This is a genomic window from Streptomyces longwoodensis (assembly GCF_001514125.1).
Lineage (GTDB): Bacteria > Actinomycetota > Actinomycetes > Streptomycetales > Streptomycetaceae > Streptomyces > Streptomyces longwoodensis.
Genome location: NZ_KQ948554.1, coordinates 167018 through 223942, shown reverse-complemented (window position 1 = coordinate 223942; position 56925 = coordinate 167018). Strand labels below are relative to the sequence as shown.

Genomic DNA, 56925 nt, shown 5'->3' with positions numbered 1-56925 from the left:
GTCTTCGACACGGCCAGCATCGTCAAGGTCGACATCCTGGCGGCGCTGCTGCTGCGGGCCCAGGACGCGGGGCGGCAGCTGACCGCGCGGGAGGAGGCGTACGCCACGGCGATGATCGAGCGCAGCGACAACGCCTCCGCGTCGGCGCTGTGGGACGCCATCGGGCGGGCGGAGGGGCTGGACGCGGCGAACGCGCGGTTCGGGCTGACGGCGACCACCGGCGGCGAGGGCGCGCTGTGGGGGCTGACGCAGACGACGGCCGCGGACCAACTGGCTCTGCTGCGACAGGTGTTCGGAGACACCGGGGACGAGGCCCCCGAACTGACCGGCGCCTCCCGGGCGTACCTCCAGGGGCTGATGGAGCGGATCACTGTGGGGCAGCGGTGGGGGGTCTCGGCGGCGGCCGACGGGTCGGCGTGGGCGTTGAAGAACGGCTGGCTGCCGCGGAGCACGACCGGGCTGTGGGACGTCAACAGCATCGGGCGGATCACGGCCGGGGGCCGCACCTGCCTGGTCGCCGTGCTGTCGAGCGGTACGGCCGCCCAGGAGGACGGGATCGCCCTGGTCGAGGCCGCGGCGCGGGCGGCGGTGACGGCGCTCGCGGGGGCCGCGGAGGGGTAGCCGACGGTGGGGCGGGGGCTCTTGGCGCGGAGCCGGTTGGGGCGGCGGCCGTTCGCGTGGCTAGTGGTCGTATCCCGGCGGGGTCCGGTCGGCGTCCCGGCGGCGGCCGCGCCACAGGACCACGCCCGCGACCAGCAGGACGGCACCCGTGCCGCCCGCCAGGGGGCCCGCCCAGTCCGCGGTGCCGTCGGAACGGTCGGCCGCGTCCGGGCCCGGGCCGAAGTACTTCCTGCCGTAGGACTGGGTCGTCAGGCCCTCGGGCTTCAGCCGCGCGGCGGCCTCCAGGGCGGCGGCCGGGTCGATGAAGCCGTAGCCGCGGGAGTCGTCGCGGCCGCCGCTCGGGGGGTTGCGGGCGGTGGTCTCCAGCAGCTTCTTGATCTGGGCCGGGGTCAGGTCCGGGTGGGCGGCCCGCAGCAGGGCGACCGCGCCGGAGACGAACGCGGAGGCGGCCGAGGTGCCCCAGCCCTCGTAGTACTTGTGGTCCGGGTCGGCGATCACCACGTTGACGCCGGGGGCGGCGACCGTGGCGTACCAGCGGCGGGTGGAGAAGGAGGCGCGGGTGCCGAAGCGGTCCACGGCCGTGGCGGCGATGACGCCCGGGTAGGCGGCCGGGTAGGAGATGTGGTCGCCCTTCTCGCCGCCGTTGCCCGCGGAGGCGACCACGACGGAGCCCTTCCGCAGGGCGTACTGGACGGCCTCGTCCTCGGCCGGTTCGGGGTGGGCGGAGGCGGAGTCGTCGCCGAGGGAGAGGTTGATGACGTCGGCGCCCTGGTCGGCGGCCCAGCGGATGCCCTCGGCGAGGGCGTTCCCCCGGGTGGTGCGGGCGCGGGCGCGGGCCGGGTCGCCGTCCTCCAGGATCACCCGCACCGGCAGGATCTTCGCCTCGGGGGCGATGCCCAGGACACCGTCGCCGTCGCCGGGGCCGTGTCCGTGGCCGGCGATGATCCCGGCCATCGCGGTGCCGTGGCGGGCCCAGGCGCGGTCGCCCTCGGTCGCGCCGAAGCCGACCAGGTCCTCGCCGGGCAGGACGTTGCCGGCCAGGTCGGGGTGGTCGGCCTCGACGCCGGTGTCCAGGACGGCGACGGTGACGCCTTTGCCGCGGGTGGTCCGCCACGCATCCTGGGTGTGCAGGGCGTCCAGCGCCCACTGCTGGCCGCGGATGCCGTCCGCGTGGGCGGCGGTGGGCGGCACGAGGGCGACGGCGGCGGCCAGCAGACAGCCGAGGACGCCGGCCCTGCGGGTCGTGCGGCCGGCGGTCATGAGGGCCGCGCCGAGGGGGAGGCGGCGGTGGTGCGCAGGCCGCGCTCGACACGGTCGGCCAGGCCCTTGGCCTCGTTGCCGAGCCCGGCCTGGGCGGGGGCCGTGGTGGCACCGGTCGCCGCGGCCTCGGCGGCGGGCTGCGGTACGGCGACGGTGCGGCCGTCGGCCCAGCCGGAGACGGCGTAGACGACGACCGGGGCGTCGGTGAGGACGGAGACCGTCCAGGAGGCGCGCTGCCGGTCGCCGAACCCGGCGGCGGCCGTTCCCGGGGCGGCGTACGGGCGGGGCAGCAGGTCGGTTCGGCGGGCCAGGCCCTCCTTGTCGAACCGGGTGTCCAGGGCGCGCATCGCCGCGGGGTCGGCCGTCGTGAACAGCAGGCCGACGGTGGTGACGTAGCTCTGCGTGGCGTCGGTGTAGGTGGCGCGCAGCAGGCGGGAGCAGCCGACGGGCGCGAGGACCTGGCGCAGCAGCGGGTCGAACGCGTCGGCGCAGCCGCCGTCGGGCGCGACGGCGATCCGGGTCCAGGTGCGGTCGGCACCGCCGGGGCCGGCGCCCCGCCCGGTCACGGTGGGCGGGAAGAGCTGGTCGACGGGCACGCTGTGCCACAGTCCTGCGGCGGCCGTGTAGGCGCTGCGCTCGCCCGCTCCGGCGGCGTCCCCGGCGAGCCAGCTGCCGGTGGCGGCGCCCACGACGAGTCCGAGTCCCAGCACCATGCTGACCGCCGCGGCGACGACCCGGCCCCGGCCGCCGTCCCCGCGTCCCGCCTCCCCGACGCCCTCGGGCCGCGCGAACGTGACGTGCGGCCGCGGGGAGCCGCCGGGTGCCGGCGGCGCGCTCCAGGAGAGGGCGGGGTCCGGGCCCGGGGGGTGCGGGTCGGCGGCGGTGCGCGCACCGGACGGCGCGAAGTCGGGGTGCCGCACGGGCGCGGCGGGCGTCCAGGCGGGCGGGGCACCGGTGACGGCCGCGACGCGGCCGGGGACCGCGTCGTCGTGGCGCGGCACGGCCTCGGGCATCCGGGCCCGGGAGAACGGGGACCACGCGCTGCCGGTCGTGCCGGGCCGGGAGGGGGTGGCAGCCGGGGCGGCGTCGGCAGCGGCTGGGGAGGCACCGCCCGGGGCGGTCGGGCGGCGCTCGGCCGGGGCGTCACCGCCCGGGAACCCGGCGACGGGCCGTCCGGCGGTCGGAGGGGCGTCCGGGAAGCGGGCGGAGGCGGCTGGGGTGGCGCCGTCGGAGGTGGCCGGGCGGCGCTCGGCCGGAGCGTCGCCCCGCCGGAACCCCGCGACGGGCCGCCCGGCAGTCGGAGGGGCGTCCGGGAAGCGGGCGGAGGCGGCGGGCGGGGCGCCGTCGGAGGCGGCCGGACGGGGCTCCGCAGGGCTGTCGCCCCGCCGGAACCCCGCGACGGGCCGCCCGGCAGTCGGAGGGGCGTCCGGGAAGCGGGCGGAGGCGGCGGGCGGGGGCGCGTCGAGGTCCGCGGCGCCGGCGGGTGTGGTGGCCGTGCGTATGCCGGTCGGGGCGTCGGGGCGTATGGCGCCCGGGGCCGACGGACGGGACGGGCCCTCGGTGCGCGGTGTCGCGGGCGTCCCGGGCGCGGGAGTCGTGGGCGTCTCGGCAGTCACCGGTGCCTTCACCGGACCGGCGGGCGCGGTGGAAGGCCGGGGCGGGGCCGTCGGAGCACCCGGGGCCGGGAGGGGACCGCTCGCAGGCGTCGCCGGACCGGCCGCCGCCGCGGGGGGCCGGGGCGACGATGAAGTGCAGGGCGCCGGCGTCGGGCGGGGCACGGCCGGGGAGTCCTCGGCGTGTGGGGGCGCGGGCTGCGTGGCGACCGTGGTGTCAGGGGCCGGGGGGTGCGCGGGGCGGGGCGGGGTGTCGGGGCGTGGGGGGATGGTGGCGCGGCGTGCTTCCGTGCTCATGCACCCCCCGTTTCCTCGTGCCCGGGCCGTGGCCGTCCTGCGCGGGCCCCGTGTGACGCGTGCCCTGCGTCCCGCGCGGGCGCGACCGTCCGCCCCTGGGCACGCATACCTACCCGCACGGGCGGACCGGCATCCCGGCGCGGGCGTCCGGCCGGGGCCGTTCCGCCGTGCGTGCGCGTCACTCTACGGCTTGTCGCTGGTCGAGCGGGAACCAGTCGGCGACCCCGGGGCATCTGCCCGGATCGTCCCCCTACCCCGCGGTAATCCCGTCTGGCAGGCTGCGTCCATGACTGCGCGCGCCTCCGACCGGGCCCGTTACGACCGGGCCACCGCCCACCTCGACGCCCCTCTCGCGATCGTGGACCTGGACGCCTTCGACGCCAACGCGGACGACCTGCTCCGCCGTGCCGGGGGCAAGCCGGTCCGGGTCGCGAGCAAGTCCGTGCGGTGCCGCGCGCTGCTCGAACGCGTCCTGGCGAAGGAGGGGTTCGCGGGCATCATGTCGTTCACCCTGGCCGAGTCGCTGTGGCTGGCGCGGTCCGGGTTCGACGACGTGCTGCTCGCCTACCCGTCCGCCGACCGCGCCGGGTTCGCCGAGCTCACCGCGGACCCCAAGCTGGCCTCGGCCGTCTCGGTCATGGTCGACGACGTCGCCCAGCTCGACCTGATCGACGCGGCGCGCGGTGACGGCCGTGAAGTGGTGCGGGTCTGCCTGGAGTTGGACACCGCCCTGAGGCTGCTCGGCGGTCGGGTGCGGGTCGGCGCCCGGCGCTCGCCGCTGCACTCCCCCGCCGAGGTCGCCGACCTGGCCCGCGCGGTGTCCCGGCGGCCCGGCTTCAAGGTCGTCGGGATCATGGCGTACGAGGGGCACATCGCGGGGGTCGGGGACTCGCTCGCCGGGCGGCCGCTGCGCTCCCGGGCGATCCGGCTGATGCAGGCGGCCGCGCGCCGTGAGCTGGTGGAGCGGCGGGCCGCGGTGGTGCGGGCGGTGCGGGCGGTCGTACCCGACCTGGAGTACGTCAACGGCGGCGGCACGGGCAGCGTGCAGAGCACCGCGGCCGAGGACGCGGTGACCGAGATCGCCGCCGGGTCCGGGCTGTACGTGCCGCGGCTGTTCGACAACTACACGTCGTTCAGCGGGCATCCGGCCGCGCTGTTCGCCCAGCCCGTCGTCCGGCGGCCCGGGGTGGGCGTGGTGACGGTGCTGGGCGGCGGCTACCCCGCCTCCGGCGCGGCGGGGCCGGACCGGCTGCCGGTGCCGTACCTGCCGGAGGGGCTGCGCTACGACCCGCAGGAGGGGCCCGGCGAGGTGCAGACCCCGCTGCTCGGCTCCCCCGCGGACGACCTGCTGATCGGCGACAAGGTGTGGTTCCGGCACGCGAAGGCCGGTGAGCTGTGCGAGCGGTTCGACAGCCTGCACCTGGTCGAGGGCGACCGGGTCACGGCGACCGTGCCGACGTACCGGGGCGAGGGGCACACCTTCCTGTAGGCCCCGGCCGCCCCGGCCCCCGGCGTCCTACAGCGGGGTGACGTACGCCCCGGAGATGCCGCCGTCCACCAGGAAGTCGGTGGCGTTGACGAACGAGGAGTCGTCGCTGGCCAGGAAGGCGACGGCGGCGGCGATCTCCTCGGCCTCGGCGAACCGGCCGACCGGGATGTGCACCAGCCGGCGCGCGGCCCGCTCGGGGTCCTTGGCGAACAGCTCCCGCAGCAGGGGGGTGTTGACCGGGCCCGGGCACAGGGCGTTGACGCGGATGCCCTCCCGGGCGAACTGCACGCCCAGTTCCCGGGACATGGCGAGCACGCCGCCCTTGGACGCGGTGTAGGAGATCTGGCTGGTGGCCGCGCCCATCCGGGCCACGAACGACGCGGTGTTGATGATCGAGCCCCGGCCCTGGCGCCGCATGTACGGCAGGGCCGCCTTGCAGCACAGGTACACGGAGGTGAGGTTGACCTCCTGGACGCGCTTCCACGCCTCCAGGCCGGTCTCCAGGATGGAGTCGTCGTCGGGCGGGGAGATGCCGGCGTTGTTGAAGGCGACGTCGACGCTGCCGTAGGTCTCGTACGCCGTCCGGAACAGCGCCTCCACCTGCTCGGGGTCGGTGACGTCGACCTTGACGAAGGTGCCGCCGACCTCCTCGGCGGCGGCCTTGCCGCTGGTCTCGTCGATGTCGCCGCAGACCACGTGGGCGCCCTCGGCGGCGAGCCGGCGGGCGGCGGCGAGGCCGATGCCGCTGCCGGCCCCGGTGACGACGGCGGTGCGGCCGACCAGGCGGCGGCAGATCTGTGCTTCGGTCATGCGGCTCAGGCCTCCGTGCTGAGGAAGACGTTCTTGGTCTCGGTGAACGCGGCGAGGGCGTCCGGGCCCAGCTCCCGGCCGAGGCCGGACTGCTTGAAGCCGCCGAACGGCGTCGAGTAGCGCACGCTGGAGTGGGAGTTGACGGAGAGGTTGCCGGCCCGCACGGCGCGCGAGACGCGCAGGGCGCGCCCGACGTCACGGGTCCAGACGGAGCCCGACAGGCCGTACGGGGTGTCGTTGGCGAGGCGGACGGCGTCCTGCTCGTCGGTGAAGGGGAGCAGCACGGCGACGGGGCCGAAGATCTCCTCGCGGGCGGCGGCGGAGTCGGGCCGTTCGCCGGTCAGGACGGTCGGCGGGAACCAGAAGCCCGGGCCGTCGGGGGCGCTGCCGCGCAGGGCGGGGGCGTCGTCGGGGACGTACCCGCGGACCCGGTCGAGCTGGCGGCGTGAGATGAGCGGGCCCATCTGGGTCTTCTCGTCGGCCGGGTCGCCGACCACCACGGCGGCCAGCGCGTCGGCGAGGAGGGCCGCGACCTCGTCGTACACGGACTCCTGGACCAGGATGCGGGTGCGGGCGCAGCAGTCCTGGCCGGCGTTGTCGAGGAAGGAGAAGGGGTCGACGGCGGCGCGCAGGTCGGCGTCGGCGAAGACGATGTTGGGGCTCTTGCCGCCGAGTTCGAGGGTGACCCGCTTGAGCAGGGCGGAGCCCTTCGCCAGCACCTGGCGGCCCACGGCCGTCGACCCGGTGAACACGATCTTGGCGACGCCCGGGTGCTCGACCAGGGCGTCCCCCGCCACCGGCCCGTGGCCGGGGAGGACCTGGAAGAGTCCCTCGGGCAGGCCTGCCTCCAGGGCGAGTTCGGCGAGGCGCAGGGCCGTCAGCGGGGTCGTCTCGGCCGGCTTGAGGAGGACGGCGTTGCCCGCGGCGAGCGCTGGGGCGGTGCCCCAGGCGGCGATGGGCAGGGGGAAGTTCCAGGGGGCGATGACGCCCACCACGCCCAGCGGCTCCAGGAAGGTGACGTCGAGGCCGCCCGCCACCGGGATCTGACGGCCGGTCAGCCGCTCCACTCCCCCGGCCGCGTAGTCGAGCAGGTCGCGGACGTTGCCCGCTTCCCAGCGGGCGTTGCCGAGGGTGTGCCCGGCCTCGCGGACCTCCAACCGGGCCAGCTCCTCGACGTGTTCGTCGACGACGGCGGCGAACCGGCGCAGCAGGCGGGCGCGGTCGGCAGGCGCCAGGGCGGCCCACGCGGTCTGCGCGCGGGCCGCGCGGGAGACGGCCGCGTCCACGTCGGCCGCGGTGGCGGCCGGGACGGTGGCGAGGACCTCCTCGGTCGCGGGGTTCAGGACGTCCAGGGTGAGTGCGGGGGCGGCGGGCACGGGGGGCCTCACAGGCGTTCGAAGGAGCGGCGCAGCTCCCAGTCGGTGACCGCGGCGTCGAAGGCGTCCAGCTCGACGCGGGCCATGTTGCGGTAGTGGGCGACCACCTCGTCGCCGAACGCGGCCCGGGCGACGGGGCTGTTCTCCCACAGCTCGGCGGCCTCGCGCAGGGTGGTGGGCACGTGCGTGAAGTCGGCGGCGTAGGCGTTGCCGACGCACGGCTCGGGCAGCGGCAGCTCGTGCTCGACGCCGTACAGCCCGGCGGCGACCAGGCCGGCGACGGCGAGGTAGGGGTTGACGTCCCCGCCGGGCAGCCGGTTCTCGAAGCGCAGCGAGCGGCCGTGGCCGACCACGCGCAGCGCACAGGTGCGGTTGTCGGGGCCCCAGGCGACGGCGGTCGGCGCGAACGAGCCGGGCTGGAACCGCTTGTAGGAGTTGATGTGCGGCGCGTACAGCAGGGAGAAGTCCCGCAGGGCGGTGAGCTGGCCGGCCAGGAAGTGCCGCATCAGCGCGGACATGCCGCCCTCGCCGTCCCCGGCCATGGCGTTGCGGCCCTCGGCGTCGGTGAGCGACAGGTGGATGTGGCAGGAGTTGCCCTCGCGCTCGTTGAACTTGGCCATGAAGGTGAGCGAGACACCCTCCTGGGCGGCGATCTCCTTGGCGCCCGTCTTGTAGAGCGCGTGCTGGTCGCAGGTGACCAGGGCCTCGTCGTAGCGGAAGGCGATCTCGTGCTGGCCGGGGTTGCACTCGCCCTTGGCGGACTCCACGGTGAGGCCGGCGCCGGCCATCTCGTTGCGGATGCGGCGCAGCAGGGGCTCGATGCGGCCGGTGCCGAGGACGGAGTAGTCGACGTTGTACTGGTTGACCGGGGTCAGGCCCCGGTAGCCGGCGTCCCAGGCCTGCTCGTAGGTCTCCTTGAAGACGATGAACTCCAGCTCGGTGCCCACCTGCGCGGTGAGGCCCAGCTCGGCCAGGCGCTCCAGCTGGCGGCGCAGGATCTGCCGGGGCGCGGCGACGACGGGTGAGCCGTCGTCCCAGGCGAGGTCGGCGACGAGCAGGGCGGTGCCCGGGTGCCAGGGGATGCGGCGCAGCGTGGACAGGTCCGGGTGCAGGGCGAAGTCGCCGTAGCCGCGGTCCCAGGAGGACATGGCGTAGCCGTCGACGGTGTTCATCTCGACGTCGACGGCGAGGAGGTAGTTGCAGCCCTCGGTGCCGTGGTGGAGGACCTCGTCGAGGAAGAAGCGGGCGGCGAACCGCTTGCCCTGGAGGCGCCCCTGCATGTCGGGGAAGGCCAGGACGACGGTGTCGATCTCACCGCTCGCGACGAGGACGTGCAGTTCCTCGACGGAGAGCGGGGGCGTGCGGTCTGCCACGGGAGGGCCTCCTTCGGGGCTTCGGCTGCTTCCGCCGACCGGAAGCCATAAGGTATGGCGGGGAACCATTGCTTGGGAAGGGGGCACGGCCGGATGCCTGGGGACGCGGGTGACACGGCACCGGACCGGTTGACCCCGGTGCTGCGGCCGGTGCGGGCGGGCAACGGCTTCGAGGAGGCACTGGAGCAGATCCTGCAGGTGGTCCGGCTGGGCCTGGTGCCGGACGGCGGACGGCTGCCCGCCGAACGGGTCCTCGCGGAGCGGCTGGGGATCAGCCGGGTGACGCTCCGGGAGGTGCTGAAGGTGCTCCAGGACCAGGGGCTGGTGGAGTCCCGGCGGGGCCGCTACGGCGGGACGTTCGTGCTGCCGCGCCCCCGGGGCGGTGCGGCGGGCGGCGAGGACGAGCTGCGCCGGCGGGTGGCCGGGGTCGACGTGGAGGACGTGCTGCGGTTCCGCGAGGTGCTGGAGGTCGGCGCGGCCGGCCTGTGCGCGGCGCACGGGACCGGCGGCGAGCGGGCCGGGCGGCTGCGGGCGGCGCTCGCCGCGACCCGGGACGCCCCGCTGGCCGACTACCGGCGGCGCGACACCCTGCTCCACCTGACGCTGGCCGAGCTGTCCGGCTCGCCGACGCTGGCCGCGCAGTACGCGGCGGTCCGCGCCACGGTGAACGACCTGCTGGACTGCATCCCGCTGCTGGTGCGCAACCTGGAGCACTCGCAGCGCCAGCACGACGCCCTGGTGGAGGCGGTGCTGGACGGCGACGCGGACGCCGCGCGGGAGATCATGCGCGAGCACTGCGCGGGGACGGCGGCGCTGCTCAGGGGGTTCCTGACGTGACGGGCGCACGACGGTACGGTCCGCCGGGACGCACGGGGCACGGGACCCAAAGGTCCGTAGACAGTCCATTGAGGCACCCCCGGGAGGGCGCATGGCCGGGCGACCGCTGATCGGTGTGAGCACGTACCTGGAGGCCGGGACCCGGTGGGGCGTGTGGCAGCTGGAGGCCGCGCTGCTGCCCGCCGGCTACCCGCGGCTGGTGCAGCGGGCCGGGGGCCTCGCGGCGATGCTCCCGCCCGACGCGCCCGAGCACGCGGCGGCGGCCGTGGCCCGCCTGGACGGGCTGGTGATCGCGGGCGGACCGGACGTGGAGCCGGTGCGCTACGGCGCCGAGGCCGACCCCCGCACCGGGCCGCCCGCGCGGGAGCGGGACGCCTGGGAGCTCGCGCTGATCGGGGCGGCGCTGGCCGCGCGGGTGCCGCTGCTCGGCATCTGCCGGGGCATGCAACTGCTGAACGTCGCTCTCGGCGGGACGCTGGTGCAGCACGTCGACGGCCACGCGGAGGTGCCGGGCGTGTTCGGACGGCACCCGGTCAAGCCGGTGCCGGGCACGGTGTACGCGGAGGTGGTCCCGGAGCAGACGGCGGTGCCGACCTACCACCACCAGGCGGTGGACCGGCTCGGGCGGGGCCTGGTCGCGTCGGCGCACGCGGAGGACGGCACGGTCGAGGCCGTGGAGTGGGGCACCGGCGGGACGGGCCCGGCCGGGGAGGACTGGGTCCTGGGGGTGCAGTGGCACCCGGAGGCGGGGGACGACGTACGGGTGATGCGGGCACTCGTGGACCGGGCGGGCCGTCGGGGCACGTGCGCGTGAGGTCGGCAGGGACAGATACGGCTGAGCCCCAGGCGGGCGGCCCGGCGAGGCACGTGCGCGTAAGGGCCGGCGGGGGCACGCGCGCGTGAAGCTCAGCGGCGTCCCGTGAGCGTGAAGGCCAGTGGGGGCACGCGCGGGTGAAGCCGAGCAGCGACCCTCACGCGTACGCGAAGCCCAGCAGCGTCCCCCACGCACGCGTGGACCCCCGCAGCGTCCCCCCGCACGCGTGCATCCCAGCGGCGCGTCACGTGCGCGTGAGCGTCAGCAGGTCGCGGGCCGGGCCCGTCGGGCGGTGGCCGGTCGGCCAGACCGCCCGCAGGTCCCGGGTCAGGGACACGTCGGCCACCGGGACCGCCACCAGCCGCCGGACGGCGAGTTCCTCCCGCACCACCAGCTCGCTGAGCACGGAGGGCCCTGCCCCGCCGACCGCCGCCGCCTTCACCGCCGTGGTCGAGGACAGCTCGATCAGCGGGCGGGCCAGCCCGCCGAGGGCCGCGTCGAGCACCTGGCGGGTGCCCGAGCCCTTCTCGCGGAGGATCAGGGGCGTCGTCGACAGCTCGGCGGCGGACAGCGGGGCGCGGCGGCGGGCCCACGGGTGCCCCGGGGCGGTCACCACGATCAGCCGGTCGTGGGCGACCACCGCCGAGTCCAGGCCCGCCGGGACCGTCAGCCCCTCCACGAAGCCCAGGTCCGCCTCGCCCGTCAGCAGCCGCTCCGCCACCGCCGTGGAGTTCCCGGCCAGCAGGGACACGGCCGTGTCGGGCCGCTGGGCGCGCAGCGCGAGCAGCCAGCCCGGCAGCAGGTACTCGGCGATGGTCATGCTCGCCGCGACCCGCAGCCGCGAGTCGCGGCGGTCGCGCAGCGCCTGGGCGCCCGCGTCGAACGCCTCCGCCGCCTCGACCACCCGCCGCGCCCAGTCCGTGACGAGCGCCCCGGCGTCGGTGAGCCGCGAGCCGCGCGGTGAGCGGTCCACCAGCGCCACGCCGAGCTGCCGCTCCATCGACCGGACGCGGCTGCTGGCGGCGGGCTGGGTGATCCCCACCTCGCGCGCCGCCGCGCCGAGGCTGCCCAGCCGTGCCACGGCCAGCAGCAGCTCCAGCGCGCCGAGGTCGGGCACGCGGTGCGCCAGCGAGCCGGCCGGCGGGCGCCCGGTCCCCGGCGTACCGCCCGCCGCGGACGCGTGCCCGGCCCCAGCCGCTCCAGCCCCTCCGGCCGCTCCCGTCTCTCCCTCAGTCATAAGACCAGCTTATGTCCTCATAGAGACGTCCTCCCTGGTCGCGGAGCGCTCCCGGCGGCAGCGTGGAGGCATGGTCACCGCAGCCCAGCCCCTGTCCGTCTCCCCTGGCGTCCGCCCCGCCCCGCGCCTGCCCGCCCTGCGGCACCTCGGCCCGAACTGGTACGCGTGCGTGATGGGCACCGCGATCGTGGCCACGGCCGGGGCCGCGCTCCCCCTGCGGCTGCCGGGGCTGCGCGCGGCCTGCGGGGCCGTCTGGGCGCTCTCCCTGGTCCTGCTGGCCGTTCTGCTCGTGGCGCGGGCCCTGCACTGGGCCCACCACCGCGACCAGGCCCGCGCCCACCTGCGCGACCCGGCGGTCGTGCCCTTCTACGGCTGCCTGGCCATGGCCCTGCTCGCGGTGGGCGGTGGCGCGCTGGGCGTGGGCCGGGACTGGATCGGGACCGGGCCGGCCGTCGCCCTGGACGCCGTGCTGTTCACCGCCGGTACGGCCGTGGGGCTCGCGACCGCGGTCGCGGTGCCGTACCTCATGGCCGTACGGCAGCGGCCCGGGGGTGACGAGCCGGGGCAGGCGACGCCGGTGTGGCTGCTGCCGCTGGTGGCGCCGATGGTGTCGGCGGCGCTCGGGCCGGCGCTGGTGCCGTACCTCCCGGCCGGTCAGGCCCGGGCGACGCTGCTGCTGGGTTGCGTCGCGCTGTTCGGGGTGAGCCTGCTGGCGACCTTCCTGATGCTGCCGCTGGTGTTCGCGCGGCTCGTCACCCGCGGCCCGCTGCCGCTCGCCCTCACGCCGACGCTGTTCCTGGTGCTCGGGCCCCTGGGCCAGTCCACCACCGCCGTGGGGCGCTTCGCGGACGTGGCGCCGGGCGTGGTGCCCGCCCCGTACGCCGACGGCTTCCGGGTGCTGGCCGTGCTGTACGGCGTGCCGGTGACGGGCTTCGCCCTGCTGTGGCTGTGCCTCGCCACGGCGCACGTGGTGCGGGCGCGGCGGCAGGGCCTGGGCTTCTCGATGACGTGGTGGGCGTTCACCTTCCCGGTCGGCACCTGCGTCACCGGCGCGGCAGCGCTGGCCCGGCACACCGGGCTGGTCGTCTACGACGTGCTCGCGGTCGCGCTGTACGTCCTGCTGGTCGGCGCCTGGGGCGTCGCCGCCGTGCGCACCGCGGGCGGGCTGCTCAGCGGCGCGCTGCTCGCAGGGCCGCGCCCAGCTCCCGGGGGGCCTCGGTGAGCGAGGGGCCGTACCAGGTCAGGTGCCGCCCGCCGACGAGCGCGCAGGGCAGGCCGGGGAACGCCTCGGGTCCGTCGTCCGGGGTGAAGCGGTACGGCTCGTCGGGGAGGACCACCAGGTCGGGGCGCGCGGCGCGCAGCTCGGCCGGCGGGACCCTCGGGTAGCGCTCCGCGTGGTCGGCGTAGAGGTGGTCCACGCCCAGCCGGGCCAGCACGTCGCCGGCGAAGGTGTCGCGGCCCAGCACCATCCACGGCCGGCGCCAGACCGGCACGACGGCGGTCGTGCGGCGCGGGGGCGGGGCGAGGTCCGTCCAGGCCGCCTCCGCCTCGTCCAGCCAGCGCGGGCGGCCGCCGGCGCCGCACGCCCGCAGCACCCGCTCCAGCTCGCGGAAGGCCGCCGGGACGTCGCGCACCTCGGTCACCAGGACGGGCACGCCCGCCGCGCGCAGGGCGGCGAGGTCCTCCGGGCGGTTCTCCTCCTCGTTGGCCACCACCAGGTCGGGGGCGAGGGCGGCGATGCGGTCGGTCTTCGGGTTCTTGGTGCCGCCGACGCGGGTGACGTCGAGGCCGGCCGGGTGGCTGCACCAGTCGGTGGCGCCGACCAGGGCGTCCGGCAGCGTCACGGCGATCGCCTCGGTCAGGGAGGGGACGAGGGAGACGACCCTCACCGGCGCTTGCGGTCCCGGACCGCCTCGATGTGCTCGGCGACGGCGACGACCACGATCCGGGTGTCCGGCACCGTGGCCCGCCAGCGGTGGCGGACCCCGCCGGTCAGGTACAGGGTGTCGCCGCGGCCCAGGCGGTAGGCGCGGCCCTCGGCCTCGATCTCCACGGCGCCGTCCGCGACGTACATCAACTGGTCGTTGCGGAACTGGAACTCGCGGCCCGCGTCGTGGTCGCCGGTGAACTCGGTCGCGTGCATCTGGTGGTGGCCGCGCACCAGGGACCGGGACTGCGGGTCGGGGCCCGGCTCGCCGATCTCGGCGCGCACCACGTCGACGCTGCACGCCGGGTCGGCGGCGGCGAGGAGCTCGACGGCCGTGGTGCGCAGCGCGTCGGCCACCTTCTCCAGGGAGCCGCGGCTGGGGCGCGCCCGGTCGTTCTCGATCTGGCTCAGGAAGGGCACCGACAGACCGCTGCGCTCGGCCACGACGGCGAGGGTCAGGTCGAGGGCCCGGCGGCGGCGGCGCACGGCCGCGCCGACCCGCAGGGGCTGTTCCTTGTGGTCGCCCATCGCTCCGGCTCCCTCCTTGGCCCGTCGCTCCCCGGTCCGAGTGCCCCGCCGCGCGGGGACCGCCTCTGCTCGGTTGTCTGCACCCTACGCATGTTCGGCAAACCGTTTCATGTGCCCGTCACATCGACGACACGACGGGTGACGTCCCAGCGGCCGGTTCGCGCCAGTGGATCATCCCCGAGCGGTCGCCCGGGCGGGAACCCGGGGTGCGGTTCCCTGACGTCTTCAGCGTACGGACGGCTCTCCGTGTTCCGCTCCCGGGGCGCGAATCGCCGTCCGCGCGCCCTGCGGGCCCGAGTTCGGGTGTCGACGTGGCTCTGCGTGGTTGGCCGGATCCTTGCCGTGGTGTCCCCGGACGCACGAGGCGGGCCGCACCGTACGTCGTCGTACGGTGCGGCCCGCCTCCCGGGCGGTGGCCGGGTGGGTCAGGTCACCCGGCCGCCCCGCTGTCGGCCGCGGCCGCCGCCTTGGTGCCGGCCGCGCCGCCGTCGGCCGGGGCCCACTTGTCGAGCAGGCCGGGGTGGTCGGCGAGCCAGGCGCGCGCGGCGTCCTGCTCCTTGCCCTTGCCGGCCTGCTGGATCCGCGCCTCGAGGTCGGTGAGCTGCCGCTCGGTCATGGAGAAGTCCTTCAGCCAGCGCGCGGCCTCCGGGTTGTCCTCGGCGAAGCCCTGGCGGGCGACCGTGTGCACGCCGTCGCCCTTGCCCCAGGCGCCCCGCGGGTCCTTGAGCTTCTTCAGGCCGTACTGGGCGTAGGCCCAGTGCGGGGACCACAGGGTGACGAGGACCGGCTGCTTCTTGGCGTAGGCCCGCTTCAGCTCGGCGAGCATCGCCGGGGTCGAGCCGTCGACGACCTCGTAGGAGCCCTGCAGGCCGTACTCCTTGAGCACCTTGTCCTTGAGCAGGCCCATCATGCCGGCGCTGGGCTCGATGCCGACGATCCTGCCGTGGAACTCGGCGGACTTGTCCTTCAGGTCGGCCAGCGAGTTCACGTCCTTCACGTACGAGGGGACGGTGAGCTCCAGGGACGTGGGGCCGTACCACTGGCCGAGGTCGTCGAGCCGCTTGCCGTACTTCTGCCAGTACTCGGCGTGGGTGGTGGGCAGCCAGGCGTCGGTCTGGACGTCGAGCTGGCCGGTGGCGAGGCCGGTGTACAGCGGGCCGGCCGCGTACTGGGTGGTCGTGACCTTGAAGCCGCGCTGTTCGAGGATCTCCTTCCACAGGTAGGTGGAGGCGATGCCCTCGTCCCACGGGATGTAGCCGAGCTTGACCTCCTTGCCCCGGCCGACGTTCTCGCCGGTGGCCTCGGCGGTGCCGGAGGGGCCGCCGAAGACGCCCAGTCCGCCCGCCACGAGGGCGAGGGCGGCGACGCAGGCCACGGCGACGGCCGGGCGCGGGCGGTAGGACCACGCGGTCGTGCGGGCCTTGGCGGCGGCGCGCCGGCCGAGCGGGGACAGCCGGGTGCCGAGGGCGCCGGTGAGCCGGTCCAGGTAGATGGCGAGGACGACGATGCCCAGGCCGGCCTCGAAGCCGAGGCCGATGTCGAGCTGGCCGATGGCCTCGTTGACCGCGCCGCCCAGGCCGCCGGTGCCGACCATACCGGCGATGACGACCATCGACAGGCCCAGCATGATGACCTGGTTGACGCCCGCCATGATCGTCGGCAGCGCCAGCGGCAGCTGCACGCGCAGCAGCGTGTCGCGCGGGGTCGTGCCGAACGCCTCGGCCGCCTCGACGAGTTCGGCGTCGACCTGGCGGATGCCGAGTTCGGTCATGCGCACGCCGGGGGCCAGGGCGAAGATCAGGGTGGCGACGACGCCGGCGGGCACACCCATCCCGAAGAACAGGATCGCCGGGATCAGCAGCACCATCGACGGCATCGTCTGGAGCAGGTCCAGGACGGGCTTGACGGTCGCGCTGACCGCCCGGGAGCGGGCCGCCCAGATGCCCAGCGGGAGGGACACGGCGAGCGCGATCAGCGTGGCGACGAGCACCAGGGACAGCGTGGACATCGCCTGGTCCCACAGGTCCAGCGAGTCGATCAGGGCGAAGCCGGCGAAGGACAGCACGCCCGCGACGAGGCCGCGCAGCCACCAGGCGAGCACGGCGAGGATGCCCGCGAGCAGCAGGGGCTGCGGGGCGGTCAGGACGGCGTCGATGCCGTCGTACAGGCCTTCGACGACGGCCTTGACCGCGTCGAACAGCCAGGACAGGTGGGCGACGAGCCAGTCGACACCGGAGTCGACCCAGTCGCCGAGGTGGAGCCTAGGCATGGGCGGCCACCTTCCCGTCGGGGGCGTCGCAGGGCACGGGGTCGGCCGTCTCGTCGCCGAGGAAGCCGAGCAGCCGCTGCCGCGGCACCACCCCGACGAGGCGGCCCGCCCCGTCCACGACCGAGACGCGGTGCGGCACCCGGGCGCTGATGGCGCACAGCTCGGCGAACGGCGTCGTCGGGCTCGCGGTCTCGCAGCGGCACAGCGGGGCGTCCGCCGTGACGGAGGTGTCCATGACGGCGCCGGCGGTGAGCACCCGGGAGCGGTCGACGTCCTGGATGAAGGAGGCCACGTAGTCGTCGGCCGGGCGCAGCAGGATGTCCTCGGCCGTGCCGTTCTGCACGATACGGCCGTCGCGCATCACGGCGATGCGGTCGCCGAGGCGCATGGCCTCGTTGAGGTCGTGGGTGATGAACACGATCGTCTTCTTCAGCGTCTTCTGGAGCGTGAGCAGCTGGTCCTGCATGTCGCGGCGGATCAGCGGGTCCAGGGCGCTGAAGGACTCGTCCATCAGCAGCAGGTCGGCGTCGGTGGCGAGCGCGCGGGCGAGACCCACGCGCTGCTGCATGCCGCCGGACAGCTCGTCCGGCCACGACGTCTCCCAGCCGGCCAGGCCGCACAGCTCCAGGGCGCGCGCGGCGCGTTTCTCGCGCTCGGCGCGGGGCACCCCCTGCACGGCGAGGCCGTAGGCGGCGTTGTCGAGGACGCTGCGGTGCGGGAAGAGGGCGAAGTGCTGGAAGACCATGCTGATCTTGCGGGCGCGGACCTCGCGCAGCTCGCGGTCGCCGAGCGCGGTGAGGTCGCGGCCGTCGAAGCGGACGTGCCCGGCGGTGGGCTCCAGCAGTCCGTTGAGCATGCGCAGCAGCGTGGACTTGCCGGAGCCGGACAGGCCCATGACGACGAAGATCTGCCCCGGGTCCACGGTGAAGGAGGCGTCGATCACGGCGGCGGTGGTGCCGTCGGCGCGCAGCTCCTCCCGGTCGGCTCCGGCTCGCAGTCGTTCGACTGCCTGGTCCTGTCGTCTGCCGAACACCTTGTACAGGTGGTCGGCCTCCAGCCTGGCGGACACGTGCACCTCTCCGTTGGGGGACAAGAAGGGGAACGGCCGACGGCTGCCCACGGGTGAACGTGTAACCGGCACCGATCCGACGCCGCGCCTGCCCGAGCGGTCGAGGGGCAAACACGCAAGTGAGCGGGGTCACGACCGGGGGTGCGCGCGCCTGTGGGTGAGGGGGGCCGTCGGTGACGGGTGGCTGTCGGTGCCGTGCGGCATGATGCGAGCGTGACCGGACGACTGATGCTCCTCGACACCGCCTCGCTCTACTTCCGCGCGTACTTCGGCGTGCCCGAGTCCGTGAAGGCACCGGACGGCACGCCGGTCAACGCGGTGCGCGGGCTGCTGGAATTCATCGACCGGCTGGTGCGCGACCACCGGCCCGACCTGCTGGTCGCGTGCATGGACGCGGACTGGCGGCCGCAGTGGCGCGTCGACCTCATCCCGTCCTACAAGGCGCACCGCGTCGCCGAGGAGCACGCGTCCGGGCCGGACGAGGAGGAGGTGCCGGACACGCTGTCGCCGCAGGTCCCGGTCATCGAGGCGGTGCTGGACGCGGTCGGCATCGCGCGCGTGGGCGTCGCGGGCTACGAGGCGGACGACGTGATCGGCACGTTCACCGCGCGGGCCACCGGTCCGGTCGACATCGTCACCGGCGACCGGGACCTGTACCAGCTGGTGGACGACGCGCGCGGGGTGCGGGTGCTGTACCCGCTGAAGGGCGTGGGCACCCTGCAGATCACCGACGAGGCGGTGCTGCGCGAGAAGTACGGCGTGGACGGGCCGGGCTACGCGGACCTGGCGCTGCTGCGCGGCGACCCCAGCGACGGCCTGCCGGGCGTGCCGGGCGTCGGCGAGAAGACGGCGGCCAAGCTGCTGGCGGAGTTCGGCGACCTCGCCGGGATCATGGCGGCCGTCGTCGACCCCCGCTCGAAGCTCACCCCGGCCCAGCGCACCCGGCTCGACCAGGCGCGGCCCTACCTGGAGGTCGCGCCGAAGGTCGTCCGGGTCGCCGGCGACGTACCGCTGCCGCCGGTGGAGACGGCCCTGCCGCGCACCCCGCGCGACCCGGAGGCGGTGGCGGAACTGGGCGCACGCTGGGGCCTCGGCGGATCACTGCACCGCCTGCTCGGCACCCTGGGCGCGTAGGCCGGTCTTTCCGATCACTTGAACGTCGGGGGACCCGGCCGAGTGTTAACTTAGGTGAACCTAACCACGCCCTCTGGGAGGCCGCCATGGCAGAGCGTCCGGCACGGAAGCCACGCACGCCCCACTCCGCGCAGGTCGTCCGCACCGAGCGGCTGACCCCGCACATGCAGCGTGTGGTGCTCGGCGGCGACGGCCTCGCGGAGTTCACCGCGGGCAGCTGCACCGACCACTACGTCAAGCTGCTGTTCGGCGCGGAGGGCGTGACCTACCCCGAGCCCTTCGACCTGGAGCGGATCCGGGCCGAGTTCCCCCGGGAGCAGTGGCCGGTCACCCGGACGTACACCGTGCGCGCGTGGGACCCCGAACACCGTGAACTGACCCTGGACTTCGTCGTCCACGGCGACGAGGGCCTGGCCGGTCCCTGGGCGGCGCGCGTCCAGCCGGGCGAGACCGTCCGCTTCATGGGCCCCGGCGGCGCCTACGCCCCGGACCCGGAGGCCGACTGGCACCTGCTGGCCGGTGACGAGAGCGCGCTGCCGGCCATCGCGGCCGCGCTGGAGTCGCTGCCCCGCGGCGCCTCGGTCCGCGCCTTCATCGAGGTGTCCGGGCCGGAGGAGGAGCAGAAGATCGACTCCGACGTGGACGTCGTCTGGCTGCACCGGGGCGACCGCCCGATCGGCGAGCGGCTGGTCGAGGCGGTGCGGGCGCTGGACTTCCCCGAGGGACGGGTGCACGCCTTCGTCCACGGCGAGGCCGGCTGCGTGAAGGAACTGCGCCGGCTGCTGCGCGTCGAACGGCAGATCCCGCGCGAGGACCTGTCGATCTCCGGCTACTGGCGCCTCGGCCACAACGAGGACGGCTGGCAGGCGTCGAAGCGGGAGTGGAACGCCCGCGTGGAGGCGGAGCAGGAGCCGACCGGCACGACGGCTCCCTGACGGGACGGCGCCCGTGCCCTCGCCGGGCCCGACGCCGTTGCCGGACCCGGCTGTTACAGTCCGGGCCGGACGGCCGGCCGGTGTGGAAGGGCGAGCTCCGCCGGTCCTTCGACGCGGAGGAACTGCGCGACGGCGGCCACTACTTCGGCGGCGTGCCGCAGATGGCGTTCCTCGACCCGGCGCTGCGCGAGGCGGGGTGCCTCCCGGACGTGCGGGACGTCGACGGGCGGCCGGTCCTCCGGGGTGACGGCTGGATCCCCGACTGGCGGACCCGGTTCCTGGAGGGCCTCGGGACCGCCTTCGGCATCTCCGTGTCCCAGGAGGTCTTCGACCGGGGCGGGTACCCCCTGACCGCCGTCCACTGGGCCTGAGCCGCGCGCCGAGGGGTCTCAGGCCGCCGTGTCCTCGTGCACGCGGGCGTGGAGGTGCATGTCGTGCCAGCCGTCCTGGTGGAGGGCGGCGCTGCGCTTGGTGCCCTCCAGGGTGTAGCCGGTCTTCGTGGCGACGCGGCAGGAGGGCTCGTTGGCGGTGGCGTGCATCAGCTCCAGCCGGTGGAAGCCGATCTCCTCGAACGCCCAGCGGGTGAGCGCGGTCAGGGCGCGTGCCGCGACACCCCGGCCGCGCGCGTCCGGCGCGGTCCAGTACGCCACCTCGGCCGACCCCTCACCCAGCTCGATGGTGCGCAGGGCCACCCGCCCCACCACCCGGTCGGTGTCCTCGTCGGCGACGGCCCACTGGGCGGTGCGCTCGGCGGCCCAGCTCTGCCGCCACTCCTCGATCCAGCCGGCGACCTCCTCCACCGAGTCGGCCGACCGGATGTGCCACTGGTGCATCAGCGGGTCCTGGAAGACCGCGTGGACGGCCGGGGCGTCCTCGGCCCGCCAGGGACGCAGGAGGAGGCCGTCGCCGGTGGCGAGGACGGGCTGCGCGGAGCGGGAGAGCGTGCCCGCGGGCAGGAGGGGAGCGGCGGTGAAGGGCATGATCCATATCCTGCCCACCCCGCCCGGGGCCCCCAAGCGGTTTTCGGCCGCCCCACCGGGCCGACCGGTTCCCGGAGCTGTCCGCACGGTCCCGCCCGGCGCCGCGCGAGCCTCCCCGGCCACCCCCGTAGGCTGGGACGGTGAGACGCCGTACCCCTCCCCCGCCCTCCCCGCTGCCGCAGCGTGACGGGGTGGACCCGGTGCGGGTGCGGCTGCCCGGCACCGGCGACTGGGCGACCGTCCGGGAGCACCTGGTGCAGCGGCTCAGCGGGGCCGGTGTCGGCGTGGTGGAGGCGCTGCTGGACGCCGGGCTGGTCGTCGGGGCCGACGGGACCCCCGTGGCGCCGGACGCGCCGTACCGGCCGGGAGCGTACGTGTGGTTCCACCGCGAGCTGCCCGCCGAGGTGCCGGTGCCGTTCCCGGTGCCCGTGGTGTACCGCGACGAGCACATCGTGGTCGCCGACAAGCCGCACTTCCTGGCCACCACCCCGCGCGGCAGCCACGTGGCCGAGACCGCCCTGGCCCGGCTGCGCCGCGAGCTGGGCATCCCCACCCTGACGGCGGCGCACCGGCTGGACCGGCTCACCGCGGGGCTGGTGCTGTTCACGGTGCGGCCCGAGGAACGCGGGGCGTACCAGACGCTGTTCCGCGACCGCCGGGTGCGCAAGGTGTACGAGGCGGTCGCGCCGTACGACCCCGCGCTCGCCCTGCCGGTCACCGTGCGCAGCCGGATCGTCAAGGAACGCGGCTCGCTGACCGCGAGGGAGGTCCCGGGCGAGCCCAACGCGGTGACCCGCGTCGAGCTGGCCGAGCACCGCGCGGACGGGCTGGCCCGCTACCGGCTGACCCCCGAGACCGGGCAGACCCATCAACTCCGCGTCCACATGACCGCGTTGGGCGTCCCCTTGCTCGGCGATCCGCTGTACCCGGTGGTGGCCGACCCGGTGCCGCCCGGCGACTTCCGGCGCCCGCTGCAACTCCTCGCCAGGGAGCTGGAGTTCACCGACCCCGTCACGGGTCGCACCCACCGGCTGCGCAGCGCGCGGACGCCGGGCGCCTGGACGGCGTACGCGCGGTGGGCCGGTGACGGGACCGGGCCGACCGGTCCCGGCTGACCCCGGCCCGCGCCTCGCCCCCGGCCGGTCACCGGCTCAGTGGCCGCGCCACCAGGTCAGGAACCGCTGCCAGGCGTTCGGGCGCGCGGCCGGTTCCGGTGCGGTGAAGGGGGCGGACCCGGCCTCCTGCGGCACCCCGGCGCCCGCCGGGTCGGCGACCGGCTCGGCGAGCGGCGGCCCGGACGGCAGCACGGGTGTCGTGGGCCCCGCGGAGCGCTGGCCGGGCAGCGCCCCGAGGGTCGGGCCGAACACGACCTCCTGCTGCGGCTTGGGCGCGAAGTGCACGGGCAGGGCCACCAGGTGCCGGGAGGCGATGGAGGTCGTCCAGCGCAGGTCGCTCTCCGCGACGGCGAGTTGGACGTCGGGGAGCCGGGTCAGCAGCGCGTCGACGCCGACGTCGGCGATGGCGCGGCCGATGTCCTGGCCGGGACACTCGTGCGGCCCGCCGCCGAAGGCGAGGTGGGAGCGGTTGCCCCGCATGCTCGCGGACCGGTCGGGCCGGATGCGCGGGTCGACGTTGCCCGGCGCGGGCGCGAACAGCAGGCCGTCGCCCCTGCGGATGCGCTGGCCGCCCAACTCGGTTTCCTGCTTGGCGAAGTAGCCGAGGATCGTGCTGAACGGCGGCTCGTCCCACAGGGACTGCTCCACCGCCTCCGGCACGGTCATCTGACCGCCGTTGAGCCGAGCGTAGAAGCGGGGGTCGACGATGACCCGGCGCAGCACGTTGGAGAGCAGGTTGACCGTGGCCTCGTAGGCGGCGAACAGCACCAGCCGCAGGTGCTCGCGGACCTCGTCGTCGGTCAGCCCGGCGGGGTCGGTGACGAGGTGGCTGGTGAAGTCGTCGGCGGGCCGGGCGCGGCGGCGGGCGGTGAGCCGGCTGAGCGCGTCCATGACGTGGGCGTGGCTGGCGAGGGCGGTCTCGGTGCCCTTGAGCGCGTCGCGGGCGGCGTGCACCAAGCGGTCGTCGTACTCCTCGGGCATGCCGAGGACCTGGCACATCACGGCCATGGGCAGGTGTTCGGAGAACTGGCCGACGAGATCGGCGTGGCCGTCCTCGCAGAAGTCGTTCACCAGCCGCTGGGTGGCCCGGTAGATGTACCGGCGCAGGCTGCGGTGGTCGATCGTCGACATGGCCGCCTTCACGGCGCCGCGCAGCCGCTTGTGCTCCTCGCCCTCGGCGTGGGAGCAGATGGGCTGCCAGGCGATGTGCGGCATGAGGGGGTGGTCGGGTCTGACCATGCCCTCGGCGAGCGGCGTCCAGACGCGGCTGTCGCGGGTGAACTGGGAGGGGCTGCGCACCAGGTGCAGGTTCTCGGCGTGGCCGAGGACCACCCACATGGGGACATCGTCGTGGAGCAGGACGGGAGCGACCGGGCCGTGTTCCTCGCGCAGCTGCTCGTAGAGCCGGTCGAGGTCCTCGGCGCCGGGGCCGTAGAGGCGCTGGAGCCCGCCGGGTCCGCGGCCGTGGGCGGGACAGCCGGGCGGTGGGCCGGCGGTGAGGTCGTGCGTACCTGTCGTCGACTGGGGTTCAGGCGTCACGGTGGGTCGCTTTCGAACGGGGTGGGTCGGGGGTCCGGGGGGTGTCGCAGTCAGGTGAGGCTGCCGGTGAGCGTCAGCGAGTGCAGGAACCGCATCAGCGTCATCAGCACGTCCCGGCTGGAGGCGCGGCGGCGCACGTCGCACTCCACGATCGGGATCTCCGGGGGCAGGTCCAGGGCCGCGCGCAGGTCCTCAAGGGGGTAACGCGGGCCGTCGGGAAAGGTGTTGACGCCGACCACGAACGGCACCCCGCGCTCCTCGAGCCGGCCCATCACCTCGAAGCTGACCTCCAGGCGGCGGGTGTCGACCAGGACGACCGCGCCGAGGGCGCCCTCGAACAGGCCGTTCCACAGGAACCAGAAGCGCTCCTGGCCGGGGGTGCCGAACAGGTACAGCACGACCTGGTCCGTGATGCGGATGCGGCCGAAGTCCATGGCCACGGTGGTGGCGGTCTTGGACGCGGAGCCGAAGTCGTCGTCGACCCCGACGCCGGCCTGGGTCATGGTCTCCTCGGTGGTGAGCGGTCTGATCTCGCTCACCGAGCCGACCATGGTGGTCTTGCCGACGCCGAACCCGCCCACGATGACGATCTTCGCCGCGGCCTCGGTGGTGTGCGGCAGCCGGTCCTCGGTCCGTGGGCCGGGGATCGTGTCAGAGGCGTTGGAGTCCATGCATCACCGCTTCGAGGAGGGAACGGTCGGGGATCTGCTGCCGCACGATCGGGGCGCGCGCCTGGACCAGTTGCGCCGCCAGCAGGTCGGTGACCAGCACCGTCACCACGCTGAACGGCAGCCGCAGGTACGCCGAGACCTCGGCCACGGACAGCGGGGCGCCGCACATCCGCAGCACCGCGGTCTGCTCCGGAGTGGCGGAGGCGGGGGGCTCGGCGCGCGCCACGATCAGGGTGACCAGGTCCAGGGGCACGCGCTCGCCGTCGCCCGAGATGACGAACAGCCGCTCGGGCTGCCGGCCCTCGCCCTCCCGCTCCGCCCGCCCGGCCGGGTCGTCGCCGGCCGGTGCGCGGGACGGCGGCGGGGACGGCGGGACCGGTGGCGGGGGGCCGGGGTGGCGCCGTCGGCGGTGCGGAGGCGTCATACGGTCTGCCCGGAGTGCCGGGGCGGGCTGGTCAGGTGCGAGCCGATCCGCACGACGAGGTCGCGCATGTTCGCGCTCATGTGGCCGGGTTCGCAGCGCACGTCGGCGAGGACGGCGAGGTAGGCGTTGGCGCCGGCCGCCATCAGGTAGAAGTAGCCGCCGTTCATCTCGATCACCACGAGGTTCATCTCGCCGTCGCTGGTGGGGATCTCCTGCGCGACGGCGCTCGCCAGGCTCTGCAGTCCGGCGCAGGCGGCGGCCACGCGGTCGGCGGCGTCGGGGTCACCGGCGTAGCGGGCGATGCGCAGGCCGTCCGCCGAGAGCACCACGATCATCTCGATGCCCGGGACGCCGTCGTAGAGCTCCTTGAGCATCCAGTCGAAGTTGGCGCGCTGCTGGATCACGTGGGGTCCCCCTCGTCGTCGGCCTCGGGTCGGGCCTTGTCGTCGATCAGGTGCAGGTACTTGGTGGGGTTGCGGGTGAAGTCGGTCGGGTGCACGCCCGGGTTGTCCTTCTTCAGCCCCTCCCAGAACGACTCGACCCACAGGCCGGGCGCGGGCCGCTCCTCCTGGGCCTGCCGCTCTCCCGCCGCCTGCCGTTCCTCGGCGCGGGCCCAGATGTCCTCCTCGCCGCGCTCGGCGGCGCGTTCGGCGGCGGCCTGGGCGGCGTAGGCCTCGGTGATGCGCTGGACGAGGGGCACGGTGGCCTTGCTGCGGCGCTGGGGCAGGCCCTGCGGGGTCCACTCGGTGACGACGGGGACGTCGTCCTCCAGGGACACGTCGGCCGGGACCATCGGGTTGGTGGGCCGGCGCTTCTTCGGCTTGCGCTGCGGTGCCTCCACGTCGCCGAGGTCCTGCGTGGGCAGCGCGGCGGCGCCGATGCCGTGGGCGTAGAGGGAGGTGGGCCCGCCGGTGAGCATCTCGCTGGGGACGATCAGCACGGCGCGGACCCCGCCGTAGGCCGAGGGGCGCAGCGCGACCTGCATGTCGAACGCGGTGCACAGCCGACCGACGACGGCGAGCCCGAGCCGCGGGGTGTCGTTGATGTCCTGGAGGTCGACGCCGGCCATGGCGGCCTCGAGCATGCCCTCGGCCTTGGTACGGGTCTCCTCGCTGAGGCTGACGCCTGCGTCCTCGATCTCGATGGCGACGCCGGTCTGCACCTCGACGGCGTTGATGTGGACCTTGCTGGTCGGCGGCGAGTAGCGGGTGGCGTTGTCCATGAGCTCGGCGCAGGCGTGGATGACCGGCTCGACCGAGATGCCGCGGATGTTGACCTTGGCGATGGAGTCGAGCTGGACGCGGCGGTAGTCGAGGATGCGGCTCATGGCGCCGCGCAGCACGCTGTACAGCGGGACGGGCTGGGGCCACTGGCGGCTGGGCCGGCCGCCGCCGAGGACGCCGATGGAGTCGGCGAGGCGGCCGATCAGCGCGGTGCCGTGGTCGATGCGCAGGAGGTCGTCGAAGACCTCGGGGTTGCGGCCGTGGTCCTCCTCCATCTCCCGCAGTTCCTTGTTCTGCTGGTGGACGATGGCCTGGATGCGGCGGGCGACGCTGACGAAGGAGCGCTGGGAGGAGTCGCGCAGGTCCTGCTCGTGGTCGACGATCTCCAGGATCCGGTCGAACACGGCCTTCTGGGACGCGTCGAGCTCCCGGAAGTACGGGTCCGTCCGTTCGTAGTGGGCCTTCACCTCCAGGGGTGTACTTCCCTTGCGGAGGTGCAGCACGGAGGCGGGGATGTAGTCCCTGGCGAGCCGGAGGTTCTGCTCCACGTGCCCGGCGACGCGCTGTTCCAGGCGGGCCAGGTGCCGGGTGCGCTCCGCGCGCAGGTCGCGCAGCTCACGGCCGCGGCGCACCGCCTCGGCCGCCGTCGCGACCACCAGGACGGTGGCGACGGCCCCGCAGACGGCGACGGCGAGCCGTGCCGCCTCCGGCACCGCGACGACGGCGGCCGCACTCACCGCGGCCATCAGTATCGCGGGGGGCAACAGCACGCGTGCGTAGGGCAGTTCGCGGCGGCCGGGTGGGGACTGAACACTCACCATGGAAACCCTCTGTAGGGAATTGTCCGCATCTTCGGGATGATTGGGAACAAGCGCACGAATAGCCATCAACTCGTGCGCTGCGGGGCGAGCTTAGTCCGACCGGATCATCGCTGTGTCATGTTCGGCAACCGCCTGAAACGGGCGCCGGTGCTGGAGTAACCTCTTCCCCATTTGCACGCTCAGCCCCCACTCGCACACCCAGGGTGACGGCGTACGGGCATGCGAACGCCCCCGCCTCGGCGAGGCGGGGGCGTTCCCGGGGCTCAGCCCACGGACGAGTAGGCGACGACGCCCCGCAGCAGCTGGTCGACGGCCTTGCGGGCGGCCTTGGTGACCGTGGTGCCCTCACCGGGTGCGGCGGCCGAGATCTGCCCCAGCACGTCGATCACCTGCTTGCACCAGCGCACGAAGTCGCCCGCGGGCATCTCCGCCTCGCGCAGCACCTCGTCCAGGCCCTTGCCGGAGGCCCACATGTAGGCGGCCCAGGCGAAGCCGAGGTCGGGCTCGCGCTGGCCCACGCCCTCGGTCTGGCTGATCCGGAACTCCTCCTCCAGGGCGTCCAGCCGGCCCCAGATCCGCACCATCTCGCCGAGCGCGGCCTTCGCCTGGCCCGACGGCAGCTTCGGCGCCATCGCGTCGTCGCCGACCCGGGACTCGTAGACCAGCGCCGAGACGCACGCGGCCAGTTCGGCCGGGCCGAGGCCCTCCCAGACACCGGCCCGCAGGCATTCGCTGGCCAGCAGGTCCAGCTCGCCGTACAGCCGGGCGAGCCGCCTGCCGTGCTCGGTGACCTCGTTGCCCCGCAGGTAGTCCAGCTCGGTCAGCAGGGCCACGATCCGGTCGAAGGTCCGCGCGATGGTGTTGGTGCGGCCCTCGATGCGGCGCTCCAGCTGCGAGGTGTCGCGCAGCAGCCGGTGGTAGCGCTCGGCCCAGCGGGCGTGGTCCTCGCGGTCGTTGCACCCGTGGCACGGGTGGGCCCGCAGCGCCGTGCGCAGCCGGGCGATCTCACGGTCGTCGGCGGCCTGCGAGCGCTGCTTGCGGTGCCGCTCCGGCGCGATATGCCCGGCCTTGGTGCGCAGCGCCGAGGCGAGGTCCCGGCGCGACTGCGGGGAGCGCGCGTTGAACGACTTGGGGATCCGCATCCGGTCCAGCGGCTCCACGGGCACCGGGAAGTCCATCGACGCCAGCCGCTTGACCTGCCGTTCCGCGGTCAGCACCAGCGGCCGGGGCCCGTCCTGGTGGTCGAAGCCCCGGTGGCCGTTGGCCCGCCCAGCGGGCAGACCGGGGTCCAGCACCAGGGCCAGGCCGGCGTACTTGCCGGTGGGCACGTGGATGATGTCGCCGGGCTTGAGCCGCTCCAGGGCGACGGCGGCCTCGGCGCGGCGCTGGGACGCGCCCTGCCGGGCCAGCTCCGTCTCGCGGTCCTTCAGCTCGCGGCGCAGCCGCGCGTACTCCTCGAAGTCGCCGAGGTGGCAGGTCATCGACTCCTGGTAGCCGGCCAGCCCCTCCTCGTTGCGCTGCACCTGCCGGGAGATCCCGACGACCGAGCGGTCCGCCTGGAACTGCGCGAAGGACGTCTCCAGCAGCTCGCGCGAGCGGTGCCGGCCGAACTGCTCGACCAGGTTGACCGCCATGTTGTACGACGGCTTGAAGCTGGAGCGCAGCGGATAGGTACGGGTGCCCGCGAGACCGGCCAGGTGGTCGGGGTTCATGCCGCGCTGCCACAGCACCACCGCGTGGCCCTCGACATCGATGCCGCGCCGGCCCGCACGGCCGGTGAGCTGGGTGTACTCACCGGGGGTGATGTCGGCGTGCTGCTCGCCGTTCCACTTGACGAGCTTCTCCAGCACCACCGAGCGGGCGGGCATGTTGATGCCCAGGGCGAGGGTCTCGGTCGCGAAGACGGCCTTGACCAGGCCGCGCACGAACAGCTCCTCGACGACCTCCTTGAACGTCGGCAGCATGCCCGCGTGGTGGGCGGCGATGCCCCGCTCCAGGCCCTCCAGCCACTCGTAGTACCCGAGGACGTGCAGGTCCTCGCGCGGGATGGAGGCGGTGCGCTCCTCGACCAGGGCGCGCACCCTTTCCCGCGCGTCGTCGTCGTTGAGCCGCAGCCCGGCGTAGAGGCACTGCTGGACGGCGGCCTCGCAGGCGGCGCGGCTGAAGATGAAGGTGATGGCGGGCAGCAGGCCCTCGGCGTCCAGACGCTCGATGACCTCGGGACGGCCGGGCGTCCACACCCGGGAGCGCTGCCGGCGCTCGCGCTCGCGGTCGGCCTCGCGCATCGAGCGGCCGCGGCGCCGGTCCTGGTACGACGGGCGGCTCGCCTCCATGCGGGCCAGCCGGGTCAGGTCCGGGTTGACGGCCTTCTTGTGACCCTCGGCCTCCTCGAACAGGTCGTACATCCGGCGTCCGGCCAGCACGTGCTGGAACAGCGGCACGGGACGGTGCTCGGAGACGATGACCTCGGTGTCGCCGCGGACCGTGTCGAGCCAGTCGCCGAACTCCTCGGCGTTGGACACGGTCGCCGACAGGGACACCAGGGTGACCGACTCGGGGAGGTGGATGATCACTTCCTCCCAGACGGCGCCGCGGAAGCGGTCGGAGAGGTAGTGCACCTCGTCCATCACCACGTGCCCCAGGCCGACCAGGGTCTGGGAGCCGGCGTAGAGCATGTTGCGCAGGACCTCGGTGGTCATCACGACCACCGGGGCGTCGGAGTTGACGCTGTTGTCGCCGGTGAGCAGGCCCACCTTGTCCGCGCCGTACCGCCGGCACAGATCGGCGTACTTCTGGTTGGACAGCGCCTTGATGGGCGTGGTGTAGAAGCACTTGCGGCCCTGCTGGAGGGCGAGGTGGACGGCGAACTCGCCGACGATCGTCTTGCCGGAGCCGGTGGGCGCGGCCACCAGGACGCCCTTGCCCGCCTCGAGCGCCTGACAGGCCTCGATCTGGAAGGGGTCGAGGCCGAAGTCGTACATCTCGCGGAAGGACGCGAGCGCGGTGGCCTGCTCGGCAGCGCGCCTGCGCGCCGCCGCGTACCGCTCGGCCGGTGAGAGGTCCTGAGTCATCGTGCTTTCGAGCGTACCGGGCCCCACTGACAACAGGACGATCATTATCCGTATCAGCCGCCCCGGAACCCGGGTCCGCGCAGCTCAGGGCTGTGGCGGAGACGGCGGGGCGGGCACGGGGGCGTGCGGCGGACGCGGGGGCAGGGCCCGGAACCCGGGTCCGCGCAGCTCAGGGCTGTGGCGGAGACGGCGGGGCGGGCACGGGGGCGTGCGGCGGACGCGGGGGCAGGGCGGAGCGGACGGCGCATCCGGTTGCACAGCTCAGGGGCCGAGCACCCGTACCGCGCCCGGTATGCAGCGCACGGTCAGGGGGAGGGGGCCGAGGGGCTCGCCGTCCGTGTAGGCCGTGACGTCCGGCGCCGCCAGCTCGACGCGTGCCGCCCGGTGCACGGTGACCTTCGGGTGGTCGACGTGGGTGCCCCGGTAGACCCGCGGGAACACCCGCAGCAGCGTCGTACGGGAGCAGTCGGCGACGACGGTGACGTCGAGGAGCCCGTCGGCGGGGTCGGCGCCGGGGCAGATCCGCATGCCGCCGCCGTAGGACGGTCCGTTGCCCACGGCGACGAGGGTGGCCTCGACCTCGCGGACCTCGCCGTCGTCCAGCCGCAGCCGGTAGGGGAAGGGGCGGAGGGCGGCCAGTTCGGCGAGCACCGCCAGGTCGTACTTGGAGCGGCCGGCGGGCCACCGCATCCGGTTGCCGCGGTCGTTGACCCGGGAGTCGAAGCCGGAGGCGAGGACGGTGCCGAACCAGCGGTCGCCGGCCCGGCCGAGGTCGAGGTCGCGGACCCGGCCGTCCCCGAGGGCGTCGGCGAGCAGCGCGCCCGCGGCGGCCGGGTCGCGCAGGGGCAGGCCGAGGGCGCGGGCGAAGTCGTTGCCGGTGCCGACGGCGACCACGCCGAGCGGGGTGCGGGTGCCGGCGACGGCCTGGAGCGCCAGGTGGACCAGCCCGTCCCCGCCGACGGCCACGAGGGCGCCGGTGCCCCCGGCGACGGCGGCACGCGCGCGGGCCAGGGCGTCGGCGGCGTCCTCGCCGACGACGGTGCGCACGGCGTGTCCGGCGGCCCGGAACGCGGCAGCGGCCGGCTGCGCCGCGCGGGCGCCCCGGCCGCGGCCCGCGGTGGGGTTGACGAAGAGGGTGATCTCGCTGGTCACGAGAAGTGACCCTAAGAGCTTCCCGGTGATCGTCAGGTCACGTCGTCATAACCGTTGACGCGTTCGGCGCGTTCGGTGCTCGCCTGCTCGGGCAGCGCACGCGGGCTGGTCACCGGCTCGACCGTCCCGATGTCCTCGGGGGTCAGGTCCAGCTCGGACGCCTCGTCGTCGGCGGGGGCGAGGGCCTCGCGGCGGCGCCTGCGGCGGTCGTTGAGCAGGGAGAAGGCGACGGCGCCGAAGTACAGCACCCAGATGGGTCCGGCGAGGGCCAGCATCGAGATGGGGTCGGTGCTGGGGGTGGCGACCGCGGCGAACACCGTGATGCCGATGATCATCGCCCGCCACCAGCCGGCCATCCGGCGGCCGGTGATGGCGCCGGTGAGGTTGAGCATCACCAGCAGCAGCGGCAGCTCGAAGGAGAGGCCGAAGACCACGACCATGCGCGTGACGAGCTGGAGCAGGTCGTCGAGCGGCAGGAGGTTGTCGACACCGTTCGGCGTGAAGTCGATCAGTACCTTGGCGGTGGTCGGCAGGACCCGGTAGGCGAAGTAGGCACCACCGAGGAACAGCGGGACGCCGGTGCCCACGAAGGCGTAGGCGTACTTCCTCTCGTGCTTGTGCAGACCGGGCGCGACGAAGGCCCACAGCTGGTACAGCCAGACCGGCGAGGCGAACACGACACCGGCCATCAGCGAGACCTGCAGCGCCAGGGTGAAGGGCGCGAGCAGGCCGTTGATGGTGATGCGGGCGCACCGGTCGGGATCGCTGGACTGCGCCAGTTCCGCGAAGCTCTCCCTGCAGCCGACGGAGTCGAGGATCGGCTGGGTGAGGAAGTTGATGATGTCGTTGTAGAAGAAGGCGGCGACCACCGCTACCAGGACGATGGCCAGCATCGCCTTCGCGAGCCGGTTGCGCAGCTCACGAAGGTGTTCCGCGAGGGGCATCCGCCCCTCGGGGTCCTTCTCCTTCTTGCGGGCAGGCTTGAGCAACCCACGTTCCCATCTCGTACGGCGGGCCGGAGGTCACCGGCCCTGCGTCAGCGCTTGGTGGTGTCCGTCGGCTCGGTCACGGGACGGGAGCTGGTCACGTCACCGGGAGAGGCCTGGATGGTGCGCTGCGCGGGGGGCTGCTCGCCGTTGTTCGGCGGGCCGGCCGGCGTGGCCGTGCCGTTGCCGTTGCCGTCTTCCTTCATCGCCTTGGCCTCGCTCTTGAGGATGCGCGCGGACTTGCCGAGCGAGCGGGCCATGTCCGGAAGCTTCTTCGCGCCGAACAGCAGGATGATGACGACGAGGATGAGAATGATCTCGGGGGCGCCGAGCCTTCCGAACATAAGTCTTTACCTTCTCACCGAGGCTGCTGGGTGGGGTGCTGTCCGATCGGCCGGACAGGTGTCCGAAGGATCGCGTCGACAGCGATCGTAACGCTCAGGGGTAAACGCGGGGCAATCCCTGGGCGTACTCCCGGTCAGCGGTCCGTGCCTCGTTTACCGGGCCGCGACCAGCAGCGTACCGCCCGCCCCTGCCGTGACGGGAGGGCGATGGGCCCGACTGGCGCGAACGGCGCAGGAGTCACCGGGGGTGCCCGGTGTCCCTCACAGCGAGTCCACGGCCCGGGCCGCGCTCGTCGAGGCGCGCTCCAGGTCGTCCGCGGCCCGGCTGATCCGCGTGGCGGAGTCGGTCACCTGCCGGCCGAGCCGCTCGGCCTCCACGAACACCCGGACGGCCAGGACGGCCAGCACCGTGAGCCCCAAGAACCCCATCGCCACCGCGAACATCGCCCAGAACATGCCGTCGAGCCTAGACCGTCCCCGCCGCGCTGCCGACCGCGGGCGGGCCGGACGCCCGGACCGGGCCGTCCGTCGCGCCGTCCGTCGGCCGGCACCCTCGCGGGTCGCTACATCGAGTGCAGCCGCAGGGTGCGCACGCCGCCGCCGGTGAGGAGTTCGACGATCCGTTCGCCGGCCGGCTTGCGGACCGCCGCGCCGCACTCGGGGCAGGTGAAGGAGTAGAACGTGGTGCGGCTGGACGCACCGATGGCCAGGCGCAGGGCGCTCGCGGCGAGCTCGAAACGGCCCCGGCAGTCCGGGCAGCCCGCCCGGAACACGACCGGGGCCACGCTGCGCATGTCCGCGAACGCGGACGCCACCGAGATGCCCCGCACACCGGACGTCGCCGATTCGCTCACAGCCCCTGCTCCTGTCCGTCGAACTGCCTGCTCAGCTGCCACCCCGGCGCCACGCCCGACACCCCGGGCCCGGCGTCCGCGCCGGCCGCGACGCCGGTGCCACCGGTGCCGGCGACCCCGGCGGTGTCACCGATGTCCGCGATGGGGGCGCCGGCGTCGATGCCGTCGTACGCCGCGAGGGCCTCGCGGGCGGCGCGGCGGGCGCGGTCGGCGAGGTCCTGCGGCGCGACGATCCGGCCGTCGGGGCCGAGGCGCAGGGCCAGGCGTCTGAGCGAGGCCGGGTCGGGCGTGCGCAGGGTGATACGCAGCCCGCCGTCGGGAAGTTCATCGGCGCTGTCGTGCGGGTAGTACTCGGCGACCCAGCGGCCGCCGGGACCGACTTCGATGACCACCTCGGGGTCCTCGGCGGCGGGCTGCACCAGCCCTTCCGAGAGGTCCCGCAGCTCCACCTCGGGCGGCGCGGACGGCTCGTCGAGGATCCTGATCTCGGCGACCCGGTCCAGGCGGAACGTGCGGCGCGCCTCGGAGCGGCGGCACCAGGCCTCCACGTACGTGTGCCCGACGCTCACCAGGCGGATGGGGTCGATCTCGCGCTCGGTGACCTCGTCGCGGGCCGGGGAGTAGTAGCGGATCCACAGCCGGCGGCGCTCGGAGATGGCCCGGTCCACGTCGGCGAAGACGCCGCCCTCGGACTCGAAGGTCACCGACAGCCGGGAGCTGGCGCCCGCCGCCTCGCCGGCCGCGGTCTCCACCTTGGCGGTGGCCCGCACCAGCGCCTGCCGGTCGCTCTCGCGCAGCCCCGGCAGGGTGGCCACCGCGCGGGCGGCCACCAGCAGCGCGGTCGCCTCGTCGGCGGCGAGCCGCAGGGGCTCGGCGGCGTCGGCGCCCAGGGCGGCCGGGTTGTGCCACCAGATGCGCTCGCCGTCGGTGTCGATGTCGAGGAGGTCGCCGCCGCGGAAACTGGTGCCGCACATGGGCAGCACGTCGAGGTCGGAAACCAGCTCGTCCTCGGTGATGCCGAAGGCGCGCGCCACGTCCTCGATGCGCGCGCCGGGCCGCTCCCTGAGGTACGTCACCAGGGAGAGCATCCGCCGGGTCTGGTCGATCGCGTTCGCCGGCCTGACCGGTTTGCCTGCCACTGTCTCGCTCCGCTCCCCCTCAGCCCTTGGCCACGGCCCGCAGCCGGTCGACGACGTCGGCCCGCAGCTCGGCGGGCTCCAGGACGACCACGTCCGGCCCGAACTCCACGAGCCAGGCGTCCAGCCCGTGCCCGTACGGAATCTCCAACTCGTCCCACCCGTCGCCGAGTTCCCGCACGGCGGTGGCCCTCGCCCGAAGGGGGTACCCGGCGCCGGGGCGCAGCCGGATCCGCGCGCTGCGGTCCGCGGTCTCCCCCGCCCAGCCGGCCACGGTCTCGCGGACGGTGACCACGTCGGGCACGGGCGCGGTGAACCGGCCCCCCCGGGAGCGGACCTTGCCGGTGATGCGCGACAGGCGGAACACGCGCTCGGCGCCCCGGTCGCGGTCGAAGCCCGCCAGGTACCAGTGGCCGCGCCAGCACTCCAGCGCCCACGGCTCGACGTGCCGGGGCTCGGGGTGGGCGGCGTTGGCCTTGCGGTAGTCGAAGACGACGGGGCGGCGGTCGCGGCAGGCCAGCATCAGCGGCTCGAAGGCCGCCTCGTGCACGGGGATGCGCGGTTCCAGGGCGCCGTGCGCCTCGTAGGGGTCGACGTCCTCGGGCAGTCCGGCCGCGCGCAGCTTCTGCAGGGCGCCGCTGGCGGCTCCGGCGAGGCGGGCCTGCTGCCACACCTTGGCGGCCAGGCCCAGTGCGGCGGCCTCCTCGGCGTCGAGGGTGATGGGCGGCAGCCGGTTGCTGTCCCGGCGGGCCAGGTAGCCGACCTCGCCGTCCAGGCTCTCCACGGTCTCGATGACCAGGCCGAGCTCGCGCAGGTCGTCCTTGTCGCGCTCGAACATCCGGTTGAAGGAGTCGTCGCCGCCCGTGCCCGAGCCGAACGCCTCCACGTAGGCCTCGATGGACTCGCGCAGCTCCCGCTTGCTCAGCGGCCTGCGCGTCCCGAGCAGACACAGCGCCAGGTTCATCAGCCGCTCTGCCTTGGCAATGGCCATCGACGCCCTTCGCCTTCCTCATGGTCCCTACGACGGACGACCGTACCGCCCCGCGGTGCCGGGGCAAAGCCGAGGGCCCACGCCCGGACGGGCATGGGCCCCAGGTGATCGGGTCCGGTCACGGAACGGTCGGACCCGCGGTGGCGGTCAGACTGCGAGGAGGTCCACCACGAAGATCAGCGTCTCGCCGGGCTGGATGGCCGGGGTGGGGCTCTGGTCGCCGTAGGCGAGGTGCGCCGGGATGGTCAGCTGGCGGCGGCCGCCGACCTTCATGCCCTGCACGCCGAGGTCCCAGCCCTGGATGACCCGGCCGCCGCCCAGCGGGAAGCGGAACGGAGTGCCCCGGTTCCAGCTGGCGTCGAACTCCTCGCCGGTACTGAAGGCGACACCCACGTAGTGGACGGTGACGGTCTGGCCCGCCTGTGCCACCTCGCCGTCGCCCTCCCAGATGTCCTTGATCTCGAGGTCCGCCGGGGGCTCGCCGCCGGGGAAGTCGATCTCGGGCTTCTCGATGCTCACGTCACGTGCTCCTGCTCGGTGTCGGAAAGGCAACGGTCACAGTCTCGCATCCCCGCACGGTCACATCTTCGCGAGGATGTCGACGGTGAACACCATCGTGGAGTCCTTCTCGATGCCGCTGCCGGCCGGCGGCTGGTCGCCGTAGCCCAGCGACGGCGGGATGACGATGAGGACGCGGCTGCCGACCTTCTTGCCGGTCAGGCCCTGCGCCCAGCCCTTGACGACCTGCTGGAGCCCGAACGACGTCAGCGCGCCCCGGGCGTACGTCGAGTCGAACTCCTTGCCGGTGTCCCACACCACGCCCTTGTACTGCACCAGCACGCTGTTGTCCGCCGCGACCACGTCGCCGTCGCCCTCGATGACGTACTTCGCGACGAGGCCCTTCGGCGGGTCCGTCTTGGGCACCTCCACGGAGGGCGCCTTGCCGTCGGTGTTGGTGCCGACCTCGGGCAGCTTGGCGTCGGTCTGCGGGACGTCCTTGCCCTTGGCGGAGCTCTTGGAGTTGAAGGTCTCCTGCAGGTCGACCACGAACACCAGCGTGTCGGTGCCCTTGATGCCCGCCTGGGCGTTGCCCTGCGCCCCGTAGCCCCAGGTGGGCGGGACGGAGAACTCCACCCGGCTGCCGGTCTTCTTGCCGGTGAGCGCGTACCGCCAGCCGTCGATGATGCTGCCCGCGGCGAGCTGGATGACCAGCGGCGTCTTGCGGTCGTAGGAGTTGTCGAACACCTTCGCGGTGTCCCAGACCTGGCCGAGGTAGTTCGCCTGGACGTAGTCGTTCTCCGCGACGGTCTTCCCGCCGCCCGCGATCACCGTCTTCACGGCGAGCTGGTCGGACGGCGTGCCGCTGCCCTTGGCGACGGTCGGCTTCTCACCGAACTTCGTGCCCGCCGTGATGGCCGGCAGCGGCCCGTCGACGATCTTCGGCGCCGGCGCGGCGGACGTCTGCGACGCGGACGGCGACGCGCTGTCGCTCGCCTTGCTCTGGTCGGACTTGTCGTCGCCGCAGCCGGCGAGCGTGACCAGTCCAGCGGGGACGGCGGCGAGGATGAGGGAGCGTCGGCGCACGGTGGGGGCCTCGTAATCGGTCGATCTTGTGATGGCGTGCGCGCAACTCTACGGCGTGGGACGGGCGCCGTACGGGAAACGTACGGCGCCCGTGTTGCGTTCCGAACTCATCTGCGGACGTCCCCCGCAGTGCGCGGTCCGGACCCGCGTCCGGCTCACATTCCGGCGATCAGCTTCTCCACCCGGTCGTCCACCGAACGGAACGGGTCCTTGCACAACACGGTCCGCTGCGCCTGGTCGTTCAGCTTCAGGTGGACCCAGTCGACCGTGAAGTCCCGGCGCTGCTCCTGCGCCCGCCGGATGAAGTCGCCGCGCAGCCGGGCCCGAGTGGTCTGCGGCGGCACCGACTTGCCCTCGAAGATCTTCAAGTCGTCGCAGATCCGCGCCGTCTGGCCCTTCTTCTCCAGCAGGTAGTACAGCCCACGACGGCGGTGGATGTCGTGGTAGGCGAGGTCTATCTGCGCCACGCGCGGGTGCGACATCGTCATGTTGTGCTTGGCGCGGTACCGCTCCAGCAGCTTGTACTTGATCACCCAGTCGATCTCGGTGCCGATCCGGTCGAGGTCCTCCGCCTCGATCGCGTCCAGCGTGCGGCCCCACAGCTCCAGCACCCGCTCCACCGTGCCGGTGCGGATGCCGCGGCGCTCGCAGAAGTCGACGGCCTTCTCGTAGTACTCGCGCTGCACCTCCAGGGCGGAGGCCTCGCGGCCGCTGGCCAGGCGCACCTTGCGCCGGCCCGTGATGTCGTGGCTGACCTCGCGGATCGCCCGGATCGGGTTCTCCAGGGTCAGGTCGCGCATCACCGTGCCCGCCTCGATCATGCGCAGCACCAGGTCGGTGGCACCGACCTTGAGCAGCATGGTCGTCTCGGACATGTTCGAGTCACCGACGATCACGTGCAGCCGGCGGTAGCGCTCGGCGTCGGCGTGCGGCTCGTCCCGCGTGTTGATGATCGGCCGCGAACGGGTCGTCGCCGAGGAGACGCCCTCCCAGATGTGCTCGGCGCGCTGGCTCACGCAGTACACCGCACCGCGCGGGGTCTGCAGCACCTTGCCGGCGCCGCACAGCAGCTGCCGGGTCACCAGGAACGGGATGAGGATGTCCGCCAGCCGGGAGAACTCCCCGTGCCGGGCCACCAGGTAGTTCTCGTGGCAGCCGTAGGAGTTGCCGGCCGAGTCGGTGTTGTTCTTGAAGAGGTAGACGTCGCCCGCGATTCCCTCCTCGTGCAGGCGGCGTTCCGCGTCGACCAGCAGCCCCTCAAGAATGCGCTCGCCGGCCTTGTCGTGAGTGACCAGTTCGATCACGTTGTCACATTCGGGTGTCGCGTATTCAGGATGGGAGCCCACGTCGAGATACAGGCGGGCGCCGTTCCGCAGGAACACATTGCTGCTGCGGCCCCATGACACGACACGGCGGAAGAGGTACCGCGCCACCTCGTCGGGAGACAGGCGCCGCTGTCCCCTGAACGTACACGTGACGCCGTACTCGTTCTCCAGCCCGAAAATGCGGCGGTCCATGACTGAACATTACGCCCGATCCCCCGAGCTGAAACGGGGTTCGACGGCACGGTTCGGATCATTTTCCGATGACCCCGCGACCACCGCGTGAACAGCGGGCGCCGCCATTACCCGTCCGGCGGCGACCAAAACCAGCAACGACACGGCACCCGCCGCACCCGGCACGGCGAAACCCCACTGGGCCCCGCCCCCCTCGACGACCGGACCGGCCACGCCCGTCCCCACCGACGCGCCGACGGTGAACGTCGTCACCAGCCAGGAGAACGCCTCCGTGACCGTGCCGCTCGGCGCGTGCCGGTCCACGATGACGAATGCGCACGCGATGGCCGGCGCGAGGAACACCCCGGCCAGCGCCGTGAGCGCCACCATCGCGACGGCACCCGGCATCAGCATCAGCGGCAGGTAACACACCGCCAGCAGCGCCACCAGCACCCGCAGTCGCCGCTCCGGCGCCCCCGGCCAGGTCCGCGCCCCGTACACCGAGCCGCCCAGCAGCGCGCCCAACCCCAGCGCGGCCATCAGCCAGCCGTACACCGCGTCGCCGCCGTGGTCGTCCGCGTACGGCACGGACGCGACCGTGATGGACCCCAGCGCCATCCCGATGAACAGGAACGCACCCAGCAGCACCAGCAGGCCCGGCGAGCGCAGGGCGCCCAGCCAGTGCGCCTCACGAGGCGCCGACCGCCACGCGCGCGAGGGCGCCGACACCACCACCGAGAGCGCGCCGAGCACCCCGAGGACGTTCAGCACCAGCAGCGCCGCCCCGGCCGACCACAGGGACACGCACAGGGTGACCAGGAGCGGCCCGACCGTGAACATCACCTCCTGGGCGATCGCGTCCATCGCGTACGCGGTGTGCACCTGGTCCTCACGGCGCAGCACCGACGGCCACAGCGCCCGCAGACCGCCCTCCAGCGGCGGCGTGAACAGCCCGGCCGCGCCGACCGCGACGTAGGCCGGCGGCAGCGGGTCCAGGCCGGTGAACGCGAAGACGGCCATCGCGAGGGCCGAGGCCAGCGCGGCCGGCAACTGCACCCGCGGCTGGCCGTGCAGGTCCACCAGCCGGCCCAGGACCGGCTGGCCCACGGCGTTGGCGACCCCGTACACCGCCGCCAGGGCGCCCGCGAGGCTGTAGCCGCCGCCCTCGGCCCGCACGAACAGCACGACGGCGATCGCGGCGGTGGCGTTCGGCAGCCGCCCCACCAGGGTGCCGGCGAGCAGGCGCGCGGCGTGTCGCGCCCTGAGGATCTCCAGGTATCCCGCGGCCATGCTGTGCGCCTCCGTCGGCTGGGCGGGGCTGCGGCGGCGACCGCACCCACGAGGTTCCACGTACGTCAGGTTTTACGTATAACTAGACCGTCCATACGTACCATGTGCGCTGTTCACCAGTCCACACGAAAGAGCAGGCCCACGGTGGCACGAGGTAGCACCAGCGCGCGCCCCACCAGCCGTGACGTGGCCCAGGCGGCAGGAGTGTCCCAAGCGGCCGTCTCCCTCGTCCTCGGCGACAAGTGGCGCGGACGCGTCTCCGAGACCACCGCCGAACGCGTCCGGGAAGCGGCCCGCCGCCTCGACTACCGGCCCAACCTCGCCGCCCGCAACCTGCGCCTCGGCCGCACCCGCACCGTCCTCCTCGTCGTCCCCGCCCTCACCACCGAGTTCTTCGCCGGCGTCTACACCGGCGCCGCCCGCGTCGCCGCCGACCACGGCTTCGGCGTCGTCCTCTACCCCTCCCCCGAAGGCATCGGCCCCGCCCGCGACCCCTTCGCCTCCGCCCGGGCGGCACTCGACGGCGTCCTCGCCTCCTCCATGGCCGCCGACGCCCTGACCGCCATCCGCGGCGACCAGCTCCCCCTCGTCATGCTCGACAGCGACCCCCACGGCAGCCTCGGCGCCGCCACCGTCAACCTCGACATCGCCGACGGCACCCGCCAGGTCGCCGACCACCTGCTGGCACTCGGCCACCGCCACTTCCTCCACGTGGCCGCCGACATCCCCTCCTGGACCTTCGACGTCCGCGCCCGGGAACTCGCTACCCGCCTGCGCGCCGTCCCCGGCACCACACTCCGCACCGCCGGCACCCCCATGACCATCGAAGGCGCCCTCGCCGCCGCCGAGACCGCCCTCGACACCCCCGGCCCACGGCCCACGGCCGTCGTCTGCGACGACGACAAACTCGCCGCCGGCGTCTACAAGGCCCTCCGCCGCCGCGGACTGCGCGTCCCCGACGACGTCTCCGTCACCGGCGTCGACGACATCGCCCTCGCCACCGCCCTCGACCCCGAACTCACCACCATCCGCCTCGACGCCGAACGCTTCGGCGAACACGGCATGCACGCCCTCCTCGCCGTCCTGGACGGCCGCACGCCCGACCAGGGCGACATCCCCGTCGAACTCGTCGTCCGCGGCTCCACAGCCGCCCCCAGCCCCTTCTGAACGCCCCGTGCCCCGGCCGGAAGGTCGGCCGGGGCACGGACAGGGCGAACTCGCCGAGCACGGGACGCGGACGCCCCGACGGATCAGTCGTCGTCGTCCGAAGAGCTCTCCGCCTCGGTCGACGGCCCACCCGACTGCAGCAACCGCGACAACTGCGCCCCGCCGATCCGCTTGAACTTGCGCTTCTGCGGACGCGTACGGTCCAGCACCGCCACCTCCAGCCGCTCCGCCGGGATCTCCCGCTCGGAACCGTTGGTGTCACGCGACAGCGCCTGCACCGCCAGCTTCAACGCCTCCGCCAGACTCATGCCGTCCCGGTGACGCTGGTCCAGGTAACTGCTGATCTGCTCGGCGTTCCCGCCGACCGCGACCGAACCGTGCTCGTCCACGATCGACCCGTCGTGCGGCAACCGGTAGATCTGGTCACCCTCCGGCGTCTCCCCGACCTCCGCCACGACCAGCTCCACCTCGTACGGCTTCTCGGCCGCCGAGGAGAAGATCGTGCCCAGCGTCTGGGCGTACACGTTGGCCAGACCCCGGGCCGTCACATCGTCCCGGTCGTACGTGTAACCCCGCAGGTCGGCGTACCGGACACCACCGATCCGCAGGTTCTCGTACTCGTTGTACTTGCCGGCGGCCGCGAAACCGATCCGGTCGTAGATCTCGCTGAACTTGTGCAGCGCACGGGACGGGTTCTCGCCGACGAACACGATGCCGTCGGCGTACTGGAGCACGACCAGGCTGCGGCCACGGGCGATGCCCTTGCGCGCGTACTCCGCGCGGTCCGCCATCGCCTGCTGGGGTGAGACATAGAACGGCGTCGACACCGGCTATCCGTCCCTTTCTGTGGAAGTCACTGGATCACCTGGCGCAAAACGGCGGCCGGCTACAGCAGGGCGGCCCGCGGGCCGTCCGGCTGCTCCAGCCGGCGCTCCAGGATCGAACGGGCGATCGCGGAGGACTCGTCGTCGGTGAGCCGGCGGAAACCGTCCTCGGTGATCACGGTGACGATCGGGTAGATCCGGCGCGCGACGTCCGGACCACCCGTCGCCGAGTCGTCGTCGGCCGCGTCGTACAGGGCCTGCACCACCAGCGTGGTGGCCTCGGCCTCACTGAGGTCGTCACGGAACAGCTTCTTCATCGCACCGCGCGCGAAGATCGAACCCGAACCCGTCGCCGCGTAACCGTGCTCCTCGGAACGGCCACCCGTCACGTCGTACGAGAAGATCCGGCCCTTGGCCCGGTCCACGTCGAAACCGGCGAACAACGGCACCACGGCCAGGCCCTGCATGGCCATGCCCAGGTTGGAACGGATCATCGTCGACAGACGGTTCGCCTTGCCCTCCAGGGACAGCTGCGCACCCTCGACCTTCTCGAAGTGCTCCAGCTCGAGCTGGAAGAGCTTCACCATCTCCACGGCCAGGCCCGCGGTGCCGGCGATGCCCACCGCCGAGTACTCGTCGGCCGGGAACACCTTCTCGATGTCGCGCTGGGCGATGACGTTGCCCATCGTGGCCCGGCGGTCACCGGCGAGGACCACACCGCCGGGGAACGTCACGGCCACGATCGTCGTGCCGTGCGGCGCCTCGATCACACCCTGCGTGGGCGGCAGTTGCCGGTTGCCGGGCAGCAACTCCGGCTGGTGCTCGGACAGGAAGTCCATGAACGAGGCCGACCCAGGCGTCAGGAAGGCAGCTGGTAGACGCCCGGTGCCACGAGAGTTGGCTTCCACGAGGTTCCTTCCAGGTAGGCAGCGGCTCGACGGATGGCATCGGGGTCGTCCCCCAGCTTGCCGATGGCCGAGTTGCAGTTGAAGCACAGTACGCCACGGACCTTACCCGTCCTGTGGCAGTGATCCACATGTACGGCAGGGGCTTTCAAACAGATCACGCAGAGACCCATTTGCGACGCGATCATCGCGTCGCGTTCGGCCTCGGTCATTCCGTATCGACGCTTGAGGTGCCCCTGTCTTCCACGCGCGGCTTTACATGCCTTGCAGCACGTGGCGAGGCCGTCCGACGCTGTCGCGTTGCGGTGCCATTCGCTGTACGGCTTGACCTCCCCGCAGCCGCGACAGAACTTGTGCCCTTCGGGTGTCTGCACCCTGGGCCGGACATTCTTGCCCTTGGCCAGTTGCCGAGCCTGGTGGTATTCCGACCAGCATGCGCGGCAGTAGGCCTGCAACCCGTCACGGGTCGCCTTGTTGGCGGCGAAGGCTGCTCGCGGTCTGAACTCCTTGCACCGCGAGCAGCGCTTCGCACCCTCATCCCTAGCCAAGCCCGCCCCCGACACCTTCGATTCGAAGGTTACTGGCCACCCTTCTGAACGAAGCTTCGAACGAAGTCCTCGGCGTTCTCCTCGAGGACGTCGTCGATCTCGTCCAGAACGGAGTCGACGTCGTCGCTCAGCTTCTCGTGGCGTTCCTTGAGGTCGTCCGTCGCCTGCGCGTCCTGCGCCTGCTCCTCGACCTCCTCCGTGGACCGCGTGGCCTTCTGCTGCCCGCCGCCGGTGTCCTTGGTCGCCATAACCCTCACCCCGCTCAGTTCGCCCCACATGGTCGACAGGTCGGCTTTCCTGCCGATCGGTGATGATCAGACCCTACAAGCCGGGTCCGACATCGGCCCCGCAGTTGGTGCAACGTACTGCACCGCGTGGGGACCACCTCGATGATTCCCTGGCGCCGGGGTTTCCACCCCCGGGCCGGGGTCCGGCCGAGTACCCCCTCAGTTGCCCGACAGCACCCTGACCAGGTCTTCCGCGGTGCGGCAGCGGTCGAGGAGCTCCTTGACGTGATTTCGCGTTCCGCGAAGCGGTTCGAGGGTTGGGACGCGCTGGAGGGAGTCCCGGCCCGGCAGGTCGAAGATCACGGAGTCCCAGGAGGCGGCCGCGACGTCGTCGGCGTACTGCTCCAGGCAGCGGCCGCGGAAGTAGGCGCGGGTGTCCTCGGGCGGCTTGGTGACGGCCCGCTCGACCTCAGTCTCGTCCAGGAGCCGTTTCATGCGTCCGCGGGCCACCAGGCGGTTGTAGAGGCCCTTCTCGGGGCGTACGTCGGCGTACTGGAGGTCGACGAGGTGGAGCCGGGCGGCGTCCCAGTCGAGGCCGTCGCGGCGCCGGTAGCCCTCCATGAGTTCCCGCTTGGCGACCCAGTCGAGTTCGCCGGCGAGGCTCATGGGGTCGTTCTCGAGCCGGGTGAGGGTGTCCTCCCAGCGGGCGAGGACGTCCTTGGTCTGGTCGTCGGCGTCGGCTCCGTAGCGTTCCTCGACGTACTTGCGGGAGAGCTCGTAGAACTCCATCTGGAGCTGGACCGCGGTGAGTGTGCGGCCGCTGCGCAGGGTGACCAGGCGCTTGAGGGTGGGGTCGTGCGAGACCTGGTGGAGGGTGCGTACGGGCTGGTCGACGGCGAGGTCGACCGCGATGAAGCCGTCCTCGATCATGGACAGGACCAGGGAGGTGGTGCCCAGTTTGAGGTAGGTGGAGATCTCCGAGAGGTTGGCGTCGCCGATGATGACGTGCAGGCGGCGGTACTTCTCGGCGTCCGCGTGGGGTTCGTCGCGGGTGTTGATGATGGGGCGCTTGAGGGTCGTCTCCAGGCCTACTTCGACTTCGAAGTAGTCGGCGCGCTGGCTGAGCTGGAAGCCGTGTTCGTGGCCGTCCTGGCCGATGCCGACGCGACCGGCGCCGGCGAAGACCTGGCGGGAGACGAAGAAGGGCGTGAGGTGGCGCACGATGTCCGAGAAGGGGGTCTCCCGCTTCATCAGGTAGTTCTCGTGCGTGCCGTAGGAGGCGCCCTTGTTGTCGGTGTTGTTCTTGTAGAGGTGGATGGGCTGGGCGCCGGGGAGCTGTCCGGCGCGTTCGGCGGCCTCGGCCATGATCCGTTCGCCGGCCTTGTCCCAGAGGACGGCGTCGCGCGGGTTGGTGACTTCGGGGGCGCTGTATTCGGGGTGTGCGTGGTCGACGTAGAGGCGTGCGCCGTTGGTGAGGATGACGTTGGCCAGCCCGATGTCCTCGTCGGTGAGCTGGGTGGAGTCGGCGGCCTCGCGGGCGAGGTCGAAGCCCCGTGCGTCGCGCAGCGGGTTCTCCTCCTCGAAGTCCCAGCGGGCCCGGCGGGCCCGGTGCATCGCCGCCGCGTAGGCGTTGACGATCTGGGACGAGGTGAGCATGGCATTGGCGTTGGGGTGGCCGGGGACGGAGATTCCGTACTCCGTCTCGATGCCCATTACTCGCCGTACGGTCATGCGGCCCTCCTTGCCCGGCGGCACCCTCGGTCGTGGGCGCCGCTCAAGTACCGCTGGTGCTCCGGTGCCCGTGCGGTGCCCGTCCCCGCACTGCGCGACCCGGCGGTACGGAAGAGCCTAGAACGCCTTTGCGCTGGTGGGGAGATCATTTGCGTCATTGCCTTGCTCGCCTTGTTCCGGCCGTGGCCGGGGAAAAGCGTCGGCTGCGGGTACCCCGTGAGGGCACCCGCAGCCGCCCTTGGTGTTACAGGTACTGTCCGGTATTCGCCACCGTGTCGATGGAGCGGCCGGTGTCGGCGCCCTGCTTTCCGGTGATGAGTGTCCGGATGTAGACGATGCGCTCGCCCTTCTTGCCGGAGATGCGGGCCCAGTCGTCGGGGTTGGTGGTGTTGGGCAGGTCCTCGTTCTCCTTGAACTCGTCCACGCAGGCCTGGAGGAGGTGGGAGACGCGGAGGCCCTTCTGGTTCTTCTCGAGGAAGTCCTTGATCGCCATCTTCTTGGCGCGGCCCACGATGTTCTCGATCATGGCGCCGGAGTTGAAGTCCTTGAAGTAGAGGACTTCCTTGTCGCCGTTGGCGTAGGTGACTTCCAGGAAGCGGTTCTCCTCGGATTCGGCGTACATGTGTTCTACGGCGGTCTGGATCATGTTCTGGACCGTGGCGCCCTTGTCGCCGCCGTGCTCGCCGAGGTCGTCGGCGTGCAGGGGGAGGCGCTGGGTGAGGTACTTGCCGAAGATGTCCTTGGCGGCTTCGGCGTCCGGACGTTCGATCTTGATCTTCACGTCCAGGCGGCCGGGGCGCAGGATGGCGGGGTCGATCATGTCCTCGCGGTTGGAGGCGCCGATCACGACCACGTTCTGGAGGCCTTCCACGCCGTCGATCTCGGCGAGCAGCTGGGGGACGATGGTGTTCTCCACGTCCGAGCTGACACCGGAGCCGCGGGTGCGGAAGAGGGATTCCATCTCGTCGAAGAAGACGATGACGGGGGTGCCCTCGCTGGCCTTCTCGCGGGCCCGCTGGAAGACCAGGCGGATCTGCCGCTCGGTCTCGCCGACGTACTTGTTGAGCAGCTCGGGGCCCTTGATGTTGAGGAAGAAGCTCTTGCCGGCGGCCTGGCCGGTGACTTCGGCGACCTTCTTGGCGAGGGAGTTCGCCACGGCCTTGGCGATCAGTGTCTTGCCGCAGCCGGGGGGGCCGTAGAGCAGGACGCCCTTGGGCGGGCGCAGTTCGTGCTCCTTGAACAGGTCCGGGTAGAGGTAGGGGAGCTCGACCGCGTCGCGGATCGCTTCGATCTGGTTGCCCAGGCCGCCGATCTGCTCGTAGCCGATGTCCGGGACCTCTTCGAGGACGAGTTCCTCGACCTCGCTCTTGGGCACGACCTCGTAGACGTAGCCGGAGCGGGGTTCGAGGAGCAGGGCGTCGCCGGGGCGGATGGTGACGTCCAGCAGCGGCTCGGCGAGCCGTACCACCCGTTCCTCGTCGGTGTGCCCGAGCACCAGGGCGCGCTCGCCGTCCTCGAGGATCTCCTTGAGGGTGACGATGTCGCCGACGCGCTCGTACTGCATGGCCTCGACCACGTTGAGCGCTTCGTTGAGCATGACTTCCTGGCCGCGCCGCAGTTCTTCGAGCTCGACGCCGGGGCTGACGTTCACCCGGAGTTTGCGGCCCCCGGTGAAGATGTCGGCGGTGCCGTCCTCGTTGGCGGCGAGGAAGACGCCGAAGCCGGCCGGTGGCTGGGCGAGCCGGTCGACTTCCTCCTTGAGGGCCACGATCTGGTCGCGGGCCTCACGGAGCGTGTTGGCCAGTCGCTCGTTCTGTGCGGACACGCCGGCCAGATTGGTCTGCAGCTCGACGATCCGCTCTTCGAGAATCCTCGTGTGTCGCGGAGAGTCGGCGAGCTTGCGTCGCAGGACGGCGATCTCCTGCTCAAGGTAGGCGATCTGCCCGGCCGGGTCGTCGGACCCGCGTCCCGGGCGGATGCCGCGGTTCATGTCGTCGTCGTGGGCTGCCACGGTCCTCACCTCCTCCAAGGGGAGCTGGACGCTTCCAGACCCTACCTGGGTGGGTGTCGATTGAAACCCCTAGATCACAAAGACGGTCGGGGTGTGTCCGATCTTCACCCTTGCGCTCTCCCTCACGCCAGGGGAATACCCATCGAACACGGTTGGAAAGCTGCCCCAGGTAGGGTCGAAGTGTTCAACACCCGTCAGAGCCTGCATCGTTCCCAGGCGGCTCGGCACTAAACGGCAGGGAGACATGAGCGTGCAGCAGGAGGCGTCGGTCGACGGCGAGGCGCTGGAGGTCTGGATCGACCAGGACCTGTGTACCGGTGACGGCATCTGCGCCCAGTACGCGCCGGAGGTCTTCGAGCTGGACATCGACGGTCTGGCGTACGTCAAGACCGCGGACGACCAGCTGCTGCAGGATCCGGGGGCGACGACTCGGGTGCCGTTGCCGCTGCTCACGGACGTGGTGGACTCCGCGAAGGAGTGTCCGGGCGAGTGCATCCACGTGCGGCGCGTTTCGGACAAGGTGGAGGTCTACGGCCCGGACGTGGCGTGACGTCGGGGTGACGGACGCGGGTGTGCGGGGTGGGTGCGCTGTCTGATTTCTCACAGCGCGGTGCGTGGTGCGAGGCGCGTGGTTTCAGACGCTGTGGGCGCCGGCCGGGGTGGAGCGGACGAACCGGTCGTCCTTCCACCGCCACTGGGCGGTGTCCTTGACGTCGGGGCAGCAACTGGGCACGTCGGCCGTCGAGTAGCCGAGGTACGAGGCGCGTACGGCGCCGTCGGTGACGGACACGCGCGTGACCGTCCTGCGTTCCCGGGGGTCGATGAGGGTGGCGACCACGCGTGCGGTCTCCTCGCCGGCGCCCCGGGTGAGGACGTAGAGGGCATCGGGCGGGGTGCCCATGGGGGCGTCGCAGTGGACCACGGCCACGGTTTCGGGCCGGCCGTCGCCGTCGAGGTCGCCGCTGGCCTTGCGCTGCACCAGGGCCCGTACGGGGCCGCACTCCAGGGGGAAGTCGACGCCGGTGGTGGCGGGGGCGGCGACGGGTGCCGCTGCGGTGCGCGGGCCGGGGGCCTGGGCCGCGGTCGCGGGTCCGGGCTGGACCACGGAGGAGAGGGCCACGACGCCGGCCACGGCGGTGGCGGTCGCGAGCCAGTGGATGGGCCTGGTGTGGGTGTGGGCCAGTTCCGGAACGGCGGAGTGCTGCACTAGGTGTGTCTCCGTGAGGGCTGTGCCGGTGGGGGTGGCCAGCATCGTGCCACACGTCACAGGCCGGGGGAACGGCGGGGTCACGGTCCGTCGGACATGGAGCGCGGGGTCGGGACGGCACGCGCGGGTGGGGGCGGGGCGCGGCGCCGGGCCGTCACCCCAAGACGACGGCGCCGTGGCCGAGTTCCCGGCGGGTGCGGGGAACGCGGCCACGGCGGTCGTGCGTTGAGTGTGGAGTGGGGCGCCGATGGTCCGGGCCGGGTTCAGCGGCCCATGCCCCCGTCGGCGTTGGGGCCTGCGTAGTCCTCGCCGTAGGCGCCCTTGGCGGGGCGGCGGCGGCGCATGGGCGGCTCGACGCCGTCCGCGAGGCGGCGGGCGGTGAGCAGGAAGCCGGTGTGGCCGATCATCCGGTGGTCCGGGCGGACGGCCAGGCCCTCGATGTGCCAGTTGCGGATCATCGTCTCCCAGGCGGTCGGCTCGTTGAAGCAGCCGATCTCCCGGATGGACTCGACGGTGCGGGCCAGCTGGGTGGTGGTGGCGACGTAGCAGCAGAGGATGCCGCCGGGCACGAGCGCCTTGGAGACGGCCTCCAGGCACTCCCAGGGGGCGAGCATGTCGAGGATGACGCGGTCGACGTCGCTGTCGCTCAGGTTGTCCTGGAGGTCGCCGACGGTTAGCTGCCAGGCGGGGTGGGGGCCGCCGAAGTAGCGCTCGACGTTCTGCCGGGCGATGTCGGCGAAGTCCTCGCGGCGCTCGTAGCTGTGCAGCATGCCCTGGTCGCCGATGGCGCGCAGCAGGAAGCTGCTGAGCGAGCCGGAGCCGACGCCGGCCTCGACGACGCGCGCGCCGGGGAAGATGTCGGCGAAGGCGAGGATCTGCCCCGCGTCCTTCGGGTAGACGACGGCTGCCCCGCGGGGCATGGACAGGACGTAGTCGGGGAGCAGGGGGCGCAGCGCGAGGTAGGCGACGTTCCCGGTGGTGCGGACGACGCTGCCCTCGGGAGCACCGATCAGTTCGTCGTGCGGGAAGGAACCCTTGTGGGTGTGGAAGTTCTTCCCGGCCTCGAGCGTGAACGTGTAGTGGCGGCCCTTGGGGTCGGTCAGCTGTACCTGGTCCCCGACCTTGAAGGGCCCGCGCCTGCGGGCGGCACCGGTCGGTTCGGACATGTGACCAGCCTACCGGCGTTTGCGGGGCCCGCCGACCACGGTGTCCGCGCGGGCGGCCCCGCGCCGTGGGGCGGGCGGGGTCAGCTGGGGCGGGCCATGGCGCGGACGAACGCGCGCTCCACGTCGGCCGCGGACAGCACACCGTAGATCTCGCCGGTCTCCTCGACGACGAGGTACTCGGTGGCGGGGGTGGCGCGCAGGACGTCCAGGAGGTCCTCCCCCGCGAGTTCCGCGGAGACGCGCATGCCGTCGGTCAGGTCCTGGGCGAGGCCGCTGACGGCCACCCAGGGGCGCCGGTGCTCCGGTACGCCGACGATGGCGGCCTCGCGCACGAGGGACAGGGGCTCGCCGTGGGGGTCGACGACGACCAGGGCGCGGGCGCCGGCGTCGTTGGCGCGGCGCAGGGCCTCGGAGAGCGGGGTGTCGGTCTCGACGGGCACGGCGCGGCGGGTGAGGTTGCGGGCGCGCAGCTCGGGGAGGTGTTCGCGCAGGCGGGCCATGCGCAGGCTGTTGCCGGCGCCGGTCCAGATGATCGCGGCGAGGATGGCGGCCAGCAGGGCGTCGGTGACGGTGTCCATGCCGACGCTGTCCTCGGCGTTGGAGCCGAGGGCGCCGGACTGGGTGAGCAGCGGCAGTCCGATCAGGACGGCGACGGCGAGGGCGCGGCCGACCCAGGCGGCGGCGACGGTGCCGGTCATCGGCCTGCCGGTGAGCTTCCAGACGACGGCGCGGAGCATGCGGCCGCCGTCGAGCGGGAGGCCGGGCAGCAGGTTGAAGATCGCGACGATGAGGTTGGAGACCATGAGACCGGCCAGCAGGACGCCGGGGACCGTGCCGGGCTCGACGGGCTTCATGGCGAGGTAGAAGACGCCGGCGAGGACGAGGGAGAGCAGCGGGCCGACGAAGGCGAGGACGAACTCGCGGCCCGGGGTCTCGGCCTCCTTCTCGATCTCGGAGACGCCGCCGAAGAACTGGAGCTGGATGCGGCGGACCGGGAGCTTGAAGCGGAGCGCGGCGACGGTGTGCGCGAGTTCGTGGATGAGGACGGAGGCGTAGAAGGCGACCGCGAAGAAGAGGGAGACCAGGTAGCGGGCGGCGCCGAGGTCGGGCAGGACGCGTTCCAGCTGTCCGCCGAAGACCCAGGTGATCAGCGCGGCGACGAGGAACCAGCTGGGCGCCACGTAGACCGGGACGCCGAACGGCCGCCCCATCAGCAGTCCGCCCCGGGGCTCCGGGGGGCGCTGTGGCGGGCGGGGCGGGGAGGCGGGTGAGGAGGTGGTGGCGGCCGGGGTGGCGGGAGTCCCGGGGGCTCCGGGGGCCGCCGGGGTGCCTTCGGTGTGCGCGAGGGTGCGCGGGTGGTGGTCGGCGTGGGGGTGGGGGGTGCCGGCCTCGGTGCGGTGGGCGCCGGGGTGGTCCGTGCCGCGGTCGGGGTGGGGCGGGCCCGCTTCGGTGCGGTGGGCGCCGGAGTGGTCCGTGCCGTGGCCGGCGTGCGGGGCGGCGGGGGCCGAGGGGGCCGCGCGCTCCGGGGCGGAGAGGGTCTTCGGGCCGGGGTCGGAGGGGGCGGCGCCGGTCGGGGGTGTCGGCTCGGGCTTCGGACCGGGTGCCGGCCCGGCGGTCGGCTCGGGCGTTGGACCGGGTGCCGGCCCAGCGGTCGGCTCCCGCGCCGGAACCGGGGCCTCCGGCTGGGTCTCCGGGGCCGGCTCGTCGGGCTGCCGGTCGTCTCGTGCGGAGTCCTGCGCCCCCGTCGACCGGTCCTCGTCGCCTTCGTGGGGCCGGGCGGTGGGTACCTCGGTGGGCGGCTCCGGGTGCGAGGGCGTGCCGGAGTGCGGAGCCGTGGGCTCCGTCGCCTGCTCGGCCCGCTCCTCGTTGGCCGGGCGCGGCCGCCCGCTCCCGCCGCTTTCCACCACGGTGTCCCCTCGTTCGCAGCGCCTTCCGCGCCTGCCGTGCGGAAGGGTCTCGGACCGATGGTATGCGGCCGTCGCGGCGTGTTCCGCCCCGCACCCCTGTGTTTCCCGGGGCGGGAGGTGGTCCGTGGGGGCGGGACGGGGTGACTGTCGGTGGTGGGCCGTAAGGTCTGTGGTCATGGAGAGCAGCAGCGAGGACGTGACGACAGCACCGGCCGTGCGGGACGCCCCGGCGCCGGCCGTGGCCACACCGCCGACGTCGCTGTCCCCGTCGCGCGCGGGTGACTTCATGCAGTGCCCGCTGCTGTACCGCTTCCGGGTGATCGACCGGCTGCCGGAGAAGCCGAGCCCGGCGGCGACGAAGGGCACACTGGTCCACGCGGTGCTCGAGCGGCTGTTCGACGCGCCGGCGGCGGAGCGGACCGCGCCGCGCGCCAAGTCGCTGATCCCGGGCCAGTGGGACCGGCTGCGCGAGAGCCGCCCGGAGCTGACGGAGCTGTTCGCGGACGACCCGGAGGGCGAGCGGCTGGCGGGCTGGCTCACGGAGGCCGAGGGGCTGGTCGAGCGCTGGTTCAGCCTGGAGGACCCGACCCGTCTGGAGCCGGCCGAGCGGGAGCTGTTCGTGGAGACCGAGCTGGACTCGGGGCTGCGGCTGCGCGGCATCATCGACCGGGTCGACGTGGCGCCGACCGGCGAGGTGCGCATCGTCGACTACAAGACGGGCAAGGCGCCCCGCCCGGAGTACGCCGAAGGCGCCCTGTTCCAGATGAAGTTCTACGCCCTGGTCGTCTGGCGGCTGAAGCAGGTGGTGCCGCGGCGGCTGCAGTTGGTGTACCTGGGCAGCGGCGACGTCCTGACGTACGACCCGGTCCTCGCCGACCTGGAGCGCGTGGAGCGCAAGCTGCTCGCGCTGTGGGAGGCGATCCGGCAGGCGACGGAGACCGGGGACTGGCGGCCGCGCCCGACGAAGCTGTGCGGCTGGTGCGACCACCGGGAGCACTGCCCGGAGTTCGGCGGCACTCCCCCGCCCTACCCCCTGCCGGTGCGGTCGGCCGGGGCCGGGGCCGACGGCCCGCCCCCGGCGAGGGCGCCCGAGTCCGGCACCGGCCCGCAGGGCAGAATGGGGCCGGACTAGCGAAGGAGACACACGTGGCCATCCGCGTCCTACTGGTCGACGACCAGCCCCTGCTGCGTACGGGCTTCCGGATGATCCTGGAGGCGGAGCAGGACCTCGCGGTCGTGGGCGAGGCCGGTGACGGTCTGCAGGCCCTCGACCAGGTGCGGGCCCTGCAGCCCGACGTGGTGCTCATGGACATCCGGATGCCCCGGATGGACGGCGTCGAGGCGACCCGTCAGATCACCGGCCCGGAGCGCAACGGCCCGGCGAAGGTACTCGTGCTGACCACGTTCGACCTCGACGAGTACGTGGTGGAGGCGCTGCGCGCCGGTGCCAGCGGCTTCCTGCTGAAGGACGCGCCGGCCAACGAACTGGTGCAGGCCATCCGGGTGGTGGCCGGTGGTGAGGCGATGCTGGCGCCGAGCATCACGCGCAGGCTGCTCGACAAGTACGCCACCCACCTCCCCTCGGGTGAGGAGCCGGTGCCGGACACGCTGCACACCCTGACCGACCGTGAGGTCGAGGTGCTGAAGCTGGTGGCGCGCGGCCTGTCGAACGCCGAGATCGCCGCCGACCTGTTCGTCAGCGAGACCACGGTGAAGACGCACGTCGGGCACGTGCTGACCAAGCTGGGTCTGCGGGACCGGGTGCAGGCCGCGGTGTACGCGTACGAGAGCGGGCTGGTGCGTCCCGGCGCGCAGTAGGCGGCCGGGGGCGAAGGGCACGGCAAGCGAAGGGGCGGTCCCCCTCCCGAGGGAGGGGGACCGCCCCTTCGCTTGCCGGTGTGCGGTGACTACTCGCTGACGCCCCGGCCGAGCTCCCAGAGCTGCAGGGAGGAGGCCGAGTTCAGCACGTAGGCGGTGCCGGTGATGTCGTCGCGGGCGGCGACGAACTCCTTGCCCTGCCACAGCGGGAGGATCGGGACGTCGTCGGCGACGATGTCCTGGATCGTGGTCAGGCTCTTGTCCGAGGCGCGGTCCGTCTCGCGGCGGGACTCCGGGATCAGCGTGTTGATGATCTTGCTGTTGGAGTACGGCGAGTTGAGGGTGTTGTCCTTGTCGAGGAACGGCGCCAGGAAGTTGTCGGCGTCGGGGAAGTCGGGGAACCAGCCCATGCCGTAGACGGCGTACTCGCCCTTGCGCTCGGCGGGGATGAACGCGTCCCAGGCGGTGCCCTTGATGGTGACGTCGAACAGCCCGCTGTCGTTGAGCTGCTTCTGCAGGACCTCGAACTCCTGCTTGGTGGCGGCACCGTAGTGGTCGGTGGTGTAGTTCAGCGTCAGCTTCACCGGGGTGCTGATGTCGGCCTTCTGCAGCAGCGCCTTGGCCTTGGCGACGCTCGGGTCGCCGTACTTGTTGTAGAAGGCGTTGGTGTGGCCGGCGACGGAGGCGGGGACCAGCGAGTACAGCGGCTCGGCCTGGGTGCCGTAGACCTCGGTGACGAGCTTGCTGCGGTCGATGACCTGGGCCATGGCGGCGCGGACGGCCTTGCTCTCCACCTCCGGCGCCTCGGTGTTGAACGCCAGGTAGCGGATGCCCAGTCCGGCGACGTCCACCAGCTCGACCTTGCTGTCGGTGGAGCTCGGGGCGGACAGCTTGTCGACCTGGGCGGGCGTCATGCTGCGGGTCATGACGTCGATGTCACCCTTGTCCAGGGCCTTGCCCATGGTGTCGGCGTCCGCGAAGGAGGCCATCTCCACCTTGTCGTTGTTCACCTTCAGCGTCCCCTTGTAGTGGGGGTTCTTGGTGAACACGGCGCGGGTCATCTCGTCGCCGTCGGTCTCGGCCTTCAGCGTGTACGGGCCCGAGCCGTCGACCGCGAAGCCGTCGCGCAGCTTGTCCTTGGCGTAGTCGTCGGGGTTGACGATGCCCGCGACCGGGGTGGACAGCTTGTACGGGAAGGTGGCGTCGGCCGTCTTCAGGTGGAAGATGACCTCGCGGTCGCCCTGGGTCTCGATGGTGTCGACGGTCGACATGAGCGCGAAGACACCGGTGTCGGCCTTGATGGTCCGGGCGCGCTCGATGGAGAACTTCACGTCCGCGGCGGTGATCGCGTCACCGTTGGAGAACTTCAGGCCGTCGCGCAGCTTGCAGGCGTAGCGCTCGTTGCCGGTGTCGGTGAAGCCACAGCTCTCCGCGGCCTCCGGGACCGGCTGGCCGTCGCCCTTGGGCAGGGTCATCAGGGTCTGCACGGTCTGGCGCAGGATGTTCCACGAGCCGACGTCGTAGGCGTAGGCCGGGTCGAGGGGCGCGGGGGCGTCCTTGGTAGCCGTGAACCGGTCGGTGGTGCCCACCACGATGGCGTTGCCGCCTCCGCTGCCGCTGTCGGACCCGCCGCACGCGGCGAGCACGGGCGCGAGCAGACCGACGACGGCCGGCAGCACCAGATTCTTGCGGTTCATGCTCGAGTTTCTCCAGAGCGTTCGGGTCCGTGTATCCGGCATGCAGGGGTGTCGCGGCGGAACACGGGGGTAGGTGCGAGGTTCTCGCGATGAGATTAGTCGGCACCGTCACGGACCCCCGCCCGTGGCGGAGTTGAAAGCCCATCACTGAGCGGAACCGGGCGCGGACGGACCGAAAACGCGCCAGCGGAAGGATTAGTGCAGCCGTCTACCAATCGGGACACAAGGGCGCGCCCAGATGCCCCGAACGGGGATGCAGAGCACATCCGGACCCGCCTGTCGACGCGTCACGGCGTGGGAAACGTCACATCTCGGGGCGGCGGGGCCGGGGAGCGGAATTCGGCCTGCGACGAAGATCGGAATTCCCCCGGCGGGGGCGCGCCGAATTCCTCGTCTAACCGTTGGCGGGCGCCGGGGCTAACGGCGGTGCACGCTGGGTGAACGCCTACCGCATTTGCGTCATCAGGCCGCGCAGGAATGTCAGGTCGACCTCTTCCAGCGAGCTGACCACGGTCCGCCGGGCGGCCGGGGCGATGGGGGCGACGGACGGCACGGCGACCACGTGGCAGCCCGCGGCCTCCGCCGAGGCGACGCCGGTGGCGGTGTCCTCGACGACGGCGCACCGGGCCGGGTCGACACCCAGTCCGGCGGCGGCGCGCAGGTAGGGGTCCGGGTGCGGCTTGGTGCGGGCCACCTCGTCACCGGCCACGCTGAGCCGGAAGTGCTGGGGGCCGAGCGAGGCCAGCACCCGGTCGATGATGCGCCGGTGCGAGGCGGAGACCAGGGCGGTGGGCACCTGGTGCTCGGCCAGCTCGGCGAGCAGCCGGGTGGCTCCGGGCATCAGCGGCAGGGCCGTCTCGATGCGCTCCTCGAAGCCCTGGTTGAGCAGGACGCTCAGCTCGGGGAGGGTGATGTCGGCGCCGGTCGCCTCGATGAGGAACCCCGCGCTGCGGGTCATGGGACCGCCCACCACGACATGGCGCCAGGACTCGTCCAGGGTGTGGCCGAGACGGGCGAAGACCTCGACCTCGACGTCCCACCAGAAGCCCTCGGTGTCCACCAGGGTGCCGTCCATGTCGAGGAACACGGCCTGGAGGGCCGAACCCTCGGCCGACCGGGTGTCGAGCGCGGGGACCGTGCTGGTCATCCACGTACCTCCTGAAGGGACGAGCAGGCCGGTTCCCGCGCGGGGAACCGGCCTTCGGTGGACCGACCAGTGTACGACGTCCGGCGACGGAACGCCTTGTCCGCCCGAACCGCTCCGCCGTTCCCGGAGCGGACGTCGAGGGCGGCTCGAGCACGCGCTCCGGCGGACGGCTTCAGCGCGGGCTCAGAGGTCGGCCCCGCTCGCGCCCTCAGCGGGCGTTGAAGTACTTCGCCTCCGGGTGGTGGATCACGATGGCGTCGGTGGACTGCTCGGGGTGCAGCTGGAACTCCTCCGACAGGTGGACGCCGATCCGCTCGGGCTCCAGGAGTTCGGCGATCTTGGCGCGGTCCTCCAGGTCGGGGCAGGCGCCGTAGCCCAGGGAGAAGCGGGCGCCGCGGTACTTCAGCTCGAACATGCCCTGCATCTCGTCGGGGTCGTCCCCGGCGAAGCCCAGCTCGGCGCGCACGCGGGCGTGCCAGTACTCGGCGAGGGCCTCCGCGAGCTGCACGGACAGCCCGTGCAGCTCCAGGTAGTCGCGGTAGGAGTTCGAGGCGAACAGCCGGGCGGTCTCCTCACCGATGCGCGAGCCGACGGTGACCACCTGGAAGCCGACGACGTCCGTCTCCCCCGACTCCTCGGGGCGGAAGAAGTCGGCCAGGCACAGCCGGCGCCCGCGGCGCTGGCGCGGGAAGGTGAAGCGGGTGCGCTCGTTGCCCCGCTCGTCCAGGACGATCAGGTCGTCGTCCTTGGAGACGCACGGGAAGTAGCCGTAGACGACGGCCGCCTCGAGCAGGTTGTCCGTCTGGAGGCGGTCCAGCAGACCGCGCAGCCGGGGCCGGCCCTCGGTCTCGACGAGCTCCTCGTACGTCGGTCCCTCACCGGTGCGGGCCTGCTTCAGCCCCCACTGGCCCTTGAACAGGGCGCCCTCGTCCAGCCAGGAGGCGTACTCCTTGAGCGGGATGCCCTTGATGATGCGGGTGCCGGAGAACGGCGGGACGGGCACGGGGTTGTCCGTGGCCACGTCGGAACGCACGTGCCCTTCCTCCGGGCGCTCCTCGACCTCCACGGTGGCGGCGGCCCTCACCCGGCGCTGCCTGAGCTCGGGCAGCTTGGCCCCGGGCACCCCGCGCTTGACGCCGATCAGGGCGTCCATCAGGCGCAGGCCCTCGAAGGCGTCGCGGGCGTAGCGGACTTCGCCCTGGTAGATCTCGTGCAGGTCCTGCTCGACGTAGGCGCGGGTGAGCGCCGCACCGCCGAGGATGACCGGGAAGTCGGCCGCGAGACCGCGCTGGTTGAGCTCCTCC

At 73.1% G+C, this 56925-nt stretch carries 53 protein-coding genes (1 of these 53 running past the window's edge); 13 read left to right on the top strand and 40 right to left on the bottom strand.

Annotation, left to right across the window (positions count from 1 at the left end; all coding sequences use genetic code 11):
• A protein-coding gene (locus tag AQJ30_RS18835) for a serine hydrolase (RefSeq protein ID WP_067235274.1) crosses the window boundary here: on the top strand, window positions 1–621 show its 3' portion. The gene continues 339 nt to the left of window position 1, outside the view; 621 of the gene's 960 nt are visible here — the last part of the coding sequence; its start codon lies beyond the left edge, outside the window; the stop codon is at window positions 619–621.
• A 60-nt stretch (window positions 622–681) separates the two neighbouring features.
• Here the strand turns inward: AQJ30_RS18835 and mycP are convergent, their stop codons facing one another.
• The gene (gene mycP, locus AQJ30_RS18830; protein ID WP_067235272.1) at window positions 682–1881 is read right to left on the bottom strand and encodes a type VII secretion-associated serine protease mycosin; all 1200 of its coding nucleotides are present in this window, start codon (window positions 1879–1881) and stop codon (window positions 682–684) included.
• Entirely contained in the window at window positions 1878–3497 is a 1620-nt protein-coding gene (locus tag AQJ30_RS39430) for a hypothetical protein (RefSeq protein ID WP_245726991.1), read from the bottom strand. Before AQJ30_RS39430 ends, mycP begins: the two co-directional genes overlap by 4 nt.
• 580 nt (window positions 3498–4077) lie before the next feature.
• Between AQJ30_RS39430 and AQJ30_RS18820 the strand changes: the two genes are divergently transcribed.
• Window positions 4078–5280 carry an amino acid deaminase/aldolase gene (locus AQJ30_RS18820; RefSeq protein WP_067235269.1) on the top strand — a complete coding sequence of 401 codons (1203 nt, stop codon included), beginning with the start codon at window positions 4078–4080 and terminating at the stop codon, window positions 5278–5280.
• 27 nt (window positions 5281–5307) lie between these two features.
• Here the strand turns inward: AQJ30_RS18820 and AQJ30_RS18815 are convergent, their stop codons facing one another.
• The 3 genes from AQJ30_RS18815 to AQJ30_RS18805 are packed head-to-tail and all read right to left on the bottom strand — an operon-like array spanning window position 5308 to window position 8839.
• Window positions 5308–6090, bottom strand: a complete 783-nt coding sequence (locus AQJ30_RS18815) for a 3-oxoacyl-ACP reductase (protein ID WP_067235268.1) — start codon at window positions 6088–6090, stop codon at window positions 5308–5310.
• Between the two features lie 5 nt (window positions 6091–6095).
• On the bottom strand, window positions 6096–7466 hold the full coding sequence (locus AQJ30_RS18810; RefSeq protein WP_107119623.1) for an aldehyde dehydrogenase family protein: 1371 nt from the start codon (window positions 7464–7466) through the stop codon (window positions 6096–6098).
• 8 nt (window positions 7467–7474) lie between these two features.
• Window positions 7475–8839 carry a glutamine synthetase family protein gene (locus tag AQJ30_RS18805; RefSeq protein ID WP_067235262.1) on the bottom strand — a complete coding sequence of 455 codons (1365 nt, stop codon included), beginning with the start codon at window positions 8837–8839 and terminating at the stop codon, window positions 7475–7477.
• Window positions 8840–8932: 93 nt separating this feature from the next.
• On the opposite strand from AQJ30_RS18805, the gene AQJ30_RS18800 reads away from it, so the two are divergent.
• Both AQJ30_RS18800 and AQJ30_RS18795 read left to right on the top strand, forming a co-directional pair.
• A complete protein-coding gene (locus AQJ30_RS18800; protein ID WP_067235260.1) occupies window positions 8933–9676 on the top strand; it encodes a FadR/GntR family transcriptional regulator in 744 nt (247 codons plus the stop codon).
• Between the two features lie 91 nt (window positions 9677–9767).
• Window positions 9768–10490, top strand: coding sequence for a gamma-glutamyl-gamma-aminobutyrate hydrolase family protein (locus tag AQJ30_RS18795; RefSeq protein ID WP_067235257.1), 723 nt, complete (start codon window positions 9768–9770; stop codon window positions 10488–10490).
• A 244-nt stretch (window positions 10491–10734) separates the two neighbouring features.
• On the opposite strand, the gene AQJ30_RS18790 is transcribed toward AQJ30_RS18795, so the two are convergent.
• Window positions 10735–11727 (bottom strand): LysR family transcriptional regulator, encoded by a 993-nt coding sequence (locus tag AQJ30_RS18790; RefSeq protein WP_067235254.1) that lies wholly within the window; start codon window positions 11725–11727, stop codon window positions 10735–10737.
• 70 nt (window positions 11728–11797) lie between these two features.
• Here AQJ30_RS18790 and AQJ30_RS18785 point away from each other — a divergent pair, with 70 nt between their 5' ends.
• The gene (locus AQJ30_RS18785) at window positions 11798–12949 is read left to right on the top strand and encodes a TDT family transporter (RefSeq protein ID WP_067235252.1); all 1152 of its coding nucleotides are present in this window, start codon (window positions 11798–11800) and stop codon (window positions 12947–12949) included.
• On the opposite strand, the gene AQJ30_RS18780 is transcribed toward AQJ30_RS18785, so the two are convergent.
• The 4 genes from AQJ30_RS18780 to AQJ30_RS18765 all read right to left on the bottom strand — a co-directional run bounded on the left by AQJ30_RS18780 (window position 12897) and on the right by AQJ30_RS18765 (window position 17520).
• Window positions 12897–13616 (bottom strand): helical backbone metal receptor, encoded by a 720-nt coding sequence (locus AQJ30_RS18780; protein ID WP_067235249.1) that lies wholly within the window; start codon window positions 13614–13616, stop codon window positions 12897–12899. The two genes, AQJ30_RS18785 and AQJ30_RS18780, sit on opposite strands and share 53 nt — an antisense overlap.
• Window positions 13613–14182 carry a helix-turn-helix domain-containing protein gene (locus tag AQJ30_RS18775; RefSeq protein ID WP_067235248.1) on the bottom strand — a complete coding sequence of 190 codons (570 nt, stop codon included), beginning with the start codon at window positions 14180–14182 and terminating at the stop codon, window positions 13613–13615. The genes AQJ30_RS18780 and AQJ30_RS18775 overlap by 4 nt, the downstream gene beginning before the upstream one ends.
• Window positions 14183–14612: 430 nt before the next feature.
• Window positions 14613–16451: an ABC transporter permease/substrate binding protein gene (locus AQJ30_RS18770; RefSeq protein ID WP_067235245.1), complete on the bottom strand. Its 1839-nt coding sequence runs from the start codon at window positions 16449–16451 to the stop codon at window positions 14613–14615.
• Window positions 16444–17520: a quaternary amine ABC transporter ATP-binding protein gene (locus AQJ30_RS18765; RefSeq protein WP_067235777.1), complete on the bottom strand. Its 1077-nt coding sequence runs from the start codon at window positions 17518–17520 to the stop codon at window positions 16444–16446. The genes AQJ30_RS18770 and AQJ30_RS18765 overlap by 8 nt, the downstream gene beginning before the upstream one ends.
• A 213-nt stretch (window positions 17521–17733) precedes the next feature.
• Here AQJ30_RS18765 and AQJ30_RS18760 point away from each other — a divergent pair, with 213 nt between their 5' ends.
• From AQJ30_RS18760 to AQJ30_RS37970, 3 genes are all read left to right on the top strand, one after another.
• Entirely contained in the window at window positions 17734–18654 is a 921-nt protein-coding gene (locus tag AQJ30_RS18760; protein ID WP_245726990.1) for a 5'-3' exonuclease, read from the top strand.
• Window positions 18655–18740: 86 nt separating this feature from the next.
• Window positions 18741–19589: a siderophore-interacting protein gene (locus tag AQJ30_RS18755; protein ID WP_067235243.1), complete on the top strand. Its 849-nt coding sequence runs from the start codon at window positions 18741–18743 to the stop codon at window positions 19587–19589.
• An 80-nt stretch (window positions 19590–19669) separates the two neighbouring features.
• A complete protein-coding gene (locus AQJ30_RS37970) occupies window positions 19670–19960 on the top strand; it encodes a hypothetical protein (protein ID WP_067235242.1) in 291 nt (96 codons plus the stop codon).
• Window positions 19961–19978: 18 nt separating this feature from the next.
• Here the strand turns inward: AQJ30_RS37970 and AQJ30_RS18745 are convergent, their stop codons facing one another.
• Window positions 19979–20569, bottom strand: coding sequence for a GNAT family N-acetyltransferase (locus tag AQJ30_RS18745; protein ID WP_067235239.1), 591 nt, complete (start codon window positions 20567–20569; stop codon window positions 19979–19981).
• 140 nt (window positions 20570–20709) lie between these two features.
• Between AQJ30_RS18745 and AQJ30_RS18740 the strand changes: the two genes are divergently transcribed.
• Window positions 20710–21684 carry a pseudouridine synthase gene (locus AQJ30_RS18740; protein ID WP_067235237.1) on the top strand — a complete coding sequence of 325 codons (975 nt, stop codon included), beginning with the start codon at window positions 20710–20712 and terminating at the stop codon, window positions 21682–21684.
• A gap of 36 nt (window positions 21685–21720) precedes the next feature.
• Here AQJ30_RS18740 and AQJ30_RS18735 read toward each other — a convergent pair whose 3' ends face one another.
• From AQJ30_RS18735 to AQJ30_RS18655, 17 genes are all read right to left on the bottom strand, one after another.
• Window positions 21721–23223: a cytochrome P450 gene (locus AQJ30_RS18735; RefSeq protein ID WP_067235234.1), complete on the bottom strand. Its 1503-nt coding sequence runs from the start codon at window positions 23221–23223 to the stop codon at window positions 21721–21723.
• Window positions 23224–23273: 50 nt separating this feature from the next.
• A complete protein-coding gene (locus AQJ30_RS18730; RefSeq protein ID WP_067235232.1) occupies window positions 23274–23894 on the bottom strand; it encodes a GTP-binding protein in 621 nt (206 codons plus the stop codon).
• Window positions 23875–24318, bottom strand: coding sequence for a DUF742 domain-containing protein (locus AQJ30_RS18725; RefSeq protein ID WP_067235231.1), 444 nt, complete (start codon window positions 24316–24318; stop codon window positions 23875–23877). Before AQJ30_RS18725 ends, AQJ30_RS18730 begins: the two co-directional genes overlap by 20 nt.
• Complete coding sequence (locus AQJ30_RS18720; RefSeq protein WP_067235228.1) at window positions 24315–24722, bottom strand: roadblock/LC7 domain-containing protein; 408 nt, start codon at window positions 24720–24722, stop codon at window positions 24315–24317. The genes AQJ30_RS18725 and AQJ30_RS18720 overlap by 4 nt, the downstream gene beginning before the upstream one ends.
• The gene (locus AQJ30_RS18715; protein ID WP_245726988.1) at window positions 24719–26362 is read right to left on the bottom strand and encodes an ATP-binding protein; all 1644 of its coding nucleotides are present in this window, start codon (window positions 26360–26362) and stop codon (window positions 24719–24721) included. Before AQJ30_RS18715 ends, AQJ30_RS18720 begins: the two co-directional genes overlap by 4 nt.
• 263 nt (window positions 26363–26625) lie before the next feature.
• Entirely contained in the window at window positions 26626–29478 is a 2853-nt protein-coding gene (locus tag AQJ30_RS18710) for a DEAD/DEAH box helicase (RefSeq protein WP_067235224.1), read from the bottom strand.
• Between the two features lie 216 nt (window positions 29479–29694).
• Window positions 29695–30585, bottom strand: coding sequence for a diacylglycerol kinase (locus AQJ30_RS18705; RefSeq protein ID WP_067235222.1), 891 nt, complete (start codon window positions 30583–30585; stop codon window positions 29695–29697).
• A gap of 32 nt (window positions 30586–30617) precedes the next feature.
• Complete coding sequence (gene tatC, locus AQJ30_RS18700) at window positions 30618–31574, bottom strand: twin-arginine translocase subunit TatC (protein ID WP_067235221.1); 957 nt, start codon at window positions 31572–31574, stop codon at window positions 30618–30620.
• Window positions 31575–31621: 47 nt separating this feature from the next.
• Window positions 31622–31915 (bottom strand): Sec-independent protein translocase subunit TatA, encoded by a 294-nt coding sequence (tatA, locus tag AQJ30_RS18695; protein WP_067235212.1) that lies wholly within the window; start codon window positions 31913–31915, stop codon window positions 31622–31624.
• 261 nt (window positions 31916–32176) lie between these two features.
• Window positions 32177–32371 (bottom strand): hypothetical protein, encoded by a 195-nt coding sequence (locus tag AQJ30_RS18690; protein ID WP_067235210.1) that lies wholly within the window; start codon window positions 32369–32371, stop codon window positions 32177–32179.
• A 107-nt stretch (window positions 32372–32478) separates the two neighbouring features.
• Window positions 32479–32769 carry a hypothetical protein gene (locus AQJ30_RS18685; RefSeq protein WP_067235207.1) on the bottom strand — a complete coding sequence of 97 codons (291 nt, stop codon included), beginning with the start codon at window positions 32767–32769 and terminating at the stop codon, window positions 32479–32481.
• Window positions 32766–33908, bottom strand: coding sequence for a helix-turn-helix transcriptional regulator (locus AQJ30_RS18680; RefSeq protein ID WP_245726987.1), 1143 nt, complete (start codon window positions 33906–33908; stop codon window positions 32766–32768). Before AQJ30_RS18680 ends, AQJ30_RS18685 begins: the two co-directional genes overlap by 4 nt.
• Window positions 33909–33927: 19 nt before the next feature.
• The gene (locus AQJ30_RS18675) at window positions 33928–34896 is read right to left on the bottom strand and encodes a helix-turn-helix transcriptional regulator (RefSeq protein ID WP_067235205.1); all 969 of its coding nucleotides are present in this window, start codon (window positions 34894–34896) and stop codon (window positions 33928–33930) included.
• A 147-nt stretch (window positions 34897–35043) separates the two neighbouring features.
• Entirely contained in the window at window positions 35044–35415 is a 372-nt protein-coding gene (locus AQJ30_RS18670; protein ID WP_067235203.1) for an FKBP-type peptidyl-prolyl cis-trans isomerase, read from the bottom strand.
• A 60-nt stretch (window positions 35416–35475) separates the two neighbouring features.
• The gene (locus AQJ30_RS18665) at window positions 35476–36480 is read right to left on the bottom strand and encodes an FKBP-type peptidyl-prolyl cis-trans isomerase (protein ID WP_067235200.1); all 1005 of its coding nucleotides are present in this window, start codon (window positions 36478–36480) and stop codon (window positions 35476–35478) included.
• Between the two features lie 155 nt (window positions 36481–36635).
• Window positions 36636–37997, bottom strand: coding sequence for a Pup--protein ligase (gene pafA, locus AQJ30_RS18660; protein WP_067235198.1), 1362 nt, complete (start codon window positions 37995–37997; stop codon window positions 36636–36638).
• 9 nt (window positions 37998–38006) lie between these two features.
• Complete coding sequence (locus AQJ30_RS18655) at window positions 38007–39266, bottom strand: MFS transporter (RefSeq protein ID WP_067235196.1); 1260 nt, start codon at window positions 39264–39266, stop codon at window positions 38007–38009.
• 144 nt (window positions 39267–39410) lie between these two features.
• Here AQJ30_RS18655 and AQJ30_RS18650 point away from each other — a divergent pair, with 144 nt between their 5' ends.
• Window positions 39411–40433 (top strand): LacI family DNA-binding transcriptional regulator, encoded by a 1023-nt coding sequence (locus AQJ30_RS18650; protein ID WP_067235193.1) that lies wholly within the window; start codon window positions 39411–39413, stop codon window positions 40431–40433.
• 83 nt (window positions 40434–40516) lie between these two features.
• Here AQJ30_RS18650 and prcA read toward each other — a convergent pair whose 3' ends face one another.
• The 6 genes from prcA to arc form a co-directional block, all read right to left on the bottom strand.
• Window positions 40517–41260: a proteasome subunit alpha gene (gene prcA / locus AQJ30_RS18645; RefSeq protein WP_067235190.1), complete on the bottom strand. Its 744-nt coding sequence runs from the start codon at window positions 41258–41260 to the stop codon at window positions 40517–40519.
• Between the two features lie 59 nt (window positions 41261–41319).
• Window positions 41320–42165: a proteasome subunit beta gene (prcB, locus tag AQJ30_RS18640; RefSeq protein ID WP_067235188.1), complete on the bottom strand. Its 846-nt coding sequence runs from the start codon at window positions 42163–42165 to the stop codon at window positions 41320–41322.
• Window positions 42117–42710, bottom strand: a complete 594-nt coding sequence (locus AQJ30_RS37010) for an endonuclease VII domain-containing protein (protein WP_079084140.1) — start codon at window positions 42708–42710, stop codon at window positions 42117–42119. Before AQJ30_RS37010 ends, prcB begins: the two co-directional genes overlap by 49 nt.
• A gap of 29 nt (window positions 42711–42739) precedes the next feature.
• Window positions 42740–42958: a ubiquitin-like protein Pup gene (locus AQJ30_RS18635; protein ID WP_067235773.1), complete on the bottom strand. Its 219-nt coding sequence runs from the start codon at window positions 42956–42958 to the stop codon at window positions 42740–42742.
• 198 nt (window positions 42959–43156) lie between these two features.
• Entirely contained in the window at window positions 43157–44668 is a 1512-nt protein-coding gene (dop, locus tag AQJ30_RS18630) for a depupylase/deamidase Dop (protein ID WP_342671632.1), read from the bottom strand.
• A 244-nt stretch (window positions 44669–44912) separates the two neighbouring features.
• A complete protein-coding gene (gene arc, locus AQJ30_RS18625; RefSeq protein WP_067235183.1) occupies window positions 44913–46679 on the bottom strand; it encodes a proteasome ATPase in 1767 nt (588 codons plus the stop codon).
• Window positions 46680–46923: 244 nt separating this feature from the next.
• Here arc and AQJ30_RS18620 point away from each other — a divergent pair, with 244 nt between their 5' ends.
• On the top strand, window positions 46924–47229 hold the full coding sequence (locus AQJ30_RS18620) for a ferredoxin (protein ID WP_067235180.1): 306 nt from the start codon (window positions 46924–46926) through the stop codon (window positions 47227–47229).
• An 84-nt stretch (window positions 47230–47313) separates the two neighbouring features.
• Here the strand turns inward: AQJ30_RS18620 and AQJ30_RS18615 are convergent, their stop codons facing one another.
• The 3 genes from AQJ30_RS18615 to AQJ30_RS18605 form a co-directional block, all read right to left on the bottom strand.
• Window positions 47314–47886 carry a hypothetical protein gene (locus AQJ30_RS18615; protein ID WP_067235169.1) on the bottom strand — a complete coding sequence of 191 codons (573 nt, stop codon included), beginning with the start codon at window positions 47884–47886 and terminating at the stop codon, window positions 47314–47316.
• A gap of 263 nt (window positions 47887–48149) precedes the next feature.
• Window positions 48150–49052: a tRNA (adenine-N1)-methyltransferase gene (locus AQJ30_RS18610; RefSeq protein WP_067235167.1), complete on the bottom strand. Its 903-nt coding sequence runs from the start codon at window positions 49050–49052 to the stop codon at window positions 48150–48152.
• An 80-nt stretch (window positions 49053–49132) separates the two neighbouring features.
• On the bottom strand, window positions 49133–50959 hold the full coding sequence (locus AQJ30_RS18605; RefSeq protein ID WP_067235165.1) for a site-2 protease family protein: 1827 nt from the start codon (window positions 50957–50959) through the stop codon (window positions 49133–49135).
• A gap of 175 nt (window positions 50960–51134) precedes the next feature.
• Between AQJ30_RS18605 and AQJ30_RS18600 the strand changes: the two genes are divergently transcribed.
• Complete coding sequence (locus AQJ30_RS18600; RefSeq protein WP_067235163.1) at window positions 51135–52091, top strand: RecB family exonuclease; 957 nt, start codon at window positions 51135–51137, stop codon at window positions 52089–52091.
• Between the two features lie 14 nt (window positions 52092–52105).
• Complete coding sequence (locus AQJ30_RS18595; protein WP_067235162.1) at window positions 52106–52777, top strand: response regulator; 672 nt, start codon at window positions 52106–52108, stop codon at window positions 52775–52777.
• An 89-nt stretch (window positions 52778–52866) separates the two neighbouring features.
• Here AQJ30_RS18595 and AQJ30_RS18590 read toward each other — a convergent pair whose 3' ends face one another.
• The 3 genes from AQJ30_RS18590 to AQJ30_RS18580 all read right to left on the bottom strand — a co-directional run.
• Entirely contained in the window at window positions 52867–54474 is a 1608-nt protein-coding gene (locus tag AQJ30_RS18590) for an ABC transporter substrate-binding protein (protein ID WP_067235160.1), read from the bottom strand.
• A 445-nt stretch (window positions 54475–54919) separates the two neighbouring features.
• Window positions 54920–55621 carry an HAD family hydrolase gene (locus AQJ30_RS18585; protein ID WP_067235158.1) on the bottom strand — a complete coding sequence of 234 codons (702 nt, stop codon included), beginning with the start codon at window positions 55619–55621 and terminating at the stop codon, window positions 54920–54922.
• A 208-nt stretch (window positions 55622–55829) separates the two neighbouring features.
• Window positions 55830–56925, bottom strand: a 1096-nt coding sequence (locus AQJ30_RS18580) for a vitamin B12 dependent-methionine synthase activation domain-containing protein (protein ID WP_281200942.1), incomplete at its 5' end; no start/stop codon positions are given.

Bases quoted from the DNA above. Each gene is read 5' to 3' on its own strand.
- mycP (WP_067235272.1), bottom strand. From the start codon at position 1,881: ATGACCGCCGGCCGCACGACCCGCAGGGCCGGCGTCCTCGGCTGTCTG.
- AQJ30_RS18820 (WP_067235269.1), top strand. From the start codon at position 4,078: ATGACTGCGCGCGCCTCCGACCGGGCCCGTTACGACCGGGCCACCGCC.
- AQJ30_RS18815 (WP_067235268.1), bottom strand. From the start codon at position 6,090: ATGACCGAAGCACAGATCTGCCGCCGCCTGGTCGGCCGCACCGCCGTC.
- AQJ30_RS18800 (WP_067235260.1), top strand. From the start codon at position 8,933: ATGCCTGGGGACGCGGGTGACACGGCACCGGACCGGTTGACCCCGGTG.
- AQJ30_RS18795 (WP_067235257.1), top strand. From the start codon at position 9,768: ATGGCCGGGCGACCGCTGATCGGTGTGAGCACGTACCTGGAGGCCGGG.
- AQJ30_RS18790 (WP_067235254.1), bottom strand. From the start codon at position 11,727: ATGACTGAGGGAGAGACGGGAGCGGCCGGAGGGGCTGGAGCGGCTGGG.
- AQJ30_RS18785 (WP_067235252.1), top strand. From the start codon at position 11,798: ATGGTCACCGCAGCCCAGCCCCTGTCCGTCTCCCCTGGCGTCCGCCCC.
- AQJ30_RS18775 (WP_067235248.1), bottom strand. From the start codon at position 14,182: ATGGGCGACCACAAGGAACAGCCCCTGCGGGTCGGCGCGGCCGTGCGC.
- AQJ30_RS18770 (WP_067235245.1), bottom strand. From the start codon at position 16,451: ATGCCTAGGCTCCACCTCGGCGACTGGGTCGACTCCGGTGTCGACTGG.
- AQJ30_RS18755 (WP_067235243.1), top strand. From the start codon at position 18,741: ATGGCAGAGCGTCCGGCACGGAAGCCACGCACGCCCCACTCCGCGCAG.
- AQJ30_RS18745 (WP_067235239.1), bottom strand. From the start codon at position 20,569: ATGCCCTTCACCGCCGCTCCCCTCCTGCCCGCGGGCACGCTCTCCCGC.
- AQJ30_RS18730 (WP_067235232.1), bottom strand. From the start codon at position 23,894: ATGGACTCCAACGCCTCTGACACGATCCCCGGCCCACGGACCGAGGAC.
- AQJ30_RS18725 (WP_067235231.1), bottom strand. From the start codon at position 24,318: ATGACGCCTCCGCACCGCCGACGGCGCCACCCCGGCCCCCCGCCACCG.
- AQJ30_RS18715 (WP_245726988.1), bottom strand. From the start codon at position 26,362: ATGGTGAGTGTTCAGTCCCCACCCGGCCGCCGCGAACTGCCCTACGCA.
- AQJ30_RS18710 (WP_067235224.1), bottom strand. From the start codon at position 29,478: ATGATCGTCCTGTTGTCAGTGGGGCCCGGTACGCTCGAAAGCACGATG.
- tatA (WP_067235212.1), bottom strand. From the start codon at position 31,915: ATGTTCGGAAGGCTCGGCGCCCCCGAGATCATTCTCATCCTCGTCGTC.
- AQJ30_RS18690 (WP_067235210.1), bottom strand. From the start codon at position 32,371: ATGTTCTGGGCGATGTTCGCGGTGGCGATGGGGTTCTTGGGGCTCACG.
- AQJ30_RS18675 (WP_067235205.1), bottom strand. From the start codon at position 34,896: ATGGCCATTGCCAAGGCAGAGCGGCTGATGAACCTGGCGCTGTGTCTG.
- pafA (WP_067235198.1), bottom strand. From the start codon at position 37,997: ATGGACCGCCGCATTTTCGGGCTGGAGAACGAGTACGGCGTCACGTGT.
- AQJ30_RS18655 (WP_067235196.1), bottom strand. From the start codon at position 39,266: ATGGCCGCGGGATACCTGGAGATCCTCAGGGCGCGACACGCCGCGCGC.
- AQJ30_RS18635 (WP_067235773.1), bottom strand. From the start codon at position 42,958: ATGGCGACCAAGGACACCGGCGGCGGGCAGCAGAAGGCCACGCGGTCC.
- dop (WP_342671632.1), bottom strand. From the start codon at position 44,668: ATGACCGTACGGCGAGTAATGGGCATCGAGACGGAGTACGGAATCTCC.
- AQJ30_RS18620 (WP_067235180.1), top strand. From the start codon at position 46,924: ATGAGCGTGCAGCAGGAGGCGTCGGTCGACGGCGAGGCGCTGGAGGTC.
- AQJ30_RS18610 (WP_067235167.1), bottom strand. From the start codon at position 49,052: ATGTCCGAACCGACCGGTGCCGCCCGCAGGCGCGGGCCCTTCAAGGTC.
- AQJ30_RS18600 (WP_067235163.1), top strand. From the start codon at position 51,135: ATGGAGAGCAGCAGCGAGGACGTGACGACAGCACCGGCCGTGCGGGAC.
- AQJ30_RS18590 (WP_067235160.1), bottom strand. From the start codon at position 54,474: ATGAACCGCAAGAATCTGGTGCTGCCGGCCGTCGTCGGTCTGCTCGCG.
- AQJ30_RS18585 (WP_067235158.1), bottom strand. From the start codon at position 55,621: ATGACCAGCACGGTCCCCGCGCTCGACACCCGGTCGGCCGAGGGTTCG.